Raw genomic sequence first — 57,671 nt, 5'->3', positions numbered from 1 at the left:
CGCAATGCCGGCCACCATTTGCTCTACTTGCAAAGCAACGCCGAATACGAATTGATCGATCGCATCCACGCTGCTCGCGGCGAAGGTGTGGACTTCATTCTGATCAATCCAGCAGCTTTTACGCATACAAGTGTCGCATTACGTGACGCGCTGCTGGCAGTGAGCATCCCATTCATCGAAGTGCATTTGTCTAACGTGCACAAACGCGAACCTTTCCGCCATCACTCTTACTTCTCCGACGTAGCAGTGGGAGTGATCTGCGGCCTTGGCGCCAGCGGTTATCGACTGGCCCTGGAGGCCGCACTAGAGCAGCTTGAAAGACAGGCAACGGCTTGAACAACAAGCGTTAAACGCCCCTGACCGACCCTTGGGAGTTGATGATTCATGGATATCCGTAAAGTTAAGAAACTGATCGAATTGCTGGAAGAGTCCGGTATCGACGAGCTCGAGATCAAGGAAGGCGAAGAGTCCGTACGCATCAGCCGTCACAGCAAGACGCCGGCTCAGCAGTACTACGCTCCCGCTCCTATGCATGCTCCGGCGCCGGCGCCTGTCGCCGCTGCTGCCCCGGTTGCTGCCGCCGCTCCTGCAGCTCCGGCTGCGCCTGTGCTGAACGGCAACGTTGCCCGTTCGCCGATGGTCGGCACTTTCTATCGCAAATCTTCGCCGTCCTCGCCGTCCTTCGTTGAAGTCGGCCAGACCGTGAAGAAAGGCGACACTCTGTGCATCGTCGAAGCCATGAAGATGATGAACCACATCGAAGCTGAAGCCAGCGGTGTGATCGAATCCATCCTCGTCGAAGACGGCCAGCCGGTTGAGTACGACCAACCGCTGTTCACCATCGTTTGAACCGCGGAGAAACTTTGATGACTGCGAAGTTGGAAAAAGTTCTGATCGCCAACCGCGGTGAGATTGCGCTGCGGATTCTGCGTGCCTGCAAAGAGATGGGCATCAAGACTGTCGCCGTTTACTCCAAGGCTGACAAAGAGCTGATGCACCTGGGCCTGGCAGACGAATCCGTCTGCATCGGTCCGGCCTCGGCCGCGCACTCTTACCTGCACATCCCGGCCATCATCGCCGCCGCTGAAGTGACTGGCGCTACCGCCATCCACCCAGGCTACGGTTTCCTTGCGGAAAACGCCGACTTTGCCGAACAGGTCGAGAACTCCGGCTTCGCGTTCATTGGCCCGAAAGCCGAGACCATTCGCCTGATGGGCGACAAGGTATCGGCCAAGCACGCCATGATCGCTGCCGGCGTTCCGACCGTTCCGGGTTCCGACGGCCCACTGCCTGAAGACGAAGAAACCGCTCTGCGCATCGGTCGCGAAGTCGGTTATCCGGTGATCATCAAAGCCGCTGGCGGCGGTGGTGGTCGCGGCATGCGCGTAGTTCACAAGGAAGAAGACCTGATCTCCTCGGCGAAACTGACCCGCTCCGAAGCGGGCGCAGCGTTCGGCAACCCGATGGTCTATCTGGAAAAATTCCTGACCAACCCACGTCACGTGGAAGTTCAGGTGCTTTCCGATGGCCAGGGCCATGCGATTCATCTGGGTGACCGCGATTGCTCGCTGCAACGTCGTCACCAGAAGGTTCTCGAAGAAGCGCCGGCACCGGGCATCGACGAGAACGCACGCGAGGAAGTCCTCGCTCGCTGTGTCAGGGCTTGTATCGACATCGGCTATCGTGGCGCTGGCACCTTCGAGTTCCTGTACGAAAACGGCCACTTCTACTTCATCGAGATGAATACTCGTGTCCAGGTAGAGCACCCGGTTTCGGAAATGGTCACTGGCATCGACATCGTCAAGGAGATGCTCAGCATCGCCGCTGGCAACAAGCTGTCGTACACCCAGAATGACGTCGTTATCCGCGGCCACGCGCTGGAATGCCGGATCAACGCCGAAGACCCGAAAACCTTCATGCCTAGCCCTGGCACGGTCAAGCATTTCCACGCTCCAGGAGGCAACGGCGTTCGCGTCGATTCGCACCTGTACAGTGGCTATGCCGTTCCGCCGAACTACGATTCGTTGATCGGCAAGCTGATCACCTACGGCGCAACCCGTGACGAAGCCATGGCGCGCATGCGCAATGCGCTGGACGAAATCGTTGTCGACGGAATCAAGACCAACATCCCGCTGCACCGCGATCTGGTCCGTGATGCTGGCTTCTGCAAAGGTGGCGTGAACATTCACTACCTGGAACATAAGCTGGCTGGCGATAAGCACTAAGCTTTAGCCGATCAACAAAGCCGCTTTCGAGCGGCTTTGTTGTTTCTGGGGATTACCTCCGCCCTTGTAGGAGCGAGGCTTGCCCGCGAACCAGACGCCGCGATACATCAGCAGTACCGAGGCGCGCCCTTCGCGGGCAAGTCGGGTCGACGCACCGCTCGCTCCTACAAAAAGCATGCATGTATCGGCCTTGTCGTCTTCTGCCTCGCGCTCGCGTAAACTTGCGCGCTTCTCGCAGCCCGCTAGGCTGCAATCTATATTTTTCAAAGGTGCCCGCCATGCCTTGGCTGCAAGTCCGTCTCGCCATCAGCCCAGAACAAGCCGAAACCTACGAAGACGCTTTCCTTGAAGTGGGCGCCGTGTCGGTGACTTTCATGGACGCCGAAGATCAGCCGATTTTCGAACCGGAACTCAACACCACCCCGCTGTGGTCGCACACGCACCTGCTGGCGCTGTTCGAAGGCGGCACCGAAGCCGCCAGCGTGCTGGCCCATCTCGAGTTGCTGACCGGGAGCCCGCTGCCCGAGCATCACAGCGAAGTCATCGAAGATCAGGACTGGGAACGCAGCTGGATGGACGGTTTCCAACCGATGCGTTTCGGTCAGCGCTTGTGGATTGTCCCGAGCTGGCACGCCGCGCCTGAGCCGGACGCGGTGAACCTGCTGCTGGATCCGGGCCTGGCGTTCGGCACCGGCACTCACCCGACCACCGCGCTGTGCCTGGAATGGCTCGACGGTCAGGACCTGAAAGGTTGCAACGTGCTCGACTTCGGTTGCGGTTCGGGGATTCTGGCGATTGCCGCGCTGTTGCTGGGCGCCAAGCAAGCCGTCGGCACCGACATCGACGTGCAGGCGCTGGAAGCCTCCCGCGACAATGCCGGGCGCAACAACATTGCTGACGAACGTTTCCCGCTGTATCTGCCGCAAGACCTGCCACAGGTTCAGGCCGACGTGCTGGTGGCCAACATTCTTGCCGGCCCGCTGGTTTCGCTAGCGCCGCAACTGTCTAGCCTGGTCAAGCCGGGCGGTCGTTTGGCATTATCGGGCATCCTCGCCGAACAAGGTGAGGAAGTCGCTGCCGCCTACGCCCAGGACTTCGATCTGGACCCAATTGCCAATCGCGACGGCTGGGTACGCATTACTGGCCGTCGGCGCTAGAATGAGCGCCTGCATAAACCGGATTGCCGCATGACCGACAGCTTCGTCACCCAGTGCCCGCATTGCCAAACCAGCTTCCGCGTCAGCCATGCTCAGTTGAGCGTGGCCCGTGGAGTGGTTCGTTGCGGCTCGTGCTTGCAGGTATTCAATGCCGCCAAGCAGTTACTCGAGCAGCGGGCCAGCAAGGAGACGGTCAAACCGGTTGCGCCGGCGCCCGTCGAACCGCCCGTGCAGCGAGCCATCAGCCAAAAGCAATGGACCGCTGCCGAAATGGACCTGGACAGCCTGGACCTGGACGAAGAGCTCGCCCGGCTCGAACAGCGGGAAATCCAGCCAACAACGGAATTCACTCGGCCCCGCGAAGACAGCCTCAGCGCTCGCCGCGATAGCACCGAGCACGATCAGGATCCCTGGTCCGACAGCCTCTTCAGTGAATCGGCCGCCGATCGTGCAAAAACCGCCGACGCGCCCCCGCCAGAACCGACGATCGAGCCGAGCAAACACTCGCGCACCGAGCCTTCGCTGTCGCTGGAGCCCGCCGATCTGGACGACGAGCCCGAGATCCAACAGCTGCGCCTGCACGACCCGCTCGACGCCCCGATCCCCTTTGGCAGCCTGTCGGCGACTCCCGATGCAGTCGACGACGACCTGCCCTCGGTCGAGCCTCTGCGCAAGCGGCGCGAACGCAACGACCCAGCCCTGCGCGCGGAAGCATTCGAGGATCTGACAGACGACCCGTTGCAACTGGATTGGCAAAAACGTCGCTCCCCCTGGGGCCGGCGCTTTTTCTGGCTGCTGCTGATCCTGCTCGGCGCCGCCGGCCTCGCCGGTCAATACGTCGCTTACCACTTCGACGAACTGGCACGCCAGGACCAGTACCGTCCATGGTTCCAGCAACTGTGCCCGCACATCGGCTGCACCGTGCCGTCCAAGGTCGACATCGCGAAAGTCAAAAGCAGCAACCTGGTGGTCCGCAGCCACCCAGACTTCAACGGTGCACTGGTGGTCGATGCCATCATCTACAACCGTGCGCCTTTCTCCCAGCCCTTCCCGCTGCTGGAACTGCGCTTTGCCGACCTCAACGGCCACCTGATCGCCAGCCGTCGCTTCAAGCCCGGCGAGTACCTCAACGGCGACCTCGAAGGCCTGGCGGAAATGCCGCCGCAAACGCCGATCCATATCGCGCTGGACATTCTCGATCCAGGCCCCAAAGCGGTGAACTACAGCCTGAGCTTCCATTCCCCCGAGTGAAACGTTCAAGCGTTACAGGCTTGACGGCAGTTTTCTGACTTTGACGGCTCAACCAAACCGCTGGCGATAACAGAATAACTGTTCAGATTTTGTTCAATTCAGCCTTTATCCAGTCATCGAGAGCGGGTATCATGCCAACCCTTTTTCGAACTCTCATGATCCGGCCCCACTACAGGGAAGTCCTATGTCGGCGGTACGCATCGGTCCATATACATTGCACAACGGCTTGATTCTCGCCCCCATGGCGGGCGTCACCGATCAGCCCTTTCGTCAGCTGTGCAAACGACTGGGCGCGGGCCTTGTAGTCTCGGAAATGGTCACCAGCGACATGAGCTTGTGGAACACCCGCAAATCGCGGATGCGCATGATCCACGAAGGCGATCCCGAGCCCCGCTCGGTACAGATCGCCGGTGGTGATGCGCAGATGCTGGCGGATGCAGCCCGGGCCAACGTCGAACTGGGCGCACAGATTATTGATATCAACATGGGCTGTCCGGCGAAGAAGGTCTGCAACAAGGCCGCCGGCTCCGCCCTGTTGAAAGATGAAGCATTGGTGACCGAGATCCTGCAGGCCGTGGTGGCCGCGGTCGATGTGCCGGTCACCCTGAAGATCCGCACCGGCTGGGACCGGGCGAACAAGAACGGCCTGACCGTGGCGAAGATCGCCGAACAGGCAGGCATTACGGCGCTGGCGGTGCATGGCCGCACCCGTGCCGATCTGTATACCGGTGAAGCCGAGTACGACACCATTTCCGCGATCAAGCAGGCAGTGTCGATTCCGGTCTTTGCCAATGGCGATATCGATTCGCCCGAGAAGGCCCGGTACGTGCTCGACGCGACCGGTGCCGATGGTCTGTTGGTGGGTCGGGCGGCCCAGGGGCAGCCATGGATTTTTCGTGAAATCGACCATTATCTGCGTACCGGCGAAAAACTCCCGGCACCGGAACTGATCGAGGTGGAACGTATTCTGCTTGAGCATCTGGCTGCGCTGCATGCCTTCTATGGCGACGTCATGGGCGTGCGCATAGCTCGCAAGCATGTGGGCTGGTATCTCGCAACCTTGCCGGGCGCCAGGGAGTTCCGCGCCCACTTCAATCGTTTGCAAGAGACGGAAGCACAATGCGCCTACGTTCGGGCCTTCTTCGCCGAACGCTACAAGAGCCTGACAGGGGACGGAGAAGGGGTGGCTGCATGACGATGATGACCGAGACTTTAGTGAGTGGAACAACACCCGTGAGCGACAACGTGAATTTGAAACAGCACCTCAATACGCCGAGCGAAGAAGGTCAGACCCTTCGCGGGAGTGTCGAGAAGGCGCTGCACAATTATTTCGCCCACCTTGAGGGCGCTGCCGTCACGGATGTGTACAACCTGGTGCTTTCCGAAGTCGAGGCTCCCCTGCTCGAATGCGTGATGAACTACGTCAAGGGCAACCAGACCAAGGCCAGTGAGCTGCTCGGGCTGAACCGGGGCACCCTGCGCAAGAAACTCAAGCAGTACGATTTGCTGTAAGCATTCAATCAAACCAGAAAGGCGCCCGCGTAAAACCGGTCGCCTTTTTTGCTGACTCCTTTGCTTTTGATGGACATCGAAATGACCGACCAGACTACCCGCCTGCCGATCCGCCGCGCCTTGATCAGCGTTTCCGACAAGACCGGGATCCTCGAATTCGCCAAAGAACTCGAAGCCCTGGGCGTCGAGATCCTCTCCACCGGCGGGACGTTCAAGCTGCTGCGCGACAACGGCATTGCCGCAGTGGAAGTCGCGGACTACACCGGTTTCGCAGAAATGATGGACGGTCGGGTGAAAACCCTGCACCCGAAAATCCACGGCGGGATCCTCGGTCGTCGCGGTATCGACGACGCCATCATGAACGAGCACGGCATCAAGCCGATCGATCTGGTCGCGGTCAACCTGTACCCGTTCGAAGCCACCATCAACAAGCCAGGCTGCGACCTGCCGACCGCCATCGAAAACATCGACATCGGCGGCCCGACCATGGTCCGTTCGGCAGCCAAGAACCACAAAGACGTGGCCATCGTGGTGAATGCCAGCGATTACGCCAACGTGCTGGAAAACCTCAAGGCCGGCGGCCTGACCTACGCTCAGCGCTTCGACCTGATGCTCAAGGCCTTTGAACACACCGCCGCCTATGACGGCATGATCGCCAACTACATGGGCACCGTGAACCAGGCGGCTGAAACCCTCAGCACCGAAGATCGCAGCGAATTCCCGCGCACCTTCAACAGCCAGTTCATCAAGGCTCAGGAAATGCGCTACGGCGAGAACCCGCACCAGAGCGCGGCGTTCTACGTGGAAGCCAAGCCTGCCGAAGTCGGCATCGCCACCGCGACCCAACTGCAAGGCAAAGAGCTGTCGTTCAACAACGTGGCCGACACCGACGCTGCGCTGGAATGTGTGAAGAGCTTCGTCAAACCGGCCTGCGTGATCGTCAAGCACGCCAACCCGTGCGGCGTGGCCGTGAGCCCGGACGCCGAAGGCGGCATCCGTCAGGCCTACGAACTGGCCTACGCCACCGACACCGAATCGGCGTTCGGCGGCATCATCGCGTTCAACCGCGAGCTGGATGCTGAAACCGCCAAGGCCATCGTCGAACGTCAGTTCGTCGAAGTGATCATCGCCCCGTCCGTCAGTGAAGAAGCTCGCGCCATCGTCGCTGCGAAAGCCAACGTACGCCTGCTGGCCTGTGGCGAGTGGTCGGCTGATCGCGCTCCGGCCTGGGACTACAAACGCGTCAATGGCGGTTTGCTGGTGCAGAGCCGCGACATCGGCATGATCGGCAGCGAAGACCTGAAAGTGGTGACCAAACGCGCGCCGAGCGAACAGGAAATCAACGACCTGATCTTCGCCTGGAAAGTCGCCAAGTACGTTAAATCCAACGCCATCGTCTACGCCAAGAACCGTCAGACCATCGGCGTCGGCGCCGGCCAGATGAGCCGTGTGAACTCTGCACGTATCGCTGCGATCAAGGCTGAACACGCCGGTTTGCAGGTAGCAGGCTCGGTGATGGCCTCCGACGCCTTTTTCCCATTCCGCGATGGTCTGGACAACGCGGCCAAGGTCGGTATCACTGCGGTGATCCAGCCAGGTGGCTCGATGCGTGATAACGAAGTGATTGCTGCTGCAGACGAGGCCGGCATCGCCATGGTTTTTACTGGCATGCGCCACTTCCGTCACTGATTTCTTTGTTTGATCGTACCCACGCTCTGCGTGGGCACGCAGCCCGGGACGCTCCGCGTCCCTTGGACGCGGAGCGTCCGTAGAGGCATTCCCACGCAGTGCATGGGAACGATCAGTCCCCACAGAATTAGCGTCATCCGAGGTTTTTTGAAATGAATGTTTTGATCATTGGCAGCGGTGGCCGTGAACACGCCCTGGCCTGGAAAGTGGCTCAGGATCCGCGCGTGCAGAAAGTTTTCGTGGCCCCGGGCAACGCCGGCACCGCCATTGAAGCCAAGTGCGAGAACGTCGCCATCGACGTGCTCGCCCTCGAGCAGCTTGCAGATTTCGCGGAGAAGAACGTTTCCCTGACCATCGTCGGCCCGGAAGTGCCGCTGGTCGCCGGTGTCGTCGATCTGTTCCGCTCCCGTGGTCTGGATTGCTTCGGCCCGACCGCTGGCGCTGCTCAGCTGGAAGGTTCGAAAGCCTTCACCAAAGACTTCCTGGCGCGCCACAAGATCCCGACCGCCGACTACCAGAACTTCACCGAGATCGAGCCGGCCCTGTCTTATCTGCGTGAAAAAGGCGCACCGATCGTGATCAAGGCCGATGGCCTGGCCGCCGGCAAAGGCGTGATCGTCGCCATGACCCTGGGCGAAGCCGAAGACGCGGTGCGCGACATGCTCGCAGGTAACGCGTTTGGCGACGCCGGTTCCCGCGTGGTGATCGAAGAGTTCCTGGACGGCGAAGAAGCCAGCTTCATCGTCATGGTTGACGGCAAGAACGTATTGCCGATGGCCACCAGCCAGGACCACAAACGCGTCGGCGACGGCGATACCGGCCCGAACACCGGCGGCATGGGCGCTTACTCCCCGGCCCCGGTCGTCACGGCCGAAGTCCATCAGCGGGTCATGGACCTGGTGATCTGGCCGACCGTGCGTGGCATGGCCGATGAAGGTAACGTCTACACCGGCTTCCTCTATGCCGGCCTGATGATCGACAAGGCTGGTAACCCAAAAGTTATCGAGTTCAACTGCCGTTTCGGCGATCCTGAGACCCAACCGGTGATGCTGCGTTTGCAGTCGAGCCTGGTGTTGTTGGTCGAAGCGGCCCTGGCGCAAGCGCTGGACAAGGTCGAAGCGCAATGGGATCCACGTCCAAGCGTCGGCATCGTATTGGCCGCTGGCGGGTACCCGGGTGACTACGCCAAAGGCGTTGCCATCAACGGCCTGGATGCAGCCGCGGCACTGGAAGGCAAAGTCTTCCATGCCGGTACTGCGCTCAAGGACGGTCAAGTGGTGACCGCCGGTGGTCGCGTACTGTGCGCCACCGCCATGGGCACCAGCGTCGATGCAGCCCAGCAGCAGGCTTACAAACTGGCGGCTAAAATCGACTGGGAAGGCTGCTTCTATCGCAAGGACATTGGCTACCGCGCCATTGCCCGCGAGCGTGGCGAAAATCAGGAATAAGCCCTCCATCCGGCCAGGCAAGGGCTTGCGGCCCTTGCCTGACTATTCCGGCGCCGCGCATAGTTATACTCTGGCATCAACCTACGAAGGGATTTCGCCGTGCGCTGGCTCAGGATTGCCATAGGCTTCACCGTCACTCTGCTGACCTTGCTCTGCATGCTCCCGGCCCAGGCCGCGCAAGGCAGTGGCTGGGCGGTATTGCTCGACGAACAGGGCGACCTGCAGCTGAGCGACATCCGCTCCAACCGCTACACCAATCAATTCAGCCCCATCGAACTCGACCGCCTCACCGCGGCCGCGCCCGATGGCGCGCTATGGCTGCGTTTCAGGCTCGCGCCCGGCAAGCATGAACAGTTGCTGCGAGTGTTCGCACCGGACCTGTCGCACCTCAATCTGTATGTGCTCGACGGCGACCAATTGATCGATCAATTGAATACCGGTGGCGGGCAGCTCCAGGCTACGCGCCCCCTCCCCAGCAGCGACTTCATGTTGCCGCTGCCACAAAGCGATAAAACTCTCGACGTCTACCTGCGGTTGGTCTCCGAACACCAGTTGCGGCCTTACATCACCCTGCAATCGGCGGTCATGACCGCGGCCATTCAGTACCAGACGCTGATCTACGGCCTGCTCTTTGGCTGTCTCGGGATGCTGATCCTGCATAACCTGACCCGTTACATCTACACCCGCTCGCGCAGCAGCCTCTGGCTGGCAGCGTGCGAAGGGCTGCTGATGCTCAGCCTGGTGTTGCTGCTGAACCTGGCCCGGCCATGGTTGCCGAACTGGTCCGCCGTGCAAACACCCGGTGCCTACCTCGCGTTGCTGATGACCGCGCCTTGCGGCCTGATGTTCGCCTACCGTTTCTTCGCTCCGCTCGGCCCCCACCCGCTGAACAAGTTGCTGCTGGGGAACATCCTGTTCATCGTGGCCTGCGGCCTGCTGCTGCTGTTCGTCAACACCCTGCCGCTGAACCTGATCACCTATGGGCTGGTTGCCCTGGCAGGCCTGAGCATGTTGTTCGTCAGTGCGCATCACTGGCAAAAAGGTTATCGCCCGGCGCGCCTGTTCGTGGCGGCCATGGTGGTATTCAACCTCGGCACATTGATTATCCTGCCCGCGCTGCAGGGACTGACCCTTGTCGCTCCGCAAGGCCTGATCATTATTTTGCTGGTGTTTATCTGTATCAGTGGCCTGTTGATGAGTATTGCCTTGGGCGAGCGACAGCGAAGCATCACCGAAGACCGTTTCAGCGTCAGTCGCGACCTGGCCGCGAGCAACGCCGAGATCAACGCCAAAGCCGAATTTCTGGCGAAGATCAGCCACGAAATCCGCACCCCGATGAATGGCGTGCTGGGCATGACTGAACTGCTGCTGGGCACACCGCTGTCGGTCAAGCAACGCGACTATGTGCAGACCATCCATAGCGCCGGCAACGAGCTGCTGACACTGATCAACGAAATTCTCGACATCTCCAAACTCGAGTCCGGGCAGATCGAACTGGACGACGTGCAGTTCGACCTCAACGCCCTGATCGAAGATTGCCTGAGCATCTTCCGCGCCAAGGCCGAACAGCAGAACGTCGAGCTGATCAGCTTTATCCAGCCGCAGGTACCACGCGTCATCAGCGGAGACCCGACACGTCTGCGCCAGACCCTGCTGAGCCTGCTGGAAAATGCCCTGAAGAAAACCGACGAAGGCGAGATCCTGATTGTCGTCGCCCTGGATGAGCGCAGCGCCAAACCGCGACTGCGCATCGCCGTGCAGGACAGCGGCCAGCCCATGGAGGCGGAAGAACGCGACGCGCTGATGCATGCCGAACTGCACAGCAAACACTTTCTCTCGGCCACCAGCCTGGGGGGCAATCTTGGGCTGGTCATCGCCCGTCAACTGATCCGTTTGATGCAAGGCGAGTTCGGCATCAAGAGCGGCGCCAACCAGGGCAGCACATTGTGGCTGACCCTGCCACTGGACCCGGACCGTCTCGAACATCCGACCTCGGACCTGGACAGCCCGCTGCAAGGTGCACGCGTACTGGTCGTGGACGACAACGACACCTGCCGCAAGGTGCTGGTGCAGCAGTGCAGCGCCTGGGGCCTGAATGTCAGCGCCGTGCCGTCCGGCAAGGAGGCCCTGGCGCTGCTGCGCACCAAGGCACACTTGCGCGATTACTTCGACGTGGTCCTGCTGGACCAGAACATGCCCGGCATGACCGGCATGCAACTGGCCGCCAAAATCAAGGAAGACCCGAGCCTGAACCACGACATTCTGCTGATCATGCTCACCGGCATCAGCAACGCCCCGAGCAAGATCATCGCGCGCAACTCCGGGATCAAACGCATTCTCGCCAAACCGGTGGCCGGCTATACACTCAAGACCACGCTGGCGGACGAACTGAACCAGCGCAACAAAGGCTTGCCCGTCTCGCAGCAGCTGCCCACCGGCCCTACCCTTCCCGTCAAAGTGCCCAGCGATTTCCGTATTCTGGTGGCCGAAGACAACAGCATCTCGACCAAGGTCATACGCGGCATGCTAGGCAAGCTCAACCTGCAACCGGACACCGCCAGCAATGGCGAAGAAGCCCTGGTGGCGATGAAAGCACAGCGCTACGACCTGGTGCTGATGGACTGTGAAATGCCGATCCTCGACGGCTTCTCCGCCACCCAGCAACTGCGTGCCTGGGAAGTGGGCAACCAGCGGATTCGCACCCCCGTGGTGGCGTTGACCGCACACATCCTTGCCGAGCACAAAGAGCGCGCGCGCCAGGCGGGCATGGACGGGCACATGGCCAAACCGGTCGAGCTGTCGCAACTGCGCGACCTGATCGAGCATTGGGTGGCCGAGCGTGATCAGCAGAACCGTACGGCCTCTACATTCTGAGTAGTGCGTTCTGGAGGACAGACGGCGTTCAGATTTCCAGAGCACTCAGATCCTTGAACGTCTGAGACAACACCGATTGTTTCACCTTGTCCCGGAACTGCGCGTAATAGAGCGTATTGAATGTAATGACAGATATTTGCTCTGTACTGCTTTGCATCAGGTCATCTTGATTGATGAACAGAAATCGCGACGTCTCTCGCCGAAGCTGGAATTGACGGTGATAAATCCCCATTTCGACTCGGTGAGCGTCTTTCTGTACGCAAGGAATCATCTGAAAGAAACCTGCATCCTGCGAAAGGCTCGTCGACTCAAATAGCTCAAGTGCCTGTGTATTCCTCTCCAGCGCTGCCAGAGCACGATTGGCCGGGTCGGAAAAGGCCTCACCAAGACGGGTCGCAATATGTTGCGAAGCAGCCTCCCCCATCGACCCGCCTTGAACGGGCGCTAGCCCTTCCGGACGCGGCACGTCCCAGCCGATGAATTTGAGCGTCTTGCAATAGTAGTCAAACCAATCGCCCGACAAACCGTCGTTGTAGGCAGCCCGGGTGACCCTTTGCGCGTAGATCGTACTCAAGTAAACATCTTCCCTGTGTGACGCGGGCAGACCGGCAGCAAACGCAACGACACCGCCGCCTACCACCGCAGCCTGTGGAACAGAACTCATCATGAGCCAGCCTCCTCGGTGGGCAGAAAGCCCAAAGCATTGATGGCCTCTGTGATATCCACGATGTTGTCGCTCAAAACGCCCTCAACCTTGCGGGCGATCACTTCACGGACGGGGGCGTACAATGTCTCGGACAGGTGCGCATGGAAAAAATGGGCCGAAACGCAGCCCTCCATATCCTCGACATGGAATCGCTGCCCCCAGGGATTGAGGTCAAGCATTTGTCGTGTTTTGAATTGGAGGCAGACGCTGGTCATCGAAGCGTCGTCTTGCGCGACGATTACGAGCAAGCGAACAGGCTTGGACTGCAAGGGGATGTCTGCCGGTTCATCATCGGATTCTTTTTGCACATGCTTGCGCAGCAAACTCACCGAGGGCAAAGAATCGGATAGCTGTGCGATACCCTTCAACAACGCCATCACCAGCCGCGTCTCATCCTCAGCGCTACTTTCCAGTACCGCAGCGATCCATTCAAACGGTGAAGCGGTATCGTCTTTTCCCAGCTGGATATCTTGCCTGCTTCTGGCGCTCGTTAACCAGAAATCACCCAGCACCCCCACATAAGTGTCATACCAATCGACCGCGCTTGTGGCTTCGGTACGTTTATTGGCGACCAGTTGCGCAAGCAGGACTGAATTCATCAGGTCGTTAGTTGCTGGCTCCACTGGATTGCTCGGTAATAAAACGATAGCAGCGGCATTAACAAATACCGAATATTCCCTTGCCATGTAGAACTCCTTCAATAATAGAAAGAAGGGTAGCCGACACGCAGCTACCCTATCGAACGCGCGAGATCAGATCTCGTAGTCTTCGATTTTACTGACCGCATTCATCCCAAGTTTTGTCCGAATCAGGTTTCGGGTCTGATCCGCTATATAGGGAACCTTGCGGAAAACAGATTCACCTTTATACAACTTCACCTCACGACTATCCCAATCCATGAACAGGACTTGGGTCGCTGTGTTTTTTCGAATAAAGCGTACAGTCCCTAGTGCCAGGGTTACCTCACCATTGACTTCGGTACAGGTGCCTGCAGCCATGCCGCCTACGCCATGTTCCAACATATTCTTTTCATACAGCGTTAAAGCCGTTTCTTTCTTTTTCAAGGCGCTAATGGCGTCACCGGCAACCTTCAGCATCAGTGCGGAAGCAGTGCCTGGTACAGCGAGGCCGGCGACCACCGAGCCGAGGATTTCCAGTACCAACTGATCCATCCGAACGGTATTCCCGCTGATATTCACGTCGTTGTAATACTTTTGGCTCGTCAGCCAACCCGCAGAGGTCATCACTTCGACAAATTTGTAGTACCACTCTTTGCCCTGATATTCGTGAGGAAATTGCTTATTCGCGACAAGGCTGGCAAAAAGAAAGGCGTGCATCGCATCTTCCTGATTTTGCGCGGACAGGTTGCCTGTAAAGGACAAAATGCCTTCGCCAACGACAGCCCCCTTCGAAGGCTCTTCAACAACAATCTCACTTGCAGCAAATGCACGAGAACGTACAACAGGCACTTCATCAATCTCGTAACTTTCCAGACGTCTTACACAGGCAGCAACAGTAACGCTATCGATCATATTTACACTCATGAATTTCTCCTTTATTAAATTGAGCAAGCCATTCCATAACTTGCAAAACAACATTATCCAAACAACAAAACACCACAACTCCAAACTTGTAACGCCACATAAGCAAAACCACAACACCTATAAATCCTCAAACAAAAACAACTAATATAAAAACTAAAGCTCAGATTTAATAAAACAAAAAATCAGCTGTTTTCAATCAAATGCCGACAGGTAATTGGCCGACTGATAGACTCCGGTTCGACCCTCTCCTGCCGCGAGCCGAAATCATGCTCCACGTGTTATTCAGCGTTTACCTGAAGATGCTGGTGCTCTACAGCCCGTTCTTCGTGTTGTCCTGTTTCATCAGCCTGACTCGCGGTTATTCGCGCAAGGAGCAACGACGCCTGGCCTGGAAAGTGGCAACCGCCACCCTGGTTTCCAGCGTTTTGCTGTACCTGTTCGGGCGGGTGATTTTCAATGTCTTCGGCATCACCGTGGACGCCTTTCGCATTGGCGCCGGCAGCGTGTTGTTCATCTCGGCACTGGGCATGGCTCAAGGCAAATCGGCGGTGCAGACTGACAACGTGCAACAGGACGTGACTATCGTCCCGCTGACCATTCCGCTGACCGTCGGCCCCGGAACCATCGGTGCGCTGTTGGTGATGGGCGTCAGCCAGCCACACTGGGACGACAAACTCACCGCGATCATCAGTATCGCGCTGGCCAGTTTTACCGTTGGCGTGGTGCTTTATCTGTCCAGCCGCATCGAGCGCATTCTCGGCGATCAGGGATTGCAGATCGTCAGTCGGTTGATGGGGTTGTTTGTTTGTGCGTTGGCGGCGCAGATTATTTTTACCGGGGTTAAAGGGTATCTAGTGCCGTGAATCATCTACTTGCCTGGCCATTCACACACTGAACAGGTCCAATGTGTGAGTGGCTTTCAGAATTCAGCTTCCTGCTGCTTCAACTTTTTTGCCCGACAAAAGCTTATTGAGCAATACGCTACTGAAGGTGTCCTTTCTGGCGAGCAGGGCGCTGACCAGTTTCGATACCGCAAAGGATTGATAGCGACCCAATGCTACAAACACATCTCCGCGCAAGGCTGGGTCCACCGCAAATACCTGACGAAAGATCAAACTGTGTCCGCTGTCGGAATCAACAATCACCAGGTGCTCATCTACCCGGTTCACCCACAACCGATCCACAGCTACGCTATCCCAGATCAGTTTTCCTGGAACCTTAGGCGGATGATCGAGTGAATAGCGGCAATCGATGATGACCGATTCAAGTTTCAACCACGCCGCCCTGGTAAGCCGGCTGGTTATCGAACCTTGACCCATTTTGAGAACCAGGATGCTGACATCATCGGCAATCAACGGGAGTAGGTCCTTGCCCATCATCGGCCCTTCAACCGTTAGTACTTCGTCATTGCGCTGAATATAGACAAAGGGCCCGATCTTGTTTTCTTGCGGATAGGTGTGCACGAAACCATCCGCGTGTTCGTGCAGCATCACATTGGTTTGCTTCTGAGTGCCCAGCAGCGCGTATTGCGCGTCGGTGGCGCTTGTCGGAACCCGGATCAACCGTCCGGTCCGGACCACGTACCATTGCAAGTAGTCAGGGTCTTTGACGCAAAGAAAGTCAGCGCATCGATGTTCGTTCGCCAGCGCCGCCAATCCGTCACGCAATTCACCTCCCTGTGCAGCGACCCAACGGCTGTCAACGCCCGTAATCCGTGCCGGTTCGTTGTGCTGTAGATCCAGCTCCACGCCTTCACGAGTCGTTGCCCTCAGGCCAGCGCCTTCCACCGTCACGTCGACAAAGGTCCAGGACGCCCACTCCTGCATGGGGGCCGGCAATGCCTCAGCCTGTAACAGCTTCGTTCCCTGGGCAAATGCTGCGTCCAGGCGGTCCGGATCGATAAAACCCTGGCGGACAATCTTGCCGGTTGAAAGATCGAACAGCCAGACGGTCTGGGTGTCCGGAGCAATACTCAGCAACCGTACTTCTTTCCCCTGCCCCAGGTCCGCGAGTAGCAGTCGATCATCAAGGTACCAGGCACACAAACCGGCATCGCCCCGTAAGCCTGTCAAACCCAGGATGGCAAAGCTCGACACCGGGTACTGTGTCGCCACCGTGGCGAGTGCAGACCACCATTGGGTTCGATCTTTGAGCCAGGACTCAGTCACCCCGCCCAATCGCAGATGCCCGTCCGGCATCACATTAAAGAACAGGCCGGAGTTGGTCAGCGCAAGATAGCCGCGCTCAACAGCGACAACATTTTTCACCTCCAGAAGACCGAACCCGCTGGAGGTCCACTGCGCGCGACCCTCCACTATCGACCTTTGCTGTCGCACGAGTCTTCGGTCAGTTTTGTCGAAGGTGACAAACACTTCACCCTCGACCCCAGCGGGAGCGATGAGCAGAAGGTCGGCCAAAGCCTTGATCGAATCGTTCCATCCCCGCGAATGGTGACGCCTGGCGGGAGCACGGATGATCAAGCCGTCATAGTCCCTGACCCAGATCAGATCTCGACGCCGGTCATCCAGCTGCCAACAAATCGACACCAGTGCACCGGGACGCCAGTTCACCGTATTCGATGACTCTCTGAGCAACACATAGTCGCCCAGCACCTGCTTCCAGTCAGTCAGCATGTCCGCGTCCAGAACTGGCTGGAGTGCGGGAACCACATCCAGAGTGATCGAACTTAGCCACACCGCACGGTCATGGATCAGGTAGGTCAGTTCCTCATGCTGACCATCATTTCGGAGGATCTGCTGCACGATCTGAACGGCACCATGGGCCGTCACCTCGCATCGGATAATGGTGGCTATGCCCTGCGGGGTGAGGAGACGATAGCGCTGAACCAGCGTGCCAGTGGTCGCGTCGACCTGCCAGACATCAAAACTCTCGGGGTGATAGAAGTAGGCAAAGTCCTCTACCACTACTCCCAATATGGACTCATCGGCCAATATCACTTGCGGATCGCGGATATACAGAAAGCGATCCCGAGCCGAGTCGTAATACGCGGCCACCGTCCTGGGCTCCTCCGGCTTTTCGAATGGAACGACAAATTCATGAACGGGGGTATATGGCATGGCCAGTCGATGTTCCCTGGCCAATGACTTGAAATGATCCAGCAACGCTTGCTCCCCGAGCGCCGGATCGGCATCTTCTTCGACCACCTCCAACCGCAGGGCAACAAGATCAACGCGCATGATCTTGTTGCCAGCCAGCTTGAGCAATACATCGTGAGCGCCTTTGCCACTGAATTTCACACCCAAGGTGTTTGAAACAAGTCGACCCGCGGCTTCTATCAGGATGTCTGCCTCCGCCAGCCACGGAGCCAGCAGCACCCAGCCCATTGCAATGTGACTCGGTGCGTCGAGTTCGAGGCTCACACCCGGGTTGAGCAACACGGAACATTGAGAGCCTGCCCCTTCTATCCGGTAGGAAACCATGCCGTGCCACGCCTTCGGCAGCGCAGGCACCACCAGAGAGCGCTCGATGTTGTCGAGACGAACATTGAAAACCGTTGGCTTGTACACGGGGTACAACCGGTTGACCACGTACTCACCAGGAAACGAGTAGAACGAAAAAAGAAATTGCCATTGCCCCTGTTCGTTCTTTTTCTCCAGCCGGCGTGCCGTGTCGAATCCACCGGCATGACGAAACGTGACAAACGGCAGCAACTTGTATTCGTAGCCGTACCACGTTCTGGGTGTGCAAGGCAGAACGATCGTTTGCCCCGCCTGCGGTGAGAAAGGTGCCGAACCGGGCAATTCAAGACCCTGGCGAATATCGGTGGCACGAGCGTAATCCACATCGAAATCCGGAACCCCAAAATGGTCCCGAAGCGGAAACAGTTTCGGGCTGTCGAAACGGACTGTGGATTGGTGCAAATCCAGATCGGCGAATACCAGCGATGGATGTGCAATCCAGGCATTCGACGCCTTATCCAGGTGATAGCCGCCTTGCAAATAAGCCTTTTCCAGCCCATCAAAAAACAGCGCGACCTCCTTGGCCTCCTCCGCGATGGTGGCAAAACCTTCGGCCAGTGCAGCAACGCCCACCGCCAATCCGCCCAGAATCACCCCGCCGCCGCCCAACACCGCAGCAACCGTACCCGCACCTGCCAGTGCGGCGCCCAGGCCTGCGGCAGCCAATGCCACGCTGGCGGAGTCGAACGCCAACTGCGTCCCGAACTGCGCCTTTTCAATGTCATTGGTTGCGTGGCTCAATTGGTAAATATCAAAGCCGACATTCACCAGTCCCAACACCGTACCCACCCCTTCGTTGGCAATATGCCCCAAGGCTCGTTGCACGAGCGGCGCGCTGGTTCGGGCGATCAGTTTTTCATCGTCCAGTGCCTGGCGAACCAGTTTTACAATGCCAACGACATCCACGACATTGCCATGGGCAAGCTGGGCATAGTTCACATAAGCATGCAGACGAATAGCGGTGGTCAGCGCATTGTCACCACCGCTTGCCGCGCCTTCATGATGTCGCAGCGCATTCATCAAAGCCTGTAGGGTGAAACCGGCATTGAGCGTATGGACACTGCCTGCGTCAGTCGGATCGAACTCGGAGACTGGCGACTGTTGTTTGCTGACCAACGTCTCGAAAAGCCCGGAGAGAAACTCCTTTATCCTGAGAATCCGGTGATCATCCGTCGTGACATGCGCCATGGTCTGCCCAGCCTTGAGATCGACCAGACTGATCTTGTATTCCCCGCCAGGCGTAACCTCCAACGTCTCGAACAACGGGACGGCATCCGCCGATAACTGGTGTCGGGTCTGCAATTGCCTTGTCGCCTGGGCGATCTGCTCTCCCCACCAGTGCGCATCCAGTTCCCGCAAAGAGCTGCCCAGCGCTACATTGTTCACCAGCGATCGTCCACGGGCACTGGCCACACGTTGTCGAACCCGTGACAGCGTTTGTTCAGGCAAAGCGCCTGGCGCGGACAAGCTTGAAACTTCGATACCGGACGCAAGCACCCGCTTGTTCAGGCGTACGGTGTCGAGCTCGATCAGATCAAAGGTCGGCCTCTGCTCATCGCCAAAAGCCGCGTAATGCCTGGCCCTCTGCTTGACGATGAAAAAATGCGTCAATGCGTCATTGAACGCCAGCGGTGTAACAAACTCGCAGATTCCGAAATTCGGGTCGTAGAAAAGATAAATGCTGTGCTCGCCTTCGAAGACTTTCGCCACCAACATCGAGTGGTTGTCCGAGTTGAGCATCATGCTAGTGGTAACTGTCTTCTCTTCCAGCATCGCCACGATCCGAGTCAAATCAGAGCGCTCCAATGATGTCCCTATCTCATCGACAGGGACATCACGCAGCTCTTCGATCATGTTCACAAACACTCTTGAATCCCTGTCCTGGGGTTCAGTGACGGCCAGGTAAAAACGTTCCCGCAGAGTGTTTGCCGCACTGTTGCCTTTATCAAGCGCAGCAGCCATGGCCAGCGCCAATGGGTAACAGCGCCCGGCGACCCGATCGCCCATGCCTTCGAGCAACAAATCCTGTGGCACCATTTTGAAACTGCCATGATCGAAGCTCTCCAGCACTTCGTCCATTTGCTCGCTGATCCAGTCGCGGTATTCGAGTTTCGCCACGTGCTGAATTTTGGCGACCCTGCGCCCCCATTCAATCAGGGTCAGCGACTGGTCGAGCGCCTGCCGCTTGAGGTCGACACTGGTTTCGGACAGGGTTGCGTGCGGGTTGGAAGCACTCGCCAGTCCTGCCAGGAACGCTGGATGGTTTTGCTTGAACAGCTCCTGCTCGATGGCTCCATAACGATGAGAAACGCCCAATTCGGACACCGTATTGGCCAGGTTCTCCAACCGCGCGCTGACAACATCAAAGCTGCGTTGATCCAGTGCCTTTGCCCCCACCAGCGCACCCATCAACAAGCGCTGCAGAGGGTTCAGTTGTTCGACCCGCAAGAATCCCTTGCCTATTTGGCGAAGCAATTCATCGATCGGCAAATCACGAATTGCGGCCTCATCGGGAGACGCCAGCGGCGGGAGTTCAATCTCTTGCGCGAGGATAGATTGCCGCTCATCGAAACCCAGCTGCAGTTGCTGCGTGAACGTTACTACACCATCGGCACGTTGGCTCATTGCCTGCAAAAATGGTTCGCCAAGACTATCCGCCAGGGACTGCAGCAGGTCCGTCGATAACACATGCCGACCTTCGATTACTGGCCAGCCATTGTCGAAAAGGATTGCCTGATTATTGAGTAGCTGGTCCAGTTTGCCGACATAGCGCGCCTTGAACTGCCCCGACTCCCAACGCTGCTTTTCTTTACTCAACCATTGAGCAGTGTTGCTCTCATTCTCCTTCCAGGAGTGGTTCAACTCTTCCTCGGTCGCCCGGTTGACGGTTGCGAGGGGTGGAATAAAGACTTCAGCTCGCGAGGCTTCAGCGCCCCGTGGGGTGAAATGCATCTTTTCGTAGTCCGCCAGTCCGTCGCGCATCGCAGCAGGCCCAGTCAGATAGATCGTCACCTCACTCTGCGGACGGATACCGTCGCTGTAGTACGTAGCGGCAGCCTCAACCAGGAAACTGATCGATATCTCCTCCTGCATCGACAGCTCATTCAAGGGACCGAACCTTTTCTCGACTACCTCCTTGGCCACACCAATGACTGCTTCAGCGTCGATAAGCGCAATCTTTCTTTGAATGGCCAACCGGGCGGTGGCATCGACCACCTCATAGTTGAACCTGAAGCGGTCAAGAACGGCCTTGAGCATCGCGGAGCCAGGATGAGCCATCATGAACGCATTGCTCAACGTGCTTTGCTCGGCGACTGCGCGCAGCCCATCCGGTCGCACCTTGCGCTCCACCGGGCGCCGGAAAACGTCGCTGATATCAGGGCTGCTTTGGGCAAAACGCTCTAGCGCCTCACGGTGTTCCAAGGGAATTTGCTCGACATAACTGGGGTACTTGCTGCGTATAACCTGCCGACCCGGCATCCACTCAGGACTGTGGTCAAGTATCAACTGGAGAACACCCGTGCGGGCATCCAGGCCAAACCGACTGATATCCACCCCACCTAGGTTTTCCACCAGCGGTGGCAGGTTATCCACATCGGCATAGCTACCACCTTCGGCGAACAGCACCTCGGCGCGCACAACATCTGAGGCAGCCGCAAAATTGCCACGCAAGCTGATTTCACGTTCGTAGATAGCTTGCAAGTACAGCGGTGTCGCCGCAGTGGCGAGATCGCGCAGAACAATACCGCCCTCACTTAATGCCAACAGACTGCGGCGGTTGCTTTCCCTCAGGGCTTTTAAACGGTCTTCGTTTTGGCCATAGCCTCGAACCAACAGTCCGATTCTGGCGTCGTCGGCGTTCTCGCCGCTTTCTATCGCTTTATTAATGTGCATAAACATCTGTTGCTTGAGGGCGATGAACCGCTCTTCATACTTGTCGCCCAGTTCAATAGCATTGCTACTGGCCTGCCCACCACTAAGCATGGCATCAGCCTTTACCGCTTCGACAATAATCCGATTGGCTTCGTACGCCAGCAGCGCATCGCTGTCATACCAAAGTTTGAGGGTGTAACCCTCGCCGGCCAGCGTCTGCTTCCAGATATTTATATAGTCGCACTGAACATCTCCAATACCGCCGCCGAGCCAGACGAAGTGCAAATTGTCAGGCACTGGGGTTGCCGGAGTTTGTAATTGCTGAACCCCGTTGGCGAGACGAATCTCGAAACCGTCAAGGCGTTCGTAGATATCTGACAGGTTGGGGGCTGCGCTCTCGGGAAGTGATTCTATGGTTCGCCGCTGTCGGCCGCCAGGCCGGATGAAAGAAGCCAAAACCTGCTTTAACAGGCCGAGCGGTTCCACCAGCCTGGGGGAATCGAGCAAACCGATACAACCGAAGTAATACCTGAAGACGGCGTCGTATTCGGCCGTCCCTTTGTGCGAAATCAATGCGAGTTCAAGGTCAGAAACTTTAAACAGATTAATGAACTTCACGTAGTCCCCCACGTGCGGGGTATAGATATGATTATTAAACAAAATGCTCTCCTGCTATCACTACACGCATATAAATTCTGAAAGCCAGACACACAAAACAGGCAACCCGACTTCAGCAATAAGTTTTATTCCTGTCAGGCGCACAACTACCGTCCGACAATCACGTCAAACATCTCGAATTCATTTCGAACAAAAAGCCAAACAAGCAGGGCAAAGCGAGCGCTTCGCACGAGACAAAACTAAATCGTGCGAACGGGCACTTCAAACGCGAAGAAATTCAATTAATTTCAATACAATAAAACTTATGAAAAAATAAAACTTCGTATTGCATTAGTTACATAAGCGCACACACAAGCCGAAACGCCTGAACCCTGCGACAAACAGGCAACTCTGCCATTCCTGCGCAGACTTGGGCATCTAACTGTAGAAAAGGACTACATGAACAGTGGCAGACGGCAACAAGCAACCGTCGAATTCCTTTCCGGCAGAGTAATAAATCCGACAACAACTGTTGAAATAGATGACGACTCAAACGTCGAAACTCGAAGCCAAAGGCTAGCGACTTAAGGACAAGCGGCCCCGACGGGCCGCTGTGATTCAAGAGGCAGGCTTGATGCCATACCAGCGCGGTGTGTAGACCCAGTCGCCACCGTCGGCGCGGGGGAAAACGCAGGTGGTGGACGAACCAATCAGCACCATGGTGCGCATGTCCACTTGCTCCGGCGTGAGCGCTCCGAGCGTGGTGACCCGCAACGTCTGGCCTGGTCGGCCGATATCACGCCCCAGAACCACCGGGGTTTGCGGCGTACGGTGCTGTGCGACGATTTCCAGAGCACGGCCCAACTGCCATGGCCGCGAACGGGAAATCGGGTTGTAGAAAGCCAGCGCCAGATCGGCTTCGGCGGCCAGGTCCAGACGCTTCTCGATGATCGACCATGGCTTGAGGTTGTCCGACAGCGACATCACGCAGAAGTCATGCCCCAACGGCGCACCGGCCTGAGCGGCCGTCGCCAGGGACGCAGAAACCCCCGGCAGAATCTCCAGATCGACGCTGTGCCAGGCCGGCTCACTCGACTCGTGCAAGGCTTCGAGCACGGCGGCTGCCATGGCGAACACGCCGGGGTCACCGGACGAGACCACAATCACCGAGCGCCCTTGGGCCGCCAGTTCGAAGGCGTGACGGGCACGCTGCATCTCTTCACGGTTGTCGGTGCAATGCAACACTTGATCCGGCCGAAACGGGCCGGCCATGCGCACATACGTTTCATAGCCGAGCACATCAGTGGCTCTGGCCAGTTCAGCCTTCACCGCAGGCACCATCAGTTCCGCAGCACCCGGGCCGAGGCCGATCACCGCCAGTCGACCACGAGGGCGGCCAATCTGCGCGACGTCCAGAGGCTGTTCGGCGATCGCCAGCGCCAGGTTCGCGTCGATCGGGATAATCTTCGCGTTGGGAACGGCCATTTGAGCCAGCTCGCTGGCATCGCTGGCAGCCGACGCAAAACGCAGTGGCACACCCAACTCAAGCGCCGCTTCGCGCAACGTCGGGTTGGCCATTTCCGTGGCTGGCGCCAGCAAGCACGCCAGCGATTGAACGGCGACTTGGGCCTGACGCAGCGCCGCGCGAATCGCCTGGGGCAAATCCGCCACACTGGCGCTGACCGCCAGCAAGACACTGCGCGGGTAGATCAACAGTTCATTGGCGGCCGGCGGCCGTTCGGCGCTGCCGACATGGATCGACAAATGCGCCTGAGGATCTTGCGGCAATTGTGCTTGCGCCAACCAGGGTGCAGCGCCTTCGATGCGCACGTGTTCGCCGGCCAGCAAGTCCGAGACGAAGCGCTTGCCCAGCTCCAGATCGCCCAAGGCATAGCCGCTGGGTGGATTGAGCAGGCAGGTGCCGAAACGCAATTCACCGCTGGTGGTGATCGCCGCCGCGACGTCGAGGCTGGCGGCAATCGCGCGCGCCATGACATTCACCCCGCCAAGTCCACCAAGCAACGGCACCACCGCGCTGCCGTCTTCGGCCACGGCCAGCACCGGTGGCTCGGCGCCCTTCTCCAGCAGCAACGGCGCCAGGGTGCGGATTACAATCCCGGCGGCGCACAGCGCTATGATCGGCGTGTCCTGTTGATACAGTTCGCGCAGGGTCGCGCCGAACTCGTGATAAACACGGTCCGCGCCTTCAACCCGTTCGACCAATCCATGGATCAGTGCGCCCGGATACACCTGCTGAATCTTGCGTGCGGTCGCGAGGCTGCCATTGCCGAGAATGACAATCGCCGGAGCGGAATGGGCCATCAGCCTTGCCACCTTTCACCGGGAACGATAATCAGCGAGAAATACGGCGAGGACATCGGCTCGACCTGATCCAGCGGCACGATCTTCTGATTGGCCATGGTCGCGCGCTCGACGTACAGCGCACGCTCGGCCAGACCCAGCTCTTCCAGCACCTGACGCACTTTGGGAAAGTTGCGGCCCAGCTTCATGATCACTGCCGCATCGGCATCGGCCAGTCGCCGCTTGAGGTCTTCGTGCGGCAGCACACCCGACAACACCGACAGGCTCTGATTGCGGTACACCAGCGGTGCACCGAGTACCGACGCACCGCCGAGCATCGAGCAGACGCCCGGCACCACTTCGGCTTCATAGCGTTCGGCCAGACGATCGTGCAGGTACATATAGGAGCCGTAGAAGAATGGATCGCCTTCGCAGATCACCGCCACGTCACGGCCGGCGTCCAGATGCGCGGCGAGTTGTTCGCCGGCCGCATCGTAGAAATCGCTGATCACTTGTTCGTACGACAACGGCGCCGGCAGCGCTTCGGTGGTCACCGGGTAAACCAGGGGCAACAGAGTTTGTGCGTCCTGCAGATGCGCTTCGATGATGCCAAAGGCGTTGCCCTTCTTGCCCTTGGCGACGAAGTACGCCACCACCGGCGATTCGCGCAGCAGGCGCAAGGCTTTGACAGTAATCAGTTCCGGATCACCGGGGCCGACGCCCAGGCCAATCAAACGTCCAGGTTGCTGCATCATTCGATCTCCGTGGCGAGGGCGTTGACGGCGGCGGCGGCCATGGCACTACCACCCAGCCGGCCTTGCATGATGACGAAAGGCACGCCACGGCTGTCCGCCGCGAGCATCGCCTTGGATTCGGCGGCGCCGACGAAGCCCACCGGGAAGCCGAGGATCAGCGCCGGTTTCGGCGCGCCGGCGTCGAGCATTTCCAGCAGATAAAACAGCGCGGTCGGCGCATTGCCGATCACCACCACGCTGCCTTCCAGGTGCGGGCGCCACAGTTCCAGCGCGGCGGCGGAACGGGTGTTGCCCAACTCACGGGCGAGCTCCGGGACGCTGTCGTCGCGCAGTGTGCAGATCACTGGGTTGTTGGCGGGCAAACGCGCGCGGGTCACGCCTTCGCTGACCATCCGCGCGTCGCACAGAATCGGCGCGCCAGCCGCCAGCGCATCATGCCCGGCCTTGCCGGCGCCTTCGGAAAATTGCAGCCCGTCGATGGCCTCGACCATGCCGCAGGCGTGGATCACCCGCACCGCGAGTTTCTCCAGATCGGCCGGAATGCGCGCAAGGTTGGCCTCGGCACGAATGATCGCGAAGGAGTTGCGATAGATCTCCTGACCGTCGCGGATGTAATCAAGCATCAAGGGGACTCCGTGAGCGGGCGTCGAGCAAGGCTGCGACCGCTTCAATAGTAAGATTGCGTGCGTGCAGCGCGCCGAAACCCGGCAGCGCGGCATCGCGAAAATAGAGGTCGTAGTGACCGGGTGAGACGGCCAGCAAAGTCGCTGGCGTGATGTGTGCCGCCGCGCAGGAACGCGCGCAGCCAGACAGATGCACATTCAGGATTTGGCCGTGACGTTGCAACAACGTCGCCAGTTGCAGCGCATCGCCTTTGGTGTCGGAAAGGCCTTTGCCGCAGCCCGCCGAACCGGTGCAGGCAATCAAATGCGCCAAGGCATCGTCTGCCGAACAGCACAGGCCCAAATTTTCCAGCCTGTGAATAACTTCAGCGGCATCGCGTTCGTGGATATCGGGCAACAGCAGGCTTTGCCAAGGTGTGAAACGCAGGCTGCCGTCACCTCGTTCGCGGGCCAGTTGTGCGGCGCCCCGGAGCATGGCGGGATCGAGTCGGCCCAGAGGCGGTGTCGCGCCGATATAGACACGGCCGGTTTCACGCTGAGGATGAGCGCCGATGTGTAGGGCACTCAAGTTCGTAACACGCGGCACGCTCACGATGGACAGTAGCGGCACACGTTCGGCCAGTTGAGCGACAAACCCGGCAACCGGGTATTCGGCCAGCAGATGACGCATGCGCGTCTGGTCCGGACGCGCCAGATCGAGGAACAACTCAAGCACCGCGATCACCAGCGCATGGCCGTCCTCCAGTCGCACCGCGCCCGACGGAGTCTGGGTCGGGCAACCCGCCAGACCGAAGGCCAGCACACACTCGCCCTCTTGCTCAACGGCGCTCAACCAAAGGTCGTGAGGATGCTCGAGCATCGCCAGGCCCTCGCCGCCATCGAGCTGCACGGCAAATTTGGCGCTCAATTGGTGAAAACGCTCATGGCTTTGCAGGCTGCTGAGGATCTGTTCGGCCAGCGGCCGCGTATCGAGCAACATCTGCCGGTCGATCCCGGCGCTCGGGCTGAGCATCAGATTGCGCACATCGTCGCCCGCCGCCGTCCGAGGGCCCAATCCTGCGGCGAGCAGGCTGTCGATCAGTGCGGTCTGTTCGCTGCCAATCCCGCGAATCTGCAGGTTGGCGCGGTTGGTCGCCTCGATCACGCCCCCGGCAAACCGTTCGGCCGCGCTGGCCACTGCTTCAGCCTGGGCAGCGCTGATCGAGCCGCCGTTCAATTTGATCCGACAGATGCCGCCATCCAGCGCCGGGACAATACGCAGCAACCCCGGGCAGGCCGAGGGGCGTAAGGCGGTGGACATCGGGCGTTCGTTCAAAGGGGCGACCGGCTGTGTGGGAAAGGCGCTTCGCGGGCGAAGGCGCGGTATTATGCCTGCTTTGTCCGACGGCATGAAAAGCCTGCCCGTCGGAACAGTCCGTTTGTGGACTTTTTTTGAGGACGGCAGATGTCACCCTGGCTGACAGTAGTAGGTATCGGTGAAGACGGCTTCAAGGGCCTGGGCAAGAATGCTCGTCGCGCCCTGTTGGGCGCCTCGCGAATCTTCGGCGGCCAGCGGCAACTGGATTTGCTGCCGGTGTGCATTCGTGGCGAGCGGCAATTGTGGCCAAGTCCGTTTTCCCTTGAGCCATTGCTGGCACTGCGTGGCGAGCCGGTGTGCGTACTGGCCAGCGGCGACCCGATGTTCTATGGCGTCGGTGCCAGCCTTGCGCGGCAGGTGCCCGCCGAGCAGATGTTGACTCTGCCGGCGCCCTCTTCTTGCTCCCTCGCGGCAGCGCGAATGGGTTGGCCGTTGCAGGACGTGGTGACGCTTTCAGTAGTCGCCCGCCCCATCGCCGCACTCAACGCCCATGTGTTCAGTGGTGTGCGCTTGCTGGTGCTGAGCAACGACGGCCAGAGCCCGGCGGCCATCGCGGCGTTGCTGCGCGAGCGCGGTTTCGGGCCGAGTCGCCTCATCGCGCTGGAACATCTGGGCGGCGAAGCCGAACGACGCATCGAGGGTACCGCCAACGACTGGAGCGAGCCGGTGATCGCCGACCTGAACCTGATCGCCATCGAATGCATCGCCGAACCGAACACGCCACGCCTGTCCCGATTGGCCGGCCTGCCGGACTCAGCTTTCCAGCACGATGGTCAACTGACTAAACGCGATGTGCGCGCCATCACCCTTGCCCGCCTTGCACCGACACCCGGCGAACTGCTGTGGGATGTCGGCGCTGGCAGTGGTTCGATCGGCATCGAATGGATGCGCGCTCACCCGAGCTGCCGGGCACTGGCCATCGAAGCGGATGAAGGGCGGCAGTTGCTGATCGAATACAACCGCAATGCCTTGGGTGTCCCCGGTCTGCAATTGATTCGCGGCAGCGCGCCGCAAGCCTTGGATGGGCTGGAACGCCCGGACGCGATTTTCATCGGCGGTGGCGTCACCCGCGAAGGCGTGCTCGACACTTGCTGGGCGCAACTCAAACCCGGTGGTCGACTGATCGCCAACGCCGTCACGCTGCAAAGCGAAGTGACCCTGATGGCCTGGCGCGAACGACACGGCGGTGAACTGACCCGCATTCATGTCGCCCAGGCGCAACCGTTGGGCGAGTTCGACACCTGGCGTCAGGCGCTGCCGATCACCTTGCTGGACGTGACGAAACCCCTCCATGCGTGACGAAACCGCTGAACAACCCGCCCCGCTGCGCAGCGGTCTGACCACCGGCAGCTGCGCCACCGCCACCAGCCTCGCGGCGGCGCGCCTGCTGCTCAGCGGCGTGGAAGCAGACGCCGTCGAGATCATCCTGCCCAAAGGCAAACGGGTGCAAATGCGCCTGGAATTCTGTCGGCTGATGAACGATGGCGCCGAAGCCGGAACTATCAAGGACGCCGGCGATGACCCGGACGTGACCCACGGCGCCCTGCTCTTTTCCCAGGTGCGCCTGCACAGCGAGCCAGGCATTCGCTTCAGCGCCGGCCGTGGCGTGGGCACCGTCACCCGGCCCGGGCTGGTGCTGAACGTCGGCGAACCGGCGATCAATCCGGTGCCGCGCAAAATGATCAGCGAGCACCTGACGCTGCTGGCCGAGGAGCTGGATTACCCGGGCGGCTTCGAGGTCACGGTAAACGTCGAGGACGGCGAAGCCCTGGCGCTGAAAACCATGAACCCGCGACTGGGGATTCTTGGCGGCTTGTCGATCCTCGGCACCAGCGGCATCGTCCGGCCATTCTCCTGCGCGGCCTATATCGCCTCGATCCATCAAGGCATCGACGTCGCCAAAACCAACGGATACCTGCACATCGCCGCGTGCACCGGCAACGCCAGCGAAGACACCATGCGCCGAGTCTATGACTTGCCGGAAATCGCTCTGATAGAAATGGGCGACTTCGTCGGCGCGGTGCTCAAGCACTTGCGCAAAGTGCCTGTGGATAAACTCAGCCTGTGCGGCGGCTTCGGCAAGATCAGCAAACTGGCGGCCGGGCACATGGATTTGCACAGTCGGCATTCCAGCATCGACCTGCCGCAACTGGCCGAATGGGCCGCGGCGGTCGGCGCGGATGAGGCGTTACAACAGGCGATCCGCGAAGCCAATACCAGTCAGCAGGCGTTGGCGATGGCCAGCGCTGCCGGGATCGCCCTCGGCGACGCGGTGTGTCAGCACGCACTGGACTTTGCCCGCAGCGTGGTGCCCGCGCAGGTTCAGGTCGAAGTATTCGCCATCGATCGCCAGGGTGGGATTGTCGGCCATGCGGGAGTTTTTCAATGAAGCGCGTGTTGTTGCTCGGCGGCGTCACTGAAGCATTGGCCATTGCCCGAACCCTGGGTCCGGAACACATTTATAGCCTGGCCGGTGTCGGTCGCGTGCCGACGGATCTGAACTGCCAGGTTCGGGTTGGCGGCTATGGCGGCGCTGAAGGTCTGGCGCAGTTCATCCGGGATGAAGGCATTGACCTGCTGCTGGATGCGACTCATCCCTACGCAGCGCAAATCAGCCAGAACGCTGCCACCGCCGCGAAGTTGAGCGGCATTGCGTGCTGGGCTTTGCGGCGTCCGGCCTGGCAACCACAAGCCGGAGATGACTGGCGCGAAGTCAGCGACTGGGCCGAGCTGATCGAAGCACTGAAACCCTTCCGGCGACCGCTATTCACCCTCGGGCGTGAGCCGCTGCAACACCTGCACGAAATCCCGCCGGAGCAATTCTGGACGTTGCGTGCACTGGATGTTTATCCCGGGAATGAGCGCTGCGAAGTGATCGGCGCGCGCGGGCCGTTTCTGATCGAGGATGAACGTGAGCTGTTCGAACGTCGGCAGATCGATGTACTGATCAGCAAGAACAGCGGCAGCACCGCCACCGAGCCGAAACTGGAAGTGGCACGGGAACGTGGAGTGCCAGTGCTGGTGTTGAAGCGACCGGTGTTGCCGGGGGTTGAGCGGGAGTTTGGGGCGGTGGATGACGTCTTGGCGGCCCTGATAGCAGAACCAATGCAAAACCTGTAGCAGCTGGCGAAGCCTGCGTTCGGCTGCGCAGCAGTCGTGATTCCCTCCATTACGGTCAACCTGATGGATTGTGGTGTTTGATTTTACGACTGCTGCGCAGCCGAACGCAGGCTTCGCCAGCTGCTACAGAAAATGTGCAACGCCCTACATATCCATCGGACCTCACGCACAACATTATCCAAATCGGCTGACTTGTGGGCTCATACCCCCACCCCTATATTTCGGAGCTCCACGAATGTAGCGAGGAATGCCGAATGACTGAAAAATTCACACGCTTCGATATCACTGAGTTTCTCCTGGCACCTGCCGACATGTGGAATTTCATCAAGGCCTGCGAAGAGGAAGACCCAGGCGATGGGAGTTTCAATCGTGTGGCGCTCAGAGATGTCAAACACACAATTCGGGCAAGAATCCAAATTGACCCTCAATTCGCTCAGGCATTAAGAATCGAAGTCGCTACACTCTTTCAAAACGGCGAGGCTGAGCTCGCACGTCGGCTACTCGACATACTGACTGACGCACTGCGACACCACACCGCACGCGGCCTTTTTACTTATCGTCCCTGATCAGGCTAAATAGCCGCGCCTGATGCTCACTCAACCGGATCTGCCCTCATGTCCCGACAACGGCTCGCATTTGCCTGGATCGCCTGCTTTGCAGTGCTGTTCAACATGCTCGCCATGCCGATGTCCGGAGCGATGGCGCAGACGGCGAAATCGCCAGCCGAACAGTTGTTGTGGGGCAGTTTCTGCTCTTCCAGCGGCACGAAGCTGGTGGCGATTTCCCTGGGCGATATCGAGCAGAAAGCCCCGCAGAGCGACGATCATTCCAACATGCAGCATTGCTGGTGCTGCTCGGGCTCCGCGCCATTGGTGGCGTTGCCGGGGCATGTGCCGCAGCTGTATTTCGCGCGTTTCGATGCCAATCGAAGCCTGCCCCCCGCCTCACTCGATACGCCGACACCGCGCCAGCAATGGCCGAGTCTCAACCCCCGCGCGTCCCCTCTGGTGTGATTCCTTCTCGCAATTGACCTGCGTTTTGAATCGTTCTGGAGAACTGCCATGTTGAACAAAATCATCGTTTTGGCTGCATTGCTGCTGCCTGCCTGTTTTGCCAATGCTCACGAATACAAGGCTGGCGAGCTTGAGATCGCCCATCCGTGGTCGCAGGAGTTACCGCCCAACGCGCCCACCGTCGCGGCGTATTTCGTGATTCACAACAGCGGCAAAACGGCTGATCGGCTGCTGAGCGTCGACTCGCCGATCGCAGGCGTTGCCCAGCTGCACGAGCACGTGATGCAAAACGATCTGATGAAAATGCAGCAAGTGCCTAGCGTCGAGATTCCGGCTGGCGGCGAAGTCACGTTCGCGCCGATGGCGTATCACGTGATGCTGCTGGAGCTGAAAGACCGCAGCCTGTTGAGCGACGGCAAGCGCTTCCCGCTGACGATGCATTTCGAGAAGGCTGGTGATGTGACGGTCGACGTCGCGGTGCAGAAAAAAGCACCCGGTGGCCAGCAAGAGCACATGCACGCTCAGTAATCGTCCACGTTGAAAACGCCCATGCGCCCGCTCGGCAGCAGGTTATCCGTGCACCGCCGTCAGCCAATGAGCCTCACTCGCGGCAGCTGGATCAGCCTGTTCGCCATGCTGATGATCTTTATCGGCCCGCTGATTTCTCAGTCGATGCCGATGGATTCGCGCGCCTCGATGTCCATGAGCATGAGCATGTCGATGCCCATGAGCATGGACATGTCGGCCATGGAGCATGGCGCGCAATCACCCGCTGAGCACTGTCCGCCCAAAGCCGACCATCACGCACTCTGGGAAAAATGCGGCTATTGCAGCCTGCTGTTCAATTGCCCGGCGCTCACTGGCGGTCAGTCCTTCGTCGCCTTCGACAGTCCACAGACAACCACTTTCAGCACTCCCTCGACCCGCCTGGGCCACGCCCGGCAAACCTTCTTCCCCGGAGCCCGCACCCGCGCCCCGCCTATCGTCGCGTAAACACCCGCCTCCGATTTCACACGGTCCGCAAGACAGCCAAAGCAACCTGTGGGAACGGCTTGCTCGCGAAGAGGGAGTGTCAGTCAACATTAATGTCGTCTGGCACACCGCTTTCGCGAGCAAGCCCGCTCCCACAGGGATTGTGTCGGCTGCCGGCCGTGTCGTTTACGACTGTTCGATGGAAATTGTCATGTCCAGGTTTTCTGCTGACACACGTTTGGGCGCTGCCCAGGCTTCTTTTGCCCTGAACGAATCTCGCGTTCGTTTCAGGCACGCCACCGCCGTTCTTTGCGGCTTGTTGCTGACACCGATGGTGCTGGCCGATGAACACGCCGACCACACCGAAGAACTGAGCCCGACGGTAATCACCGCCATTGCGCCGAGTTCGCCGCTGACCATCGTCACCAACCCCAAGGACCCACGCCAACCGGTGCCGGCCAGCGACGGTGGCGATTATCTGAAAACCATCCCCGGCTTCGCGCTGGTGCGCAACGGCGGCACCAACGGCGATCCGGTGCTACGCGGGATGTTCGGCTCGCGCCTGAATATTCTCACCAACGGCAGCATGATGCTCGGCGCCTGCCCCGGCCGCATGGACGCGCCGACTTCGTACATTTCCCCGGAAACCTACGACAAACTCACCGTCATCAAAGGCCCGCAAACCGTGCTTTGGGGCCCCGGCGCATCGGCCGGCACCGTCCTGTTCGACCGTGAGCCGGAGAGCTTCGGTGAACTCGGCACCCGGGTGAACGCCAGCGTTCTGGCCGGTTCCAACGGGCGCTTCGACAAGGTAGTGGATGCCGCTGCCGGTGGGCCGCTGGGCTACGTGCGCGTGATCGGCAACACCGCGCATTCCGACGACTACAAGGATGGCAACAACGACACCGTGCCCTCGCGCTATGACAAGTGGAACGGTGACGTCGCTGTCGGCTGGACCCCGAGCGCCGACACCCTGCTGGAACTGACCGCCGGCAAGGGCGATGGCGAAGCCCGTTATGCCGGGCGCGGCATGGACGGTTCGCAGTTCCTGCGCGAAAGCCTTGGTTTGCGCTTCGAGCAGTCGAACATCGGTGAGGTACTGGATAAGGTCGAGGCGCAGGTCTACTACAACTACGCCGACCACGTGATGGACAACTACACCCTGCGCACGCCGTCCGGCATCGGAATGATGGCCGGCCCCATGGCCTCCAACGTCGACCGCCGGACCCTCGGCGCGCGAATCAAAGCCACCTGGCGCTGGGCCGATGTGCAACTGATCAGTGGCCTGGATGCGCAAACCAACGAACACCGCCAACGCAGCGCCATGGGCGTCGACGCCTACAAGGATGTGCCGCGCAACAAGGACGCCGACTTCCACAACTACGGCGTGTTCAGCGAACTGACCTGGTACGCAGCCGACCGTGATCGGCTGATCACCGGTGCACGACTGGATCGCGCGTCGGCCAAGGATTATCGGCAGACCATCGGCTCCGGGATGATGGCCCGCCCGAACCCGACGGCCGATGACACTCGCGCCGACACCTTGCCGAGCGGTTTCGTCCGTTACGAACATGACCTGGCTGACAGCCCGACCACGCTGTATGCGGGCCTCGGTCACTCCCAACGTTTCCCGGATTACTGGGAGTTGTTTTCGCCCAAGTCCGGCCCCGCCGGTTCGGTGAATGCCTTCGACTCGATCAAGCCGGAGAAAACCACCCAGCTCGACTTCGGCCTGCAATACAAGACCGAAGACCTCGAAGCCTGGGCCTCGGGTTACGTCGGGCAGGTGCGCGATTACATTCTGTTCAACTACACGCCGGGGATGATGGGCATGACTTCGCAGGCCGAAAACATCGACGCGCGAATCATGGGCGGCGAACTCGGTGCTGCCTACAAGTTGACGGCCAACTGGAAGGCCGACGCGACCCTGGCCTACGCCTGGGGCAAGAACAACAGCGACGGCAGCGCGCTGCCGCAGATGCCACCGCTGGATGCACGTTTCGGCCTGACCTACAGCGAAGACAACTGGAGCGCTGGCGCCTTGTGGCGCGTGGTTGCGGCGCAGAACCGCATCGACCAGAACAAGGGCAACGTGGTCGGCAAAGACTTCGACACGAGCTCGGGCTTTGGCGTGTTCTCGCTCAACGGCGCGTACCGGATCAACAAGCACTGGAAGGTCAGCAGTGGCGTCGACAATTTGTTCGGCAAGGCCTACGCAGAACACTTGAACCTGGCCGGCAACGCCGGTTTCGGCTTCCCGGCCAATGACCCGCAAGCCATCAACGAACCGGGGCGCACGCTCTGGACCAAGGTGGATATGAGCTTCTAAAAGCTTCGCGGGCAAGCCTCGCTCCTACAGGTTTTGTGTCGCTCAATGAAACGACGCGATCCCTGTAGGAGCGAGGCTTGCCCGCGAATGACTGCGCAGCAGTCACCAGATAACAACAAAAGACCCAAGCCTAGCGGAGCACACAAATGCAACAGCCCAAACCGAATTTCTACAACCTGGCCTGGCGCTGGCATTTCTATGCCGGCCTGTTCGTCGCGCCCTTCATGGTGATGCTGGCCCTGACCGGCATCATCTACCTGTTCAAACCACAACTCGATCCGTTGATGTACGGCAGCCTGCTGAACGTCCCGGCCGCTCATCACAAAGTCTCCGCCGACGACCTGCTCAAACGCGTAAAAGAGGCGTACCCACAAGGCCAGATCAAACAGTACCTGCCGCCGGTGAACGCCGAACGCAGTGCGCAATTTGTGGTGATCAATGAAGGTCATGAACTTAACGTGTTCATCGATCCGTACCACGGCGACATCCTTGGCGAGCAAGACGCCAAGAAGAATCTGCAAGCGCTCGCGCGCTCGATCCACGGCGAATTGATGATCGGCACTGTCGGCGATCGACTGGTCGAACTGGCTGCCGGTTGGGGCGTCGTGCTGGTGGTTTCCGGCGTGTTTTTGTGGTGGCCGCGAGGCCAGGCAGCCGGGATTCTCTGGCCACGCCTGAACAGTCGCGGTCGAGTGCTCTGGCGTGACCTGCACGCGGTGACCGGGTTCTGGGGCGCGGCATTGCTGCTGGTGATGCTGCTCAGCGGCATGACCTGGACCGGCGTCTGGGGCAAGCAATACGCCGACCTCTGGAACCGCTTCCCGACAGCCATGTGGAATGACGTGCCGAAGTCCGACGTCGAGGCCCGCAGCCTCAACAGCGCCACACGCCAGACTGTGCCGTGGGCCATGGAAAACACGCCGATGCCGATGTCCGGCGATCACGCCGAACACATGGCTCACGCCAGCACGCAAGCCGGCCCGGCAGCGCCGACCATCAGCCTGCAAGACGTGCAAAACATCGCCGTGCAGCGCAAGGTCGAGCCCGGCTACAGCATCACTTTCCCCACCACGGCCACCGGAGTGTTCACCATCGCGGTGTTCGCCGACGACCCGCGCAACGACGCCACCCTGCATGTCGACCAATACACCGGCGACGTCCTCGCCGACGTGCGCTGGCAGCATTACAGCAACGTCGCCCGCGCCACGGAAGTCGGCGTGATGCTGCACGAAGGCAAGATGTTCGGCCCGTTCAATCAGATCATCGTGCTGCTGATCTGCCTGATGATTTTGCTCAGCGCCGTCAGCGGTGTGGTGATCTGGTGGAAGCGCCGGCCACAGGGCAAATTCGGTGTGCCGCCGTTGCGCCACGACCTGCCAAAATGGAAAACCGCGATGGTTATCATGTTCGGGCTGGCGGTGATTTTTCCGTTGGTGGGGGCTTCGCTGGTGATCGTGTGGGTACTGGATCGGGTGCTGCTGTCTCGATTCAATCGGCAAGCTGAATCGGCCTCACCTTCATCATGAAGCAGACGAGATGCGCGTTTTAGAGGGATCTATAGACTTCTGACGCTTATCTCTGAAGCATAGGGCCTCTTCGCGGGCAAGCCTCGCTCCTACAGATCATGCGGCGTTTCGCGGCACACTCCAAACCTGTAGGAGCGAGGCTTGCCCGCGAAGGCGTCATCAGCCGCACCAAAAACCCCAAGAGAAACGCATGATCTCGCTGAACCTCACGAACCTCGCCTGGACACCCCTGGGCCACGGCCATTGTCATCACCAGTTCCAGCTGCGTGATGCATCGCTGCACGTGGCCGCCGGGGAGTTCGTCGGGTTGATCGGGCCCAACGGCAGCGGCAAAACCAGCCTGTTGCGTTGCGCCTATCGTTTCAGCAAACCGGAAAGCGGTGAGGTAAAACTCGACCATCACAACGTCTGGAAGCAATCCTCACGCTGGTGCGCGCAACGCATCGCGGTGGTGTTGCAGGAATTCCCCGACGCCTTCGGCCTGACCGTCGAGGAAGTGGTCGCCATGGGTCGCACACCGCACAAAGGGCTGTTTGATGGCGACACCCTTGAAGACCGAAAACTCGCGACCCACGCACTCGAATCGGTCGGCCTCAAAGGTTTCGAAGACCACGCCTTCGCCACCCTTTCCGGCGGCGAAAAACAGCGCGTGATCCTCGCCCGCGCCCTGGCCCAGCAGCCGCAATTGCTGATCCTCGACGAACCGACCAATCACCTCGACCCGCGATATCAGCTGGAGCTGTTGCAACTGGTCAAGCGTCTGCAGATCGGCACGTTGGCGAGTATTCACGACCTCAATCTGGCGGCGGCCTTCTGTGATCGGCTATACGTGATCAATCACGGCCGCATCGTGGCCAGCGGCCCACCCAAAGAAGTCCTGACCGCACAACTTTTGCACAACGTGTTCGGCGTCGACGCCCTGATCGATGACCATCCCTTGCACGGCTACCCACGAATCACCTGGATAACCCAACCATGATTTTGCGTTCCCTCCTTTGCGTCGCTCTGTTGCTGGGCAGTGCCCAAGCATTGGCCGAGGCCACCCATTACCCGCTGACCGTCCAGAGCTGTAACCGCGCAGTCACCTTCAAGCAAGCGCCGAAACACGCGGTCAGCCACGACATCAACATGACCCAGATGATGCTCGCCCTCGGTCTCAAACCACGGATGGCCGGGTATAGCGGCGTGACGGGCTGGAAGTCGGTGACGCCCCAGATGCAAACCATCCTCGATGGCATTCCGGAGCTAGCTGCCAAGTACCCGTCGGTGGAAACGTTGCTCAACGCCAACGTCGATTTCTTCTTCGCCGGTTGGGATTACGGCATGCGCGTTGGCGGTGATCTCACGCCGCAAACCCTGCAGCCACTGGGGATCAACGTCTACGAACTCACCGAGTCGTGCGCCTTCGTGATGAAGCGCCCGCCGGCCAGCCTGGAAGACACTTACAACGACCTGCGCAACCTCGGGAAAATCTTCGACGTGCAGGACCGCGCCAACACCGTGATCGCCGAGATGCAGGCGCAAGTCGCCGACATCCGCAAGGATCTGCCGACAGACAAGCCTCGGGTATTTCTCTACGACAGCGGTGAAGACCGGGCCATGACTTCCGGTCGTCTCGGCATGCCTCAAGCGCTGATCGACGCTGCCGGCGGGCGCAACATTCTCGACGACGTCGAGGCGAGCTGGACGCGGGTGAATTGGGAGAACGTGGTCGAGCGTAATCCTCAGATAATCGTGATCGTTGATTACGGCGAAGTCACCGCCGAGCAGAAGGAACAATTCCTGCTGAACAATCAGGCGCTGCAATCGGTGGACGCGATCAAGAACCAGCGCTTCATCGTCATTCCGTATGTGCAGGCCACACCCGGGATCGACAACGTACTGGCGGTCGAAACCTTGGCCAAGGGTTTCCACGGCGAATGATCAATCGTCGCTATGCCTTGTTGCTGATCGCCCTCGGCGCGCTGTTGCTGGTGTCGTGCGTGGTGTCGCTGGGCTTTGGCCCGGCGCGGGTGCCGGTGGAAGTGGTGTGGCGAATATTGCTGCACAAGATTTTCGGTTTCGGTGTGCCGGACTGGACTGCCGGCCAGGAACACATCGTCTGGCTGATCCGCGTACCGCGCATGTTGCTCGGTGCGCTGGTGGGCGCCGGTCTGGCGTTGATTGGCGCGGTACTGCAAGCGGTGACGCGCAATCCGCTGGCGGATCCGCACTTGTTGGGCGTGACCTCCGGCGCGACCCTCGGTGCGGTGATCGTGGTGCTGCATGTCGGTGAGATTGTCGGGTTGCTGACCTTGCCGATCGCGGCATTTATCGGCGCGCTGCTGAGCATGTTGATCGTGCTGATGATCGCCAATCGCAATGGGCGACTGGACAGTGATCGGCTGCTGTTGTGCGGCGTGGCGGTGTCGTTCGTGATGATGGCGATCGCCAATTTGCTGTTGTTTCTTGGCGACCATCGCGCCAGTTCGGCGGTGATGTTCTGGATGCTTGGCGGGCTCGGGCTGGCGCGTTGGGAATTGCTCGCGGTGCCAGCGGCGAGTGTGTTGCTCGGGTTGGTGTTGTTGCTGGGGATGGCTCGGCCGTTGAATGCGTTGATGGCGGGTGAGCAGACGGCTGTGACTCTCGGCCTCAATGCTCGCACCGTGCGGTTGCGGGTGTTTTTGATTGCTTCGTTGATGACTGGGGTGTTGGTGTCGATCAGTGGGTCTATCGGGTTTGTCGGGTTGATGGTGCCGCACATTGCGCGGCGATTGGTCGGGGCTGAACACCGGCGATTGCTGCCGGTGTGCGTGTTGTTGGGCAGCCTGTTCCTCGTCTGGGTGGATGTGGCCGCACGCACCCTGATCGCCCCGGAAGACTTGCCCATCGGCGTCGCTACCGCGGCGATTGGCGGCCTATTCTTCATCGGCCTGATGCGCCGCCGCTGACCTCTTTCCTATCGAATGTACACATCCCACCGTAGAACTGTAGAGCTGTGGGACTGTAGGAGCTGTCGAGTGAAACGAGGCTGCGATCTTTTGATCCTGATTTTTTAAGATCAAAAGATCGCAGCCTCGTTTCACTCGACAGCTCCTACAGTAATCCGTGTCAGACGAGATTCGGTGTCAGACAAGCATTCGGTGGCAGACGGAATTCAGTGTCAGACGCGGGATTGATCGTTCCCACGTTCCCACGAGGGAATGCCGTCAGGGACGCTCCGCGTTGCGCTGTTGAATGTTTAACGGATGTGTCAAAACAGGGAACTTTCCCACGCCTTTTTCAGGTTGTTCGTCGGACGCGAGCCCTCTAGTCTTGGGCTGTCGCTGAATCTCAGCGATCGGGTGTGAGAGCCCGGTAGAGGGTTTTAATCCATTGCCAGTACCACCATAATCGCCGCCAGCTTATCCGCTGCCTGCAATGCTCTATGGCGGCTGTGTGCGGGCGGACTTCGGTCCGGCCGGGTTTGATCCTCTACCGGTTTCTCACTCCGCACATAGCTGCCACCACTCCGTCGCGTGAGAAACGACGAGTGATGGCTTCAACTGATTAGAGGACATTTCAATGAATAAGAAACTCGTACCAGACCCACCCTTCAATACCACCACGCCCACCGCCGAAGCCTCGCGCACCGAAGAGTTACTCAAAGACCGCGAAGCCATAAAACGCGCCCTCGACTACTACCTCGATCCCCCGGCGCCTTACACCGAAAAACCCCGCCGCCCCAGCATCATGTTCATGGTCGCCCCGAATATGGATACCGAAAGCCTGCTGGCCCACGCCTACGAATCGTTGGCGACGGCAAGTGTCCTGGCCAGCGATTTCGCCAACGATCTGATCGGCCCGCAGCGCTACACGGCGCTGGCGATTCAACAGAGCATCATGCTGGCGGAATTGGCGGTGAACCGGGCGCTGGATAACGTCGATCCGGCGTAGCCTTTAAAGTAGACCGCGTTATCGTTCTTCGCGGGCAAGCCTCGCTCCTACAGGGGCATCGTCGTTCACAGATTCGGTGTACGACGCAAAGCACCTGTAGGAGCGAGGCTTGCCCGCGAAAGCGGCGGGTCAGACACATTGATGCTGAATGTGCCGCCGTCTTCGCGAGCAAGCTTCGCTCCTACACGAGCGAGGCACTGACTGCGCCCCAATGTGGCGCACCGCTTCGCACCACCACCCCGATCACGTCCTTTCATGGTGCGCCGCCAAACCCGCGCAACCGCTCTAATACGACATTTCCTTGCCCTTCCCCGACCGGGCACAGCCCTTGCAAAACAGCCTTCAGTCGTCCGCATCTGCCAACCATAAAAAACGTTAACGTTCATGGAGATCGCACAATGAAGCGTCGCAGTTTGATCAAGGCTTTCACACTATCGGCAAGCATTGCCGCGATGGGCATGGCCTGGACGGTCCAGGCTGCCGAGACCATCAAGGTCGGTATTCTGCATTCGTTGTCCGGCACCATGGCGATCTCCGAAACCTCGCTCAAGGACATGGCGTTGATGACCATCGACGAAATCAACGCCAAGGGCGGCGTGAACGGCAAGATGCTGGAACCGGTGGTGGTCGACCCGGCGTCGAACTGGCCGTTGTTCGCCGAAAAGGGCCGGCAGTTGCTGACTCAGGACAAGGTCGCGGTGGTGTTCGGTTGCTGGACCTCGGTGTCGCGTAAATCGGTGTTGCCGGTGTTCGAAGAGCTCAACGGCCTGCTGTTCTACCCGGTGCAGTACGAAGGCGAAGAGATGTCGCCGAACGTGTTCTACACCGGCGCGGCGCCCAACCAGCAGGCGATTCCGGCGGTGGAATACCTGATGAGCGAAGAAGGCGGCAGCGCCAAGCGCTACTTCCTGCTCGGCACCGACTACGTCTACCCGCGCACCACCAACAAGATTCTGCGCTCGTTCCTGCATTCCAAAGGTGTGGCGGACAAGGACATCGAAGAGGTCTACACCCCGTTCGGTCATAGCGACTATCAAACTATTGTGGCGAACATCAAAAAATTCTCCGCCGGTGGCAAGACTGCGGTTATTTCCACGGTCAACGGCGACTCCAACGTACCGTTCTATAAAGAGCTGGCCAACCAGGGCCTGAAAGCCACCGAGGTTCCGGTCGTGGCGTTCTCCGTGGGCGAAGAAGAATTGCGCGGCATCGACACCAAACCGCTGGTAGGCAACCTCGCGGCGTGGAACTACTTCGAGTCGGTGGAGAACCCGCAGAACACGAAGTTCGTCGCCGACTGGAAAGCCTACGCCAAGAAGAAAAACCTGCCGGGCGCCGATAAAGCGGTGACCAACGACCCTATGGAAGCCACCTACGTCGGCATTCACATGTGGGCGCAAGCGGCCGAGAAAGCCAAGTCCACCGACGTCGACAAAGTCCGCGAAGCCCTGGCCGGCCAGACCTTCGCCGCGCCGTCCGGCTATACCCTGACCATGGACAAGACCAACCATCACCTGCACAAGCCGGTGATGATCGGCGAGATTCAGGCTGACGGTCAGTTCAACGTGGTGTGGCAGACCGAAGGGCCGATCCGCGCCCAGCCGTGGAGCCCGTTTATCTCGGGTAACGACAAGAAGCCGGACTATGCGGTGAAGAGCAACTAAGCCACTGGATGTCGGACTCGGGCACCAACCCCGAGGTCGACACAAATCCCTGTGGGAGCTGGCTTGCCTGCGATGGCATCACCTCGGTGCATCAGACACACCGAGTCGTCTGCATCGCAGGCAAGCCAGCTCCCACAATGTCCGCGCAAGGCGACTTTTTATGCCCACCGCCCTTTACCGCCTCATTTTCGCCCTCGCGCTGCTATTGCCGATGGCCACCCATGCCGGCGACGCCGAAGACTTCGTCGCGGCCAATCCCGTGCAACAAGCAAAACTTCTCGAAACCTGGGCCGCGCAGCCCGATCCGGCCCGTGTCGAACTGATCAACGCCCTGCAACAAGGCGAGTTGACCCTCGATGGCCAACCGAAAACCCTGCGCCTGAATAACCGCCTGCGGGGTCTGATCGACACCGCTCTGGCCAGCCACCAATTGCTCGCCGCCGACGCCAGAATCCGTCTGGCCGCCGCGCAGCAATTGCAGAAAAGCGCCAAACCCGCGCAGCTGAAATTCCTCGACCAGCAACTCGCTGGCGAAAAAGACGAAAGCGTTCACGCCGCCCTGAGCCTGGCACTGGCCAATCTGCAACTGGTCGACACCGACCCAGCCGTGCGCCTCGCCGCTGTGCGTCTGCTCGGTGAAACCGGCGACCCACTGGCCCGCACTCGTCTCGAAGGTTTGCTCGAACCCGGCGTCGAAGCCGATGCCAATGTGCGCACCGCCGCCGAAACCAGTCTGGCTCAGGTCAAACGCAAACTGCTGATCGGCGAGATGCTCGGCCAGGCGTTCAGCGGCATGTCCCTCGGTTCGATTCTGTTGCTGGCGGCCCTCGGATTGGCGATCACCTTTGGCCTGCTCGGCGTGATCAACATGGCCCACGGCGAGATGCTGATGCTCGGCGCTTACTCGACGTATGTGGTGCAGCTGATGTTCCAGCGCTTCGCCCCGCAAGCCATCGAGTTCTACCCGCTGATTGCTTTGCCGGTAGCGTTTTTCGTCACCGCCGGGATCGGTATGGCGCTGGAGCGCACGGTGATTCGTCATCTCTACGGTCGCCCATTGGAAACCCTGCTGGCGACGTGGGGCATCAGCCTGATGCTGATTCAGTTGGTGCGCCTGGTGTTCGGCGCGCAGAACGTCGAAGTGGCCAACCCGGCGTGGTTGTCGGGCGGGATTCAAGTGCTGCCGAACCTGGTGCTGCCGTACAACCGCATTGTGATCATCGCGTTCGCCTTGTTTGTGGTGGTGCTGACCTGGCTGCTGCTGAACAAGACGCGCCTCGGTTTGAACGTGCGTGCCGTCACCCAGAACCGCAACATGGCCGCCTGCTGCGGCGTGCCGACCGGGCGCGTCGACATGCTCGCTTTCGGCCTCGGCTCCGGCATTGCTGGCCTCGGCGGTGTGGCGCTCAGCCAGATCGGCAACGTCGGCCCGGACCTCGGTCAGAGCTACATCATCGATTCGTTCCTGGTGGTGGTACTCGGCGGTGTCGGTCAATTGGCCGGCAGCGTATTGGCCGCCTTCGGCCTGGGCATCGCCAACAAAATTCTCGAACCGCAGATCGGTGCGGTGCTGGGCAAAATCCTGATCCTCGCGCTGATCATTCTGTTCATCCAGAAACGTCCGCAAGGCCTCTTCGCACTGAAAGGACGGGTGATCGACTGATGAACCAGCCCCTGATGCTCACGGCCACACAAAAGGCCGGCCCCAAGGTCACGATCGCCGTCGGTGCGGTAATCCTCGCTCTGCTGCTGGCGTTGCCATTGCTGTCGTTGTTGCCGGCGGACAGCACCTTTCATGTCTCGGCTTATACGCTAACCCTGGTGGGCAAAATCCTTTGCTATGCCATCGTCGCCCTGGCCCTCGATCTGGTCTGGGGTTACGCCGGCCTGTTGTCGCTGGGCCACGGTCTGTTCTTCGCCCTCGGCGGCTATGCGATGGGCATGTACCTGATGCGCCAGGCTTCGGGTGACGGCTTGCCAGCGTTCATGACCTTTCTGTCGTGGACCGAATTGCCGTGGTACTGGACTGGTACCAGCAGCTTCCTCTGGGCCATGTGTCTGGTGGTGTTGGCGCCGGGATTGCTGGCGCTGGTGTTCGGTTTTTTCGCCTTCCGTTCGCGGATCAAGGGCGTGTATTTCTCGATCATGACCCAGGCCCTGACCTTCGCCGGGATGCTGCTGTTTTTCCGTAATGAAACCGGGTTTGGCGGCAACAACGGCTTTACCAACTTCCGCACCATTCTCGGGTTTGGCATCACTGAACCGGGGACGCGTGCAGTGTTGTTTTTCGCCACGGTGTTGTTGCTGGTGACGAGCCTGTTCATCGGCTGGCGGCTGGCGCAAAGCAAGTTTGGCCGCGTGCTGACCGCGTTGCGGGATGCGGAAAACCGCTTGATGTTCTGCGGCTACGATCCACGCGGTTTCAAGTTGTTTGTCTGGGTGTTGAGCGCAGTGTTGTGCGGTTTGGCCGGCGCGCTGTATGTGCCGCAAGTCGGCATTATCAACCCGAGTGAAATGTCGCCGACCAACTCCATCGAAGCCGCCGTTTGGGTAGCGTTGGGTGGGCGCGGCACGCTGATCGGTCCGCTGCTCGGCGCGGGTGTGGTCAACGGGATGAAGAGCTGGTTCACCGTGGCGTTTCCGGAATATTGGCTGTTTTTCCTCGGCGCGCTGTTCATCGTCGTGACGTTGTACCTGCCCAAAGGTGTGATCGGGCTGCTGAAGAAAAGGGGTGGACAATGAGGCTTGTAAAATGAGAACCACTGCAACGGCTGAATTCATGCTTGAGCCGGCCTTTTTTCCGCCGCTGGAGCCCAACAGGGACGCCGGCAGCAGCCGCGATGCCATCGGTCTCGGCCAGAGCGCCGGCAAAGGCCTGAACACCCGACACGGCACCATCCTGACCCTGGAAGACATCAGCGTCAGCTTCGATGGTTTCAAGGCGCTGAACGATCTGAACCTGTACATCGGCGTCGGCGAATTGCGCTGCATTATCGGCCCTAACGGCGCGGGCAAGACCACGCTGATGGACGTGATTACCGGCAAGACTCGCCCCAGTCACGGCAAGGCCTGGTTCGGTGAAACCCTTGATCTGACGCAGATGAGTGAAGTGAAGATTGCCCAGGCCGGCATCGGCCGCAAGTTCCAGAAGCCGACAGTGTTCGAAGCCTTGAGCGTGTTCGAGAACCTGGAGTTGGCACAGAAAACCGACAAGTCGGTATGGGCCAGCCTGCGGGCTCGTCTCAGTGGCGAGCAGAAAGATCGTATCGCTGAAGTCTTGGAAACCATCCGCCTGACCGCCTCGGTCAATCGCCCGGCGGGTTTGTTGTCCCACGGTCAGAAACAGTTTCTGGAAATCGGCATGCTGCTGATGCAAGACCCGCAACTGCTGCTGCTCGACGAACCGGTGGCGGGCATGACCGACGCCGAAACCGAATTCACCGCCGAGTTGTTCAAGAGCCTGGCGGGCAAGCATTCGCTGATGGTGGTGGAACACGACATGGGTTTCGTCGGCTCAATAGCCGACCACGTCACCGTGTTGCACCAGGGCAGCGTGCTGGCCGAAGGGTCGCTGGAGCAGGTGCAGGACAATGAGCGGGTGATCGAGGTTTACCTCGGTCGATAGACCATGGTCCATACCCGCTGCCCACTGCCCACTGTAGGAGCTGTCGAGTGAAACGAGGCTGCGATCTTTTGATCTTTGCATGTCGCACCTCCGGAAGATCAAAAGATCGCAGCCTCGTTTCACTCGACAGCTCCTACAAGAGCAGATGCCGGGCAAAATCCAGTGATCCAGTAGATCAAGAGTGGGGCCGTGTCACACAGAAGGAATTTTGAACATGCTGCAAGTCGACAAGCTGCATCAGTATTACGGCGGTAGCCACATCCTGCGCGGCCTGAGCTTTGAGGTGAAGGTCGGCGAAGTCACCTGCCTGCTCGGGCGCAATGGCGTGGGCAAGACCACCCTGCTCAAATGCCTGATGGGTTTGCTGCCGGCCAAAGAAGGCGCGGTGAACTGGGAGGGCAAACCGATCACCGCATTCAAGCCGCACCAACGGGTGCATGCCGGCATCGCTTACGTGCCTCAGGGCCGGGAAATCTTTGGCCGACTGACCGTGGAAGAAAACCTGCTGATGGGCCTGTCGCGGTTTCCAGGCTCTGAAGCCAAGGAAGTTCCGGCATTCATCTACGAGCTGTTCCCGGTACTGCTGCAAATGAAGCAACGGCGCGGCGGTGATTTGTCCGGTGGACAGCAACAGCAACTGGCGATCGGTAGAGCACTGGCCAGCCGTCCACGGTTGCTGATTCTCGACGAACCCACCGAAGGCATTCAGCCGTCGGTGATCAAGGAGATCAGCGCCGTGATCAAAAAGCTCGCAGCGCGCGGCGACATGGCGATTTTGCTGGTGGAACAGTTCTACGATTTCGCCGCCGAACTGGCCGATCAGTACCTGGTAATGTCCCGGGGCGAGATCGTGCAGCAGGGTCGCGGCGAAAATATGGAAGCCGAAGGTGTCCGTGGACTGGTTACGATCTAACCTGCAGCCTCCTGACGATAATCAGAAATCATGAATTTACCTGCCCCTATCACGCTGTTCACCCCTAGCTGGCATGCCGAGCTGGAACTCGGCTACGCCCGTTTCGGCGACAGCACACGCCCAGTGCAGCGCCGCCACAAAGGCCCGTTGCGGGTGCAGAAGCATTTGTACGCCGAAGGCCCCGAGGTGTGTCAGCACATCATCGTCCACCCGCCGGGCGGGATTGCCGGTGGTGATCGGCTGGACATCTCGGCCAGCGTCGGCACACACGCCTGGGCGCAAATCACCAGCCCCGGCGCCGCCAAGTGGTATCGCGCGGCCGGGCCGGCTTATCAGAAACTCGACCTGCGCGTGGCTGCCGGTGCTACGTTGGAGTGGCTGCCGCAAGAGACGATTATTTTCAGCGACGCTCAGGCTGAACTCAGCACGGCCATTGCTCTGGAGGGCGATGCGCGACTGTTCTACTGGGACGTGGTGGCGCTGGGTCGCCCGGCCAGTGGCGAGCGCTTCGACCTCGGGCATTTTCAGGCGCATCTGGATATCCGTCGCGACGGCCAGTTGCTCTGGCACGAACGCCAGCGCATTGTCGGGAATGATGGTTTGCTGGATTCGCCGATAGGGCTGAATGGCCAACCGGTGTTTGCGACGTTGTTGGTGACCGGCGAGATCGATAGCGATTTACTGGAGAAGTGCCGTTCGTTGCCCAATGACGTGCGCGGGGATCTGACGCAATTGCCGGGGCTTTTGGTCGCCCGGTGCCTGGCCAGTGAGGCGCTGTTGGCACGTGGTTGGCTGATTGATGTGTGGCGGTTGCTCAGGCCTGCATTGCTGGGCCGAGGAGCCGTTCCCCCAAGAATATGGAGCACCTGAACACAATCCACCCCTGTAGGAGCTGTCGAGCGAAGCGAGGCTGCGATCTTTTGATCTTTGTATACCGCGAAAAGATCGCAGCCTCGCTCCGCTCGACAGCTCCTACAGGGCGCACGATTCAAGATTTTTTAACTGCCGATTATGGATTCCAAACGATGGACCTGACCCCACGCGAAAAAGACAAGCTGCTGATCTTCACCGCCGGCCTCGTGGCCGAGCGGCGTTTGGCTCGCGGCGTGAAGCTCAATTACCCGGAGGCCATGGCCTATATTTCCGCGGCGCTGCTCGAAGGCGCGCGTGACGGCCAGACCGTGGCCGAGCTGATGCACTACGGCACCACCCTGCTCAGCCGCGAACAAGTGATGGAAGGCATCCCGGAAATGATCCCGGAGATTCAGGTCGAAGCGACGTTTCCCGACGGCACCAAACTGGTCACCGTTCACCAACCGATCGCCTGAGGCCGCGCCATGACTTACCACATCCGCGATGCATTGCTCGCCGACCTGCCGGCGATCCGCGACATCTACAACGACGCCGTGCTCAATACCACGGCGATCTGGAACGAACAGGCCGTGGACCTGAGCAACCGCCAGGCCTGGTTCAGCGCCCGGCAAGACCAGGGTTATCCGATCCTGGTGATCGTCGACGGCGATAACAGCGTACTCGGCTACGCTTCATTCGGTGACTGGCGCCCGTTCGATGGGTTCCGCCACACGGTCGAGCACTCGGTGTACGTGCGCAACGACCAGCGGGGCAATGGCCTCGGGCCGCAACTGATGGAAGCGCTGATCGAACGCGCCAAAGGCTGCAATAAACACGTGATGGTCGCCGCCATCGAAAGCGGTAACGGCGCCTCGATCCGGCTGCACGACCGGGCCGGTTTTGTCGTCACCGGCCAAATGCCGCAGGTAGGTACCAAGTTCGGCCGATGGCTGGACCTGACCTTCATGCAACTGATCCTCGACCCGGGGGCAATGCCACCCGGTCCCCACAAGGAGTGATACCCCATGAACGCCGCCCAACTGCGCCGCGTCAATGTTGAAAGCTTTGCGCACTATCGTCAGGGTTTGATTGATTTGCTGCTCGACGCCGTCGGCTATGGCGCCAGTGTCGGGTTCATGGCGGATCTGGATGCGACCCAGGCCCGAGCCTACTTCGATGAAGTCCAGGAGAACCTGAACAAAGGCAACGTGCTGCTGTGGGTGGTGGTCAAGGACGAACAGGTACAGGCCAGCGTGCAATTGACGTTGTGCCAGAAAGCCAATGGGTTGAACCGCGCCGAAGTGCAGAAATTGCTGGTGCGTGAACACGCCCGTCGTCGCGGCCTGGGTCAACAGATGATGCATGCCGTTGAGCTCGCCGCCCGCCAGCACAAACGCGGCATGCTCTACCTCGACACCGAGGCCGGGTCCCCCGCCGAAGACTTCTACAAGGCGATGGGCTATACCCGCGCCGGCGAAATCCCCGACTACGCCTGCGACCCGAACGGCCGCTACAAACCGACGGCCCTTTACTACAAGATTCTCCAAGGAGCCCATTGATGATTCCCGGTGAATACCAGATCCAGCCCGGCGACATCGAACTCAACGTGGGCCGCCGCACCCTCAGTTTGAAGGTGGCCAACAGCGGTGACCGGCCGATCCAGGTCGGCTCGCATTATCACTTCTTCGAAACCAACGACGCCCTGACCTTCGACCGCGCCGCCAGCCGCGGCATGCGCCTGAACATCCCCGCCGGCACCGCCGTGCGCTTCGAACCGGGGCAGAGTCGCGAGGTCGAGTTGGTAGACCTGGCTGGCCATCGCCGAGTGTTCGGGTTTGCCGGGCGGGTCATGGGTGATCTCGATTAAAGATCAAAAGATCGCAGCCTCGCTCCGCTCGACAGCTCCTACAGGAAAACGCGATATACAGGGAAACATGATCCCCCTGTAGGAGCTGTCGAGCGCAGCGAGGCTGCGATAGCGAGCGACGCGAGCGGTCTCAAACACAATTGAATCCCAAGGCAAGCGCATGAAAATCTCAAGACAAGCCTACGCCGACATGTTCGGCCCCACCGTCGGTGACAAGGTCCGCCTGGCCGACACCGAGCTGTGGATCGAAGTGGAACAGGACTTCACCACTTACGGCGAAGAAGTGAAATTCGGCGGCGGCAAAGTCATTCGCGACGGCCAGGGCCAAAGCCAGTTACTGGCACGCGACGTCGTCGACACCCTGATCACCAACGCGCTGATCATCGACCACTGGGGCATCGTCAAGGCCGACGTCGGTCTCAAGGACGGGCGCATCGCGGCCATCGGCAAGGCCGGCAATCCGGACATCCAGCCCAACGTCACCATCGCGGTCGGCGCCAGCACCGAAGTGATCGCCGGTGAAGGTATGATCCTCACCGCCGGCGGCATCGATACCCACATCCACTTCATCTGCCCGCAGCAGATCGAAGAAGCGCTGATGAGCGGTGTCACCACCATGATCGGCGGTGGCACCGGACCAGCCACCGGCACCAACGCCACCACCTGTACCTCCGGGCCATGGCACTTGGCGCGCATGCTCCAGGCCGCCGATGCCTTCCCGATGAACATCGGCTTCACCGGCAAGGGCAACGCCAGCCTGCCGGAGCCGTTGATCGAGCAGGTCAAGGCCGGCGCCATCGGCCTGAAGTTGCACGAAGACTGGGGCACTACGCCGGCGAGCATCGACAACTGCCTGAACGTGGCCGATCAATACGACGTGCAGGTGGCAATCCACACCGACACCCTCAACGAGTCAGGCTTCGTCGAAACCACCCTGGCCGCCTTCAAGGGCCGCACCATCCACACCTACCACACCGAAGGCGCGGGCGGCGGCCATGCACCGGACATCATCAAGGCCTGCGGTTTCGCCAACGTGCTGCCGAGTTCGACCAACCCGACCCGGCCGTTCACCCGCAATACCATCGACGAACACCTCGACATGCTGATGGTCTGCCACCACCTGGACTCGAGCATTGCCGAAGACGTGGCCTTCGCCGAAAGCCGCATTCGCCGCGAAACCATCGCCGCCGAAGACATCCTTCACGACCTCGGCGCCTTCTCGATGATCAGCTCCGACAGCCAGGCCATGGGTCGCGTCGGTGAAGTCATCACGCGCACCTGGCAGACCGCCGACAAAATGAAAAAGCAGCGCGGCCCGCTGTCTCAGGATGGCGAAGGTAACGACAACTTCCGCGCCAAACGCTACATCGCCAAGTACACCATCAACCCGGCGATCACCCACGGCATCAGCCATGAAGTGGGCTCGGTGGAAGTGGGTAAATGGGCCGATCTGGTGCTCTGGCGCCCGGCGTTTTTCGGGGTAAAACCGACGCTGATTCTCAAGGGCGGTGCCATTGCGGCCAGCCTGATGGGCGACGCCAACGCTTCGATCCCGACGCCGCAACCGGTGCACTACCGCCCGATGTTCGCCAGTTACGGCGGCTCGTTGCACGCCACCAGCCTGACCTTCATCAGCCAGGCGGCGCAGGAGGCCGGTTTGCCCGAAGCGTTGGGCCTGAAAAAGAAAATCGCCGTGGTCAAAGGCTGTCGCGACGTGCAGAAAACCGACCTGATCCACAACGATTACCTGCCAGAGATCGACGTCGATCCACAGACCTATCAAGTCAAGGCGGACGGCGTGTTGCTGTGGTGTGAGCCAGCGGAAATCTTGCCGATGGCCCAGCGCTATTTCCTGTTCTGAACAATGCAAGAAGCCCCGAATGCCAGGCGCTCGGGGCTTGCGGGTCAACTACCGATTTCGGTGTTTACCTTGTCCAGTCTGGCTCGGTTCAGAGCCTGTCGGGTCAAGGTTTTTTCGAGATCCTTGATGGCCTGGAACACCTCTTCATCCTCAGCGTTTTCCAGCCTCAGCTTGAGGGCATCGAATTCCTGACGATAGGTGGTTTCGATGAAGGTTTGCCAGATCGGTTGCTCAAGGACCCGCTCAGTCAGCAAGTCCCCTTTTTCCCGGGCCAGCACACGTTGACAGGCCGCCTCGATCATCTCTTTGCTCACCTTGGAAATAGCTCGAAACTGCATGCCTCGCGCCTGCCATGGCAGATCCAGGCGTTCCGCCAGATCCGTCATGTAGGCCAGATGCACCTCGACTTCATCAATTGTTCCACCTTCAGTGCCGGGGTGATAAAAGGTTTCTCCGGCCCGCAAGCGTTCAGCGACACGCTTGCGGGCAATCCTGCCCAGTTCGTCCAGACGTGCCTTGCCCCTCGCCAATTGCAGCAACTCGGCTTCCACCAACCCCTGATTGGCCAATCCATGGGCCTCGTGCACTAATACTTCGACGCCCATGGCATTGAACAACTGAGTGCCGCCATCAACACAGTTGGTGGTGCTGGTCGCCTCGGCAAAAAGCTTTTCACGCAGTTCGGTGTTCTCGGCCATGGCCTCGAGCATGCGCCACACTTTGGCGGTGAGTTCGGTACGATAACTTTTATTGTCAGCCCGGTAATCATAGGACTCGGTCAGTCGCCGGATTTCATTGAAAAACGGCAACGAGCCATGCTCGTCTTCGACGTAGTCCCAGATTTCCTGCTTCGCATTCCACTCGGCGTTGCTCAGCCCTTCTCCCCATTCGGAGCTGTCGAGTACGCCGCGTGGGGGGTAGGCTCGATCAGGGTCCAGACCGAGCGATTCGATGTACGTGCGCACCTGATCAAGGTTCTCCGGCGAAATCCAGTCATCCTCCCGAGTGAAGAATGTGCGCGCCAGCAACTCCGCACGGAAGGAACCCGGCGCCACTTCGGGAATTTGCGTGAGCCTGTTGAACTCAAGGTTCAGATAAATGTTTCGCGGGCGATTCCGGCCAAAATAACCCGTGGGCCAGGTATTAAGCTGGCAATGGTCAAGGGTTATCGCCTGCAAGCCGGGCATACGACTGACATCGGGCGGCAAGCGCAACGGGTTGTTATTCAGCCGCAACAAGCGCAAGCGGGTCAGCGTTCTGAGGTGGGCGATCCCCTCGCTGTCCAGGGAGATGTTGTTATCGCTGAGCACCAGATGAGTCAGCCAGCGCATGTTGCCGATTTCTTGAGGAAACGAGGTCAAACCGTTGTGCATCACGCTCAACCGCCGCAATTGCCGGAATGGCCGCAGGAATCCGACCCGCTGATTACGCAGGCCTGCATTGTTCAGGCTTAATTCGGTGACGTGATCAAAATTGGCCGCCAGTTCAGGCATCGTCGCCAAATGCCTGTCCAGAGAAAAACCATCCAGATTCAGGACCTGCGGTGCCACGATGCCTGGTGCCTCAATGCCCGCCGGGCCGGTGCGCTGCCAGCAGCGACGCAGCTTTGCGTAGATGTCGTTTCTGGCGCTCCATTGCGAGACGCCTTCGGGCGTAAGACGCCAAGCCTGGGCAGGCTGGTTGATCCATTGGCGCATGGCGTCATTGAAGCGGTCGAACTCAGTTTCCAGCGCAGTCAGTCGCTGGTCGGCCTGCTCACCAAAATCGTTCATCAGTGCTTGTAGCTGGCTGTCGTCCAGGCCTGGATAGAGTGATCTTGTACGAATTCGCAAAATATCCGGATCTTGCGAGCGCGCCCTGTAGGAGCGCATTCCGCCACGCAAACGCATGATCTGCGGATCGTAAGCGGGTTTGCGTATCGGGTGATCCAGCAGAGTTTTCGAGAATGTGTCGTGTGACGTCGGCGTTTGTTTAACGGCCTGACGCAGCTGTGCGCCCTGATTGATCTCATACCCCAGCGTTTCGCGGTCGGCATCGGGCAAGGCATGCAGCAATGCTCCGTACAGATCGTCCGCTCCATGCAAATGGCCACCCTCATTGTCGTAAGTGTCATAGCGCCCGTCCTCGCCCAAAACCAGCACCTTGCGCGCAGAGGCATCGACCGGGCCAACACTGTCATGCAGAGCACCGGTGAAGGAGAACTCGCGGACTTCGATGCGCATATCCTTTGGCCATTTCGGCCAGTTTGCCAAGGTATGAAGCGCCAGCCGGCCGGTGTCAGCATTGCTCAACTCGTCTAAATAAAGTCCTTCATAGGCGCGACTCAAACGCAAGCCGAACACAGACGATCGCGCCATTTCGCGCAAGCGCAACGGGATCCGTCTGTCTTGGGTCAATGTCAACAACTCGGCTTCAGAGGCATCGTCCAGCAGGGCTTGCGCCGCGGCGTTCGACAGGTTCGGAAAGTCCCGCTGCAGCAGGTTAATCCGCGCATCGCCAGTGGCTTCCCGGGCCTCGTATAACGTATCGAACAGCATTTTTTGGCTGTCTTGCGCCTTGCGGGCGAGGCGTTTTTTCAGCTCGGCAATACGTGCCGAGCGTTCTTTCGGGACTTCGCTGCCGAACCAGTCCTGCAACTGCGCCTCGTTGAGCGCGTCAACCACCCGTGTCGGCAGGCGACCTTCGCAAACATCGGCCCGGGACAGGTTGAGGGTATTTTCAGGTGTAGCCATGGCCGCACCGAAACTCAGTGACGGCTGGCCCGAAGCGGCATCGGCGTCCAGCACCAGGGCACTGGATTCAGGCCAGCCGGGTAACTCAGTAACAAACCCGGTCACTTTCTCCGACAGTTCCTGCGGCACCTGGCCATTCAGGATCTGCGCGCTCAGCTTGTCGGCGTCCGCGTAGGCCTTGAAGCGCTTCAGCGTGTCCATGAACAAGGGAGCCGGTGGATCATTTTCAACATGCATACGACGTAGCACGCCTTCGTCGACACCGCTGACATGTCGGATCTGATCCAGCACTTCGTCACTGATCCGATCCACTGACGGACCGAGACGCCGTAACAGCTTGCCCTTGTCCCATGCCATCGGTTCTTCGAACTCCGTGTGCCAGGCGCCAGCACCGTTGTGTTCGACGTTCAGCTGATAGGCATCCGACCGCTTGGAATGTTGCAGTCGAGGCTGTCCGGTGAGCGGATCTTCCTTGAGCACGAATTGCTTATCCTCGAGCGACAGCACTTTGCGCCCGTCATGCTCAATGACGCCGAGATCATCGGGCGTTGCGGTTTCGGGCAGCGTCAGACGGTGCTCGTAAGGCCCATGATCGGGTTTGATCAGACGGGTTTTTCCGCTGGGCAGTTCCACCGGTTCAAGGCTGTCTATCAAGGGCGATGGTCTGATCGCTGCAGGGCCGCCGGGCAGCACATGGCCCATGAACATCAGGGCCAATTGCGCACCGTTGATCAAGAAACTGTTGATGTGCGCCGCGCCCTCTGCGACGTCACCCTTGCTCCAGTCTTCGATACCCTCGACCAGCTCCGCCAGCAATTGCGCGGTCATCAGGCCCAGCATGGCCGGCCCCAGCACGGGCACCAACATTGCGCCAAAGTTGAATACGTTCCAGGCAATGTCCAGATAGCCGCTCAGGCGTTTCCAGCGTGCGTCGGCGTCTTCGTCATCGGTCGGCACCGCGATCAATCGGGCATCGGCAATGGCTTTGTCGCGACGTTCACGAAACAGACAGTCCCACAGTTCGTCGCTGATCAGATGAGTCACAGGGTTCGCATTAGCGTTTTCGACCGGCGTTTCTCGCCACCATGGCCCCATGTCGAGCGGCTCACGTTGTTGCCAGGTGATGGTCTTGAGCCGCTCATTGACCCGGCTGAAAAACATTGCCTTGTCTTTCTGTGCGACAAAACGACAGAAAAAACGCTGATATTCACTTTCACGCAGTTGGCCGATCAGCGTTTTCATGAAGTCGGTGAGCGAGGCATATTCCTTCAGCGGATGATCCGGGTCATCCGGTACCCAGGCGATCAAATGCCCGCTCAACCGATCCTGACTGTAGATTTCGTCCTTGCGCAGCATCTCTTCCACCACGCCTTTCGGGCCGTTGGCGAAAAAGGCTTTGAGCATGCCAAGGGTATCGAAGCGATTGGGTAGCGAGGAAGTTGCCCGTCGTGAGAAATCAAGCCAATGCTTGAGTACTTCGGGCGCCAGGCGATCAACAGCCTTTTTGACCGCCGCGGGTTCGGCCACCGCGCTGAACAGCACAACGCCGGTCATCCGGCAGCCCATTATCGACAACCGATGACTGTGCAGCGGACGGTCATACCATCGGATGTCAGGCTTGCCGTCGATCAGTGCGCCGATCGTTGTGTAACCGTGCAGGCCGATGTCGCCCTTGAGATACGCCGTCATCGACGCCAGTCTGAGGGCCGCTTTGTCACTGGCGATCGAACGCTCCTTGAGCAGGCGAGCGGCGTTGGCATCTGCGGGAGTGAGCAATGACTTGATGTGGGTCTGGTATTGCCCGCCAATGTCGAGGCGACGGCACAGCGCCGCAATTTTTTGCGGGGTGATGACCTTGATCTCGTGCAGATCGCCACGAAAGTCCTTGCGCAACACCGCGGAGCCGCTGCGAAACGCATCCTCGCGGGTTTCATCCTCTTCGAAGTTATGCAGCGCCGCTTCGAGCAGCGTGGAGCGACGGATGGTGCTGGCCTGGTTATCGATGACACCGGCGATTTTTTTTGGCACATACAAGCGTAATTGCAGGTCGCTCGGATCGCCATGCTCGTTGAAGTTCGAGCGCAACAGGGTTTTGAGCAATGGCTCGGCAAAGGCCTTGATATCGTGCTGCAAGTCGCCCAGCAATTCGTCCAGCGGCCCTTGCAGGCGCCAGCGCTCGTCGACGAGCTGTTTGAGATAGTCGCGATCCACCGGTCGGGCTTTCAGATACCAATCTGGAAATACCGGCTGCACCTGCGCCACGGACAGGAGTCTGGCCTGTGGCGCCTCGGTGATTGCCTTGGGGATCAACGGTTTTATTCGCGGGTAGTGGACCCCTTTTTCGTCCTTTTGGGCCGGACTTGATGGCACGTTTGGATTGCTTCCTTGCAATTCAGGCATGTCTTGAACACCTACAAACCAATGGATGGAGTCCTATGGTCACGCGCTGACCCAGTGAACAAAAGCGCAAAAAGCTGTTGATTCACCAAGTAAAAAAGGCTCCACGCCGTCGAAATCCAGGAGCTGAAAATAACTATGTACCGCACAGACAACCCAGAATCTGCCTGCGCCATCGACAGTGGTGTTCCCCTTTAAAGGGGCTACTATGCCTAACGTTGTTTTGCATTCATCACGCAGGAAAACCGGTAATGGGTCTTTCGGAATTTATCGTGGCAAACGTTGACCCCGTGGTCGACGAGTGGGAGTCCTTCGCCAAAACCATTGCTCCGGAACCGGTTTCCATGGATCGAATGCTGTTGCGCGACCATGCCCGGGAGATTCTGCTGGCCGCCGCCCGCGACATGAAATTGCCTCAGACCGGTCGCGAGCAGGCCGCCAAGGCCAAGGGTGACGGCCCGGACAAAAACCCGGAGCTGGATCAGGCCAGCGCCAGCCATGGCGAGCTGCGCCACAATACCGGCTTCGATCTGGTGCAGATGACCGCCGAATTCCGCCACTTGCGTGCTTGTGTGATTCGCCTGTGGGCCAACAGCCTGACCACACCGGATCTGGCCCAGTTGCAGGAAATGATCCGTTTCAACGAAGCCATCGACGAAGCGCTGGCCGAATCCACGGCGGCCTACGCCGAACAGGTCAATCGCTCGCGGGACATCTTTCTCGCGATCCTCGGCCATGATCTGCGTGCACCGCTGCAAGCAGTGAGCATGTCCACTGAAATACTGATGCGTAAAACCAACCTTGAGGGTGACGCATTGACCTGTGCGCTTCACATCAAGCGTGGCACCCGCCACATGGCGGTAATGGTCGGCGATTTGCTGGAACTGGTCCGCAGTCGCCTGGGCAAGAGCCTGCCGATCGAACCGGCGCCCATGGACCTGGCCGATACGGCGCGTCAAGCGATTGAGCAGGCCTGCGCCGCTCATCCGCTATGTGATCCGACATTGAGCGTCGAAGGCGATACCCAGGGTGTGTGGGATGGCCGAAGGCTCGATCAGATGCTGCAGAACCTGATCGGCAATGCATTGCAACACGGCTCGAACCACAGCGCGGTCAAACTGACTCTCAAGGGTGAAGCGGACAGTGTCCGGCTCACGGTGCACAACGACGGTGCGCCGATTCCCGCCGAGGCGATCGCCACAATCTTCGATCCATTGGTACGCAGTGCCGACGAAGAGCTCGGAGGGCCTAGCACCAGCCTCGGTCTGGGGCTGTTCATCGTCAAGGAAGTGGTCAAGGCCCATCAAGGGACGATCGAAGTCAGCTCCAATGAGATCGATGGCACATTGTTTACCGTGGTGTTGCCCAAGAAGGTGTGAGGCAGGGGGACTGCGTTATCGTTCATCGCGAGCAGGCTCGCTTGTATGTTTAGACTTGAAGGGGTGGGCGTGACTAAAGGCTCGATTCCGACTCTCGCCAGTACGGACCGTGGGA

General features: G+C 59.5%; 46 protein-coding genes (1 of these 46 running past the window's edge). 36 read left to right on the top strand and 10 right to left on the bottom strand.

Annotation, left to right across the window (positions count from 1 at the left end):
- The 3 genes in view from aroQ to accC are tightly spaced (at most 48 nt apart) and all read left to right on the top strand, a layout consistent with a single transcriptional unit that may run on beyond the window.
- Positions 1-336, top strand: the 3' portion of a protein-coding gene (aroQ, locus tag NHU87_RS20665; protein ID WP_007937215.1) for a type II 3-dehydroquinate dehydratase. It extends 117 nt beyond the left edge of the window; the window shows 336 of its 453 coding nt (coding positions 118-453); its start codon lies off the left edge, out of view; its stop codon occupies positions 334-336.
- Between the two features lie 48 nt (positions 337-384).
- Positions 385-849, top strand: a complete 465-nt coding sequence (accB, locus tag NHU87_RS20660; protein ID WP_253552104.1) for an acetyl-CoA carboxylase biotin carboxyl carrier protein — start codon at positions 385-387, stop codon at positions 847-849.
- Between the two features lie 17 nt (positions 850-866).
- Positions 867-2,225 (top strand): acetyl-CoA carboxylase biotin carboxylase subunit, encoded by a 1,359-nt coding sequence (accC, locus tag NHU87_RS20655; RefSeq protein ID WP_253552102.1) that lies wholly within the window; start codon positions 867-869, stop codon positions 2,223-2,225.
- A 3-nt stretch (positions 2,226-2,228) separates the two neighbouring features.
- Here the strand turns inward: accC and NHU87_RS20650 are convergent, their stop codons facing one another.
- On the bottom strand, positions 2,229-2,492 hold the full coding sequence (locus NHU87_RS20650; protein WP_253552100.1) for a hypothetical protein: 264 nt from the start codon (positions 2,490-2,492) through the stop codon (positions 2,229-2,231).
- 11 nt (positions 2,493-2,503) lie between these two features.
- Here NHU87_RS20650 and prmA point away from each other — a divergent pair, with 11 nt between their 5' ends.
- From prmA to NHU87_RS20615, 7 genes are all read left to right on the top strand, one after another.
- The gene (gene prmA / locus NHU87_RS20645) at positions 2,504-3,382 is read left to right on the top strand and encodes a 50S ribosomal protein L11 methyltransferase (RefSeq protein ID WP_253552098.1); all 879 of its coding nucleotides are present in this window, start codon (positions 2,504-2,506) and stop codon (positions 3,380-3,382) included.
- Positions 3,383-3,412: 30 nt separating this feature from the next.
- A complete protein-coding gene (locus NHU87_RS20640) occupies positions 3,413-4,633 on the top strand; it encodes a DUF3426 domain-containing protein (protein WP_253552096.1) in 1,221 nt (406 codons plus the stop codon).
- A gap of 184 nt (positions 4,634-4,817) precedes the next feature.
- On the top strand, positions 4,818-5,828 hold the full coding sequence (gene dusB / locus NHU87_RS20635; protein ID WP_253552094.1) for a tRNA dihydrouridine synthase DusB: 1,011 nt from the start codon (positions 4,818-4,820) through the stop codon (positions 5,826-5,828).
- Positions 5,825-6,145, top strand: coding sequence for a DNA-binding transcriptional regulator Fis (fis, locus tag NHU87_RS20630; protein ID WP_007907419.1), 321 nt, complete (start codon positions 5,825-5,827; stop codon positions 6,143-6,145). The genes dusB and fis overlap by 4 nt, the downstream gene beginning before the upstream one ends.
- An 81-nt stretch (positions 6,146-6,226) precedes the next feature.
- Entirely contained in the window at positions 6,227-7,834 is a 1,608-nt protein-coding gene (gene purH, locus NHU87_RS20625; RefSeq protein WP_253552092.1) for a bifunctional phosphoribosylaminoimidazolecarboxamide formyltransferase/IMP cyclohydrolase, read from the top strand.
- A 152-nt stretch (positions 7,835-7,986) separates the two neighbouring features.
- Positions 7,987-9,282, top strand: a complete 1,296-nt coding sequence (gene purD, locus NHU87_RS20620; RefSeq protein ID WP_253552090.1) for a phosphoribosylamine--glycine ligase — start codon at positions 7,987-7,989, stop codon at positions 9,280-9,282.
- Positions 9,283-9,381: 99 nt separating this feature from the next.
- Entirely contained in the window at positions 9,382-12,156 is a 2,775-nt protein-coding gene (locus NHU87_RS20615) for a hybrid sensor histidine kinase/response regulator (RefSeq protein WP_253552088.1), read from the top strand.
- A gap of 28 nt (positions 12,157-12,184) precedes the next feature.
- Here NHU87_RS20615 and NHU87_RS20610 read toward each other — a convergent pair whose 3' ends face one another.
- The 3 genes from NHU87_RS20610 to NHU87_RS20600 all read right to left on the bottom strand — a co-directional run bounded on the left by NHU87_RS20610 (position 12,185) and on the right by NHU87_RS20600 (position 14,406).
- Positions 12,185-12,823, bottom strand: coding sequence for a hypothetical protein (locus NHU87_RS20610; protein ID WP_253552086.1), 639 nt, complete (start codon positions 12,821-12,823; stop codon positions 12,185-12,187).
- Positions 12,820-13,548: a hypothetical protein gene (locus tag NHU87_RS20605; protein ID WP_253552084.1), complete on the bottom strand. Its 729-nt coding sequence runs from the start codon at positions 13,546-13,548 to the stop codon at positions 12,820-12,822. The genes NHU87_RS20610 and NHU87_RS20605 overlap by 4 nt, the downstream gene beginning before the upstream one ends.
- 66 nt (positions 13,549-13,614) lie before the next feature.
- Positions 13,615-14,406 carry a hypothetical protein gene (locus tag NHU87_RS20600; protein ID WP_253552082.1) on the bottom strand — a complete coding sequence of 264 codons (792 nt, stop codon included), beginning with the start codon at positions 14,404-14,406 and terminating at the stop codon, positions 13,615-13,617.
- A gap of 266 nt (positions 14,407-14,672) precedes the next feature.
- On the opposite strand from NHU87_RS20600, the gene NHU87_RS20595 reads away from it, so the two are divergent.
- Positions 14,673-15,269 carry a MarC family protein gene (locus NHU87_RS20595; RefSeq protein WP_253552080.1) on the top strand — a complete coding sequence of 199 codons (597 nt, stop codon included), beginning with the start codon at positions 14,673-14,675 and terminating at the stop codon, positions 15,267-15,269.
- A gap of 63 nt (positions 15,270-15,332) precedes the next feature.
- On the opposite strand, the gene NHU87_RS20590 is transcribed toward NHU87_RS20595, so the two are convergent.
- From NHU87_RS20590 to cobG, 5 genes are all read right to left on the bottom strand, one after another.
- Positions 15,333-22,418: a TcdA/TcdB pore-forming domain-containing protein gene (locus NHU87_RS20590; RefSeq protein ID WP_253552078.1), complete on the bottom strand. Its 7,086-nt coding sequence runs from the start codon at positions 22,416-22,418 to the stop codon at positions 15,333-15,335.
- A 555-nt stretch (positions 22,419-22,973) separates the two neighbouring features.
- Positions 22,974-24,677 carry a precorrin-3B C(17)-methyltransferase gene (gene cobJ, locus NHU87_RS20585; RefSeq protein WP_253552076.1) on the bottom strand — a complete coding sequence of 568 codons (1,704 nt, stop codon included), beginning with the start codon at positions 24,675-24,677 and terminating at the stop codon, positions 22,974-22,976.
- On the bottom strand, positions 24,677-25,408 hold the full coding sequence (locus tag NHU87_RS20580; RefSeq protein WP_030128260.1) for a precorrin-2 C(20)-methyltransferase: 732 nt from the start codon (positions 25,406-25,408) through the stop codon (positions 24,677-24,679). Before NHU87_RS20580 ends, cobJ begins: the two co-directional genes overlap by 1 nt.
- The gene (locus NHU87_RS20575; RefSeq protein WP_253552074.1) at positions 25,408-26,034 is read right to left on the bottom strand and encodes a precorrin-8X methylmutase; all 627 of its coding nucleotides are present in this window, start codon (positions 26,032-26,034) and stop codon (positions 25,408-25,410) included. Before NHU87_RS20575 ends, NHU87_RS20580 begins: the two co-directional genes overlap by 1 nt.
- Positions 26,027-27,334, bottom strand: a complete 1,308-nt coding sequence (gene cobG, locus NHU87_RS20570; RefSeq protein WP_301271519.1) for a precorrin-3B synthase — start codon at positions 27,332-27,334, stop codon at positions 26,027-26,029. The genes NHU87_RS20575 and cobG overlap by 8 nt, the downstream gene beginning before the upstream one ends.
- Positions 27,335-27,478: 144 nt before the next feature.
- Between cobG and cbiE the strand changes: the two genes are divergently transcribed.
- From cbiE to ureC, 24 genes are all read left to right on the top strand, one after another.
- The gene (cbiE, locus tag NHU87_RS20565) at positions 27,479-28,690 is read left to right on the top strand and encodes a precorrin-6y C5,15-methyltransferase (decarboxylating) subunit CbiE (RefSeq protein WP_253552070.1); all 1,212 of its coding nucleotides are present in this window, start codon (positions 27,479-27,481) and stop codon (positions 28,688-28,690) included.
- Entirely contained in the window at positions 28,683-29,780 is a 1,098-nt protein-coding gene (locus NHU87_RS20560; protein ID WP_095052942.1) for a cobalt-precorrin-5B (C(1))-methyltransferase, read from the top strand. The genes cbiE and NHU87_RS20560 overlap by 8 nt, the downstream gene beginning before the upstream one ends.
- Positions 29,777-30,511, top strand: a complete 735-nt coding sequence (locus NHU87_RS20555; RefSeq protein WP_253552068.1) for a cobalt-precorrin-6A reductase — start codon at positions 29,777-29,779, stop codon at positions 30,509-30,511. Before NHU87_RS20560 ends, NHU87_RS20555 begins: the two co-directional genes overlap by 4 nt.
- A gap of 254 nt (positions 30,512-30,765) precedes the next feature.
- Positions 30,766-31,077: a hypothetical protein gene (locus NHU87_RS20550; protein WP_253552066.1), complete on the top strand. Its 312-nt coding sequence runs from the start codon at positions 30,766-30,768 to the stop codon at positions 31,075-31,077.
- A 48-nt stretch (positions 31,078-31,125) separates the two neighbouring features.
- Positions 31,126-31,524, top strand: coding sequence for a DUF2946 domain-containing protein (locus NHU87_RS20545; RefSeq protein ID WP_253552064.1), 399 nt, complete (start codon positions 31,126-31,128; stop codon positions 31,522-31,524).
- Between the two features lie 48 nt (positions 31,525-31,572).
- The gene (locus NHU87_RS20540; RefSeq protein WP_253552062.1) at positions 31,573-32,052 is read left to right on the top strand and encodes a copper chaperone PCu(A)C; all 480 of its coding nucleotides are present in this window, start codon (positions 31,573-31,575) and stop codon (positions 32,050-32,052) included.
- A 21-nt stretch (positions 32,053-32,073) separates the two neighbouring features.
- The gene (locus NHU87_RS20535; protein ID WP_253552060.1) at positions 32,074-32,517 is read left to right on the top strand and encodes a DUF2946 domain-containing protein; all 444 of its coding nucleotides are present in this window, start codon (positions 32,074-32,076) and stop codon (positions 32,515-32,517) included.
- 190 nt (positions 32,518-32,707) lie between these two features.
- The gene (locus NHU87_RS20530) at positions 32,708-34,825 is read left to right on the top strand and encodes a TonB-dependent copper receptor (protein ID WP_253552058.1); all 2,118 of its coding nucleotides are present in this window, start codon (positions 32,708-32,710) and stop codon (positions 34,823-34,825) included.
- Between the two features lie 146 nt (positions 34,826-34,971).
- On the top strand, positions 34,972-36,351 hold the full coding sequence (locus NHU87_RS20525; RefSeq protein ID WP_253552056.1) for a PepSY-associated TM helix domain-containing protein: 1,380 nt from the start codon (positions 34,972-34,974) through the stop codon (positions 36,349-36,351).
- Between the two features lie 190 nt (positions 36,352-36,541).
- Positions 36,542-37,330 (top strand): ABC transporter ATP-binding protein, encoded by a 789-nt coding sequence (locus tag NHU87_RS20520; RefSeq protein ID WP_253552054.1) that lies wholly within the window; start codon positions 36,542-36,544, stop codon positions 37,328-37,330.
- Positions 37,327-38,274: an ABC transporter substrate-binding protein gene (locus NHU87_RS20515; RefSeq protein ID WP_253552052.1), complete on the top strand. Its 948-nt coding sequence runs from the start codon at positions 37,327-37,329 to the stop codon at positions 38,272-38,274. Before NHU87_RS20520 ends, NHU87_RS20515 begins: the two co-directional genes overlap by 4 nt.
- Positions 38,271-39,281 (top strand): FecCD family ABC transporter permease, encoded by a 1,011-nt coding sequence (locus NHU87_RS20510; protein ID WP_253552050.1) that lies wholly within the window; start codon positions 38,271-38,273, stop codon positions 39,279-39,281. The genes NHU87_RS20515 and NHU87_RS20510 overlap by 4 nt, the downstream gene beginning before the upstream one ends.
- Before the next feature lie 613 nt (positions 39,282-39,894).
- Complete coding sequence (locus NHU87_RS20505; RefSeq protein ID WP_253552048.1) at positions 39,895-40,266, top strand: DUF6124 family protein; 372 nt, start codon at positions 39,895-39,897, stop codon at positions 40,264-40,266.
- Positions 40,267-40,664: 398 nt separating this feature from the next.
- The gene (urtA, locus tag NHU87_RS20500; protein ID WP_253552046.1) at positions 40,665-41,930 is read left to right on the top strand and encodes an urea ABC transporter substrate-binding protein; all 1,266 of its coding nucleotides are present in this window, start codon (positions 40,665-40,667) and stop codon (positions 41,928-41,930) included.
- A gap of 160 nt (positions 41,931-42,090) precedes the next feature.
- Positions 42,091-43,593 (top strand): urea ABC transporter permease subunit UrtB, encoded by a 1,503-nt coding sequence (gene urtB / locus NHU87_RS20495; protein WP_253552044.1) that lies wholly within the window; start codon positions 42,091-42,093, stop codon positions 43,591-43,593.
- Positions 43,593-44,672, top strand: a complete 1,080-nt coding sequence (gene urtC / locus NHU87_RS20490; RefSeq protein ID WP_253552042.1) for an urea ABC transporter permease subunit UrtC — start codon at positions 43,593-43,595, stop codon at positions 44,670-44,672. Before urtB ends, urtC begins: the two co-directional genes overlap by 1 nt.
- A gap of 10 nt (positions 44,673-44,682) precedes the next feature.
- Positions 44,683-45,555, top strand: coding sequence for an urea ABC transporter ATP-binding protein UrtD (gene urtD, locus NHU87_RS20485; protein ID WP_253552039.1), 873 nt, complete (start codon positions 44,683-44,685; stop codon positions 45,553-45,555).
- A gap of 214 nt (positions 45,556-45,769) precedes the next feature.
- Entirely contained in the window at positions 45,770-46,468 is a 699-nt protein-coding gene (gene urtE / locus NHU87_RS20480; RefSeq protein WP_253552037.1) for an urea ABC transporter ATP-binding subunit UrtE, read from the top strand.
- A gap of 30 nt (positions 46,469-46,498) precedes the next feature.
- Positions 46,499-47,338 (top strand): urease accessory protein UreD, encoded by an 840-nt coding sequence (locus NHU87_RS20475; protein ID WP_253552035.1) that lies wholly within the window; start codon positions 46,499-46,501, stop codon positions 47,336-47,338.
- A gap of 155 nt (positions 47,339-47,493) precedes the next feature.
- Positions 47,494-47,796 carry an urease subunit gamma gene (gene ureA, locus NHU87_RS20470; protein WP_007937143.1) on the top strand — a complete coding sequence of 101 codons (303 nt, stop codon included), beginning with the start codon at positions 47,494-47,496 and terminating at the stop codon, positions 47,794-47,796.
- A 9-nt stretch (positions 47,797-47,805) separates the two neighbouring features.
- On the top strand, positions 47,806-48,339 hold the full coding sequence (locus NHU87_RS20465; protein WP_253552033.1) for a GNAT family N-acetyltransferase: 534 nt from the start codon (positions 47,806-47,808) through the stop codon (positions 48,337-48,339).
- A 6-nt stretch (positions 48,340-48,345) separates the two neighbouring features.
- Positions 48,346-48,879, top strand: a complete 534-nt coding sequence (locus NHU87_RS20460; protein ID WP_050681631.1) for a GNAT family N-acetyltransferase — start codon at positions 48,346-48,348, stop codon at positions 48,877-48,879.
- The gene (locus NHU87_RS20455; protein ID WP_253552031.1) at positions 48,879-49,187 is read left to right on the top strand and encodes an urease subunit beta; all 309 of its coding nucleotides are present in this window, start codon (positions 48,879-48,881) and stop codon (positions 49,185-49,187) included. Before NHU87_RS20460 ends, NHU87_RS20455 begins: the two co-directional genes overlap by 1 nt.
- Before the next feature lie 160 nt (positions 49,188-49,347).
- Positions 49,348-51,048: an urease subunit alpha gene (gene ureC / locus NHU87_RS20450; RefSeq protein ID WP_253552029.1), complete on the top strand. Its 1,701-nt coding sequence runs from the start codon at positions 49,348-49,350 to the stop codon at positions 51,046-51,048.
- A gap of 44 nt (positions 51,049-51,092) precedes the next feature.
- Here the strand turns inward: ureC and NHU87_RS20445 are convergent, their stop codons facing one another.
- Positions 51,093-56,180 (bottom strand): NEL-type E3 ubiquitin ligase domain-containing protein, encoded by a 5,088-nt coding sequence (locus NHU87_RS20445; RefSeq protein WP_253552027.1) that lies wholly within the window; start codon positions 56,178-56,180, stop codon positions 51,093-51,095.
- Positions 56,181-56,428: 248 nt separating this feature from the next.
- Between NHU87_RS20445 and NHU87_RS20440 the strand changes: the two genes are divergently transcribed.
- Positions 56,429-57,556: a sensor histidine kinase gene (locus NHU87_RS20440; RefSeq protein ID WP_253552025.1), complete on the top strand. Its 1,128-nt coding sequence runs from the start codon at positions 56,429-56,431 to the stop codon at positions 57,554-57,556.
- The last annotated feature ends 115 nt before the right edge of the window (positions 57,557-57,671 follow it).

Source organism: Pseudomonas mandelii (assembly GCF_024138395.1).
Lineage (GTDB): Bacteria > Pseudomonadota > Gammaproteobacteria > Pseudomonadales > Pseudomonadaceae > Aquipseudomonas > Aquipseudomonas mandelii_E.
This window is presented reverse-complemented; position numbering and strand designations above follow the sequence as displayed.

Excerpts from the sequence above, each read along its gene's own strand:
- accB (WP_253552104.1), top strand. The coding sequence starts at position 385 with ATGGATATCCGTAAAGTTAAGAAACTGATCGAATTGCTGGAAGAGTCC.
- accC (WP_253552102.1), top strand. The coding sequence starts at position 867 with ATGACTGCGAAGTTGGAAAAAGTTCTGATCGCCAACCGCGGTGAGATT.
- prmA (WP_253552098.1), top strand. The coding sequence starts at position 2,504 with ATGCCTTGGCTGCAAGTCCGTCTCGCCATCAGCCCAGAACAAGCCGAA.
- NHU87_RS20640 (WP_253552096.1), top strand. The coding sequence starts at position 3,413 with ATGACCGACAGCTTCGTCACCCAGTGCCCGCATTGCCAAACCAGCTTC.
- dusB (WP_253552094.1), top strand. The coding sequence starts at position 4,818 with ATGTCGGCGGTACGCATCGGTCCATATACATTGCACAACGGCTTGATT.
- fis (WP_007907419.1), top strand. The coding sequence starts at position 5,825 with ATGACGATGATGACCGAGACTTTAGTGAGTGGAACAACACCCGTGAGC.
- purH (WP_253552092.1), top strand. The coding sequence starts at position 6,227 with ATGACCGACCAGACTACCCGCCTGCCGATCCGCCGCGCCTTGATCAGC.
- purD (WP_253552090.1), top strand. The coding sequence starts at position 7,987 with ATGAATGTTTTGATCATTGGCAGCGGTGGCCGTGAACACGCCCTGGCC.
- NHU87_RS20610 (WP_253552086.1), bottom strand. The coding sequence starts at position 12,823 with ATGATGAGTTCTGTTCCACAGGCTGCGGTGGTAGGCGGCGGTGTCGTT.
- NHU87_RS20605 (WP_253552084.1), bottom strand. The coding sequence starts at position 13,548 with ATGGCAAGGGAATATTCGGTATTTGTTAATGCCGCTGCTATCGTTTTA.
- NHU87_RS20600 (WP_253552082.1), bottom strand. The coding sequence starts at position 14,406 with ATGAGTGTAAATATGATCGATAGCGTTACTGTTGCTGCCTGTGTAAGA.
- NHU87_RS20595 (WP_253552080.1), top strand. The coding sequence starts at position 14,673 with ATGCTCCACGTGTTATTCAGCGTTTACCTGAAGATGCTGGTGCTCTAC.
- cobJ (WP_253552076.1), bottom strand. The coding sequence starts at position 24,677 with ATGGCCCATTCCGCTCCGGCGATTGTCATTCTCGGCAATGGCAGCCTC.
- NHU87_RS20580 (WP_030128260.1), bottom strand. The coding sequence starts at position 25,408 with ATGCAGCAACCTGGACGTTTGATTGGCCTGGGCGTCGGCCCCGGTGAT.
- NHU87_RS20575 (WP_253552074.1), bottom strand. The coding sequence starts at position 26,034 with ATGCTTGATTACATCCGCGACGGTCAGGAGATCTATCGCAACTCCTTC.
- cobG (WP_301271519.1), bottom strand. The coding sequence starts at position 27,334 with ATGTCCACCGCCTTACGCCCCTCGGCCTGCCCGGGGTTGCTGCGTATT.
- cbiE (WP_253552070.1), top strand. The coding sequence starts at position 27,479 with ATGTCACCCTGGCTGACAGTAGTAGGTATCGGTGAAGACGGCTTCAAG.
- NHU87_RS20560 (WP_095052942.1), top strand. The coding sequence starts at position 28,683 with ATGCGTGACGAAACCGCTGAACAACCCGCCCCGCTGCGCAGCGGTCTG.
- NHU87_RS20555 (WP_253552068.1), top strand. The coding sequence starts at position 29,777 with ATGAAGCGCGTGTTGTTGCTCGGCGGCGTCACTGAAGCATTGGCCATT.
- NHU87_RS20550 (WP_253552066.1), top strand. The coding sequence starts at position 30,766 with ATGACTGAAAAATTCACACGCTTCGATATCACTGAGTTTCTCCTGGCA.
- NHU87_RS20545 (WP_253552064.1), top strand. The coding sequence starts at position 31,126 with ATGTCCCGACAACGGCTCGCATTTGCCTGGATCGCCTGCTTTGCAGTG.
- NHU87_RS20540 (WP_253552062.1), top strand. The coding sequence starts at position 31,573 with ATGTTGAACAAAATCATCGTTTTGGCTGCATTGCTGCTGCCTGCCTGT.
- NHU87_RS20535 (WP_253552060.1), top strand. The coding sequence starts at position 32,074 with ATGCGCCCGCTCGGCAGCAGGTTATCCGTGCACCGCCGTCAGCCAATG.
- NHU87_RS20530 (WP_253552058.1), top strand. The coding sequence starts at position 32,708 with ATGTCCAGGTTTTCTGCTGACACACGTTTGGGCGCTGCCCAGGCTTCT.
- NHU87_RS20525 (WP_253552056.1), top strand. The coding sequence starts at position 34,972 with ATGCAACAGCCCAAACCGAATTTCTACAACCTGGCCTGGCGCTGGCAT.
- NHU87_RS20520 (WP_253552054.1), top strand. The coding sequence starts at position 36,542 with ATGATCTCGCTGAACCTCACGAACCTCGCCTGGACACCCCTGGGCCAC.
- NHU87_RS20515 (WP_253552052.1), top strand. The coding sequence starts at position 37,327 with ATGATTTTGCGTTCCCTCCTTTGCGTCGCTCTGTTGCTGGGCAGTGCC.
- NHU87_RS20510 (WP_253552050.1), top strand. The coding sequence starts at position 38,271 with ATGATCAATCGTCGCTATGCCTTGTTGCTGATCGCCCTCGGCGCGCTG.
- NHU87_RS20505 (WP_253552048.1), top strand. The coding sequence starts at position 39,895 with ATGAATAAGAAACTCGTACCAGACCCACCCTTCAATACCACCACGCCC.
- urtA (WP_253552046.1), top strand. The coding sequence starts at position 40,665 with ATGAAGCGTCGCAGTTTGATCAAGGCTTTCACACTATCGGCAAGCATT.
- urtB (WP_253552044.1), top strand. The coding sequence starts at position 42,091 with ATGCCCACCGCCCTTTACCGCCTCATTTTCGCCCTCGCGCTGCTATTG.
- urtC (WP_253552042.1), top strand. The coding sequence starts at position 43,593 with ATGAACCAGCCCCTGATGCTCACGGCCACACAAAAGGCCGGCCCCAAG.
- urtD (WP_253552039.1), top strand. The coding sequence starts at position 44,683 with ATGAGAACCACTGCAACGGCTGAATTCATGCTTGAGCCGGCCTTTTTT.
- urtE (WP_253552037.1), top strand. The coding sequence starts at position 45,770 with ATGCTGCAAGTCGACAAGCTGCATCAGTATTACGGCGGTAGCCACATC.
- NHU87_RS20475 (WP_253552035.1), top strand. The coding sequence starts at position 46,499 with ATGAATTTACCTGCCCCTATCACGCTGTTCACCCCTAGCTGGCATGCC.
- ureA (WP_007937143.1), top strand. The coding sequence starts at position 47,494 with ATGGACCTGACCCCACGCGAAAAAGACAAGCTGCTGATCTTCACCGCC.
- NHU87_RS20465 (WP_253552033.1), top strand. The coding sequence starts at position 47,806 with ATGACTTACCACATCCGCGATGCATTGCTCGCCGACCTGCCGGCGATC.
- NHU87_RS20460 (WP_050681631.1), top strand. The coding sequence starts at position 48,346 with ATGAACGCCGCCCAACTGCGCCGCGTCAATGTTGAAAGCTTTGCGCAC.
- NHU87_RS20455 (WP_253552031.1), top strand. The coding sequence starts at position 48,879 with ATGATTCCCGGTGAATACCAGATCCAGCCCGGCGACATCGAACTCAAC.
- ureC (WP_253552029.1), top strand. The coding sequence starts at position 49,348 with ATGAAAATCTCAAGACAAGCCTACGCCGACATGTTCGGCCCCACCGTC.
- NHU87_RS20445 (WP_253552027.1), bottom strand. The coding sequence starts at position 56,180 with ATGCCTGAATTGCAAGGAAGCAATCCAAACGTGCCATCAAGTCCGGCC.
- NHU87_RS20440 (WP_253552025.1), top strand. The coding sequence starts at position 56,429 with ATGGGTCTTTCGGAATTTATCGTGGCAAACGTTGACCCCGTGGTCGAC.